This window comes from Sediminitomix flava (genome assembly GCF_003149185.1).
GTDB classification, from domain to species: domain Bacteria; phylum Bacteroidota; class Bacteroidia; order Cytophagales; family Flammeovirgaceae; genus Sediminitomix; species Sediminitomix flava.
The window spans coordinates 1-57,671 of record NZ_QGDO01000004.1 but is presented as its reverse complement, the minus strand read 5'-3'; the positions used below and the strand labels follow the sequence as shown (position 1 = coordinate 57,671).

The window sequence follows — 57,671 nt, the reverse complement described above, 5'->3', positions numbered from 1 at the left end:
TACGTTGAACTCACTAAGGTATTTATGAGTATTGTATTGATGTGTTTCGCGTTTATACTGTTTAATCCTTTCCCAGGTTCTCGTGAATTTTTAGAGCTATTGGTGGTAATCAGTCTCTTATTAAAAGCATTTTTTATAACTTTTTCAGTTTATAGACAGCTACCACTTCAAAAGAACTATTTATTTTCGTACTTTTGTGGTGCAGAATTTTTACCTACACTATTGATTGTAAAAATATTTATTCAATTCTGATCGGTTTTTCTAATATTAATAATTAAAGCATGGCAAACGTAACAGCGAAAGACAGTGGAAGAGAAAAACCCAAAATGGTCAAAAGTATCTTAGTTTCACAACCAGAACCAGCCAATCAAGACTCACCATATCATAAATTGGCTCAGAAGTACGATCTGAAAGTGGATTTTAGACCTTTTATTGAGGTACAAGGAGTCTCAGTAAAAGAGTTCCGTCAACAAAAGATCGATATTTTAGCACACACAGCTGTGATTTTTACAAGTCGAAATTCAATTGACCATTTTTTCAGAATTTGCAAGGAGCTCAAGATCGAAATGCCTGCTGATATGAAGTATTTCTGTATCTCAGAGCAGACCGCAAATTATCTTCAAAAGTACATTGTAATTCGTAAGAGAAAGATTTTTACAGGTACAAAAACCGCTAAGGATCTTTTGGAAGTAATCAAAAAGCACAAGAAAGAGAAGTTCTTGTTCCCATGTTCTGATATCCGCAAAGATGATATCCCTACATTTATGGAGGAACAAAACTGTACTTTCAGCGAAGCAGTAATTTATAGAACAGTAGCGAGTGATTTGTCAGATCTTCGCGATATCTATTACGATATTATTGCGTTCTTCAGTCCTTCTGGTATTAAATCTTTATTCCAGAACTTCCCTGATTTTGCTCAAAATGAAACAAGAATAGCAGCTTTCGGCCCAACAACCGCAAGTGCAGTAAGAGAGCATGGCTTAGAGTTAGATATTGAAGCTCCTATGCCAAATGCGCCTTCAATGACTGGTGCTATTGAATTATATGTAAAAGAGGTGAATGGATTGGATTAATTCCAGGTCAAAAAAACACTGAAAAGGCTATTGAGATACTTATCTCAATAGCCTTTTTTTATTTTATTCGAATTGTGCAATTATCACTTTACTTTTTATGACTAGCTCTAATAGTTTTTTTATAACTTATTTATGTTTTCCATCATGGAATTAAGATAAGGTGTTGCAACTATTTTGATGAAAGCTTTTGCTGAAAATAGTACAAAATTTAGCCTTTAACCCATAACCCAGACCCAATTAACTCCTTAACATAACATCATGAAAAGAAATCTTTTCTGTTTGCTCTTGCTATTAACTTCTGTCGGGAGTGTTTCCGCTCAACAACAACCACAGTTTAGTCAGTATATGTTTAATCAGTTTTATCTGAATCCTGCATTAGCAGGGAATGTATCTAAATGGATGGAAGCAAGCTTGATTCACCGAACCCAGTGGGCAAATTACCAAGGAAGTTTTGATGAAGGAGGAGCCCCAGAAACACAAGTCTTTACTTTATCACTCCCTTTTTCAAGAAATAATTTCGGTATAGGACTAAATCTTCTTAATGATAAATTAGGAGGACAAACAAATCAAGAAATAGGTCTTTCAGCAGCTTATTATATTCCTATAAAGAATGGCAAGCTATCTTTTGGTATGCGTTTATCAGCTGTTAATTATCAGATTGACTATGATGTATTGCGATTTGTAGATCCCAATGATCCTTTAGCACAAAATACTGGAGTAGATGGGGTGGTTACTTATGATTTAGGAGCAGGGTTGTATTATCAAACCCCTTTGTGGTTTGCGGGAGTTGGGGCAACACATTTACAGCAGACTGATCTTGAATCTGAAGGTATAGGGTTATCTTCTTTGAGCTTACATTATAATGTAATAGCAGGTTTGAATTTTAATTTGGGGAAAAATATTGAGCTTCAACCTTCAGTATTGGTAAAGAGTGACCTCAATGCCTATTCTTTTGAATTGAGTACGATAGCTACTTATAATGAAAAGATATATGGAGGATTATCCTTGAGGGAAGATGAAGCAATGGCTTTAATTGCTGGGATGTATTTCATGGACCATAACCGATTAAGAGTAGGGTATGCTTATGATTATACATTGAAACAAGTGAATGCTAAACAAAGGTCTTCCCATGAGATCATGTTATCATTTAGATTATTTGCACCGTATGAGCAAGAACCATCAATAATCCGCACACCAAGATTTAGACATTAACAGCCTTTTTTCGTACTTTGCACAAGTTATAAAGTGTGTTTACGAATATTTTTATAAAAACTTAACGTCTTTACTTCATTTAGGATCGAATTTTGTAATTCGTGAACTACAATTTATAACAGGGTAGTAAGCATGAATACGAGACCTTAGAATAAAACTTAGGAAAATTTTCTACTTGTTTGAGATTTGGATTCATTTTTGTTTACACTTTTTTCTGTATGGGTTTAAAAGCCCTTTTATGTTTTTGTAAAAATTTTCAAGTAGTCATATACGAATTGAAAATCGTAGATTCCGTGCGAAAATCTAAAATTATGAATAGCTCATTTGTCTTTACGAGATTTATTATCGCTGTAATGGCTAGCTCCATCTTGCTTCAGGGCTGTGGAGCCTTTGGTTCTGAACAAGGCGATGGTGGAGAACTGACTGGTGTATTGGATAGGCCAGAGTGGGATTCACAAACTATTCCTTATGGAATGACAGTAGTACCTCCTGGTACTTTTCATATGGGACAAGCAGATGAAGATATTACATCTTCTAAAATCAATATGAATAAGCAGATCACTATTAGTGGCTTCTTCATGGATGAAACTGAAGTTACAAATAATGAGTACCGTCAGTTTATCGTGAAAATGCTTGAGGCAGCAGATACTAGTGCTGATTGGGATGCCGATAGAATTGAGAATGAACTTAAGCCAGATACTACAGTTTGGCAGAAGGACTTCGCTTATCATATGGGTGAACCAATGCAAGAGTATTACTACAGCCATCCTGCATTTGATGATTATCCAGTAGTTGGTGTAAGCCGTAAAGCTGCAGTAGAGTTTACAAACTGGAGAACAGAATATTATAATAATTACCGCATTGAAAATGGTATGTATGAAATGCCTGCATTCAGACTTCCTTCTGAAGCTGAGTGGGAATATGCTGCCAGAGGTGGTCTAGATATGGCTAAGTACCCATGGGGTGGTCCTTATATCAGAAATGGTAAAGGATGTGCTTTAGCTAACTTTAAACCAGGACGTGGTAATTATTATGATGATGGTTTTGCTTATACTGCACCTGTTGCATCATATTTCCCTAATGGATATGGACTTTATGATATGTCAGGAAATGTAGCAGAGTGGTGTGATGACGCATATTCACCTTCAAGTTACCCTGTTGTTTGGGATTTGAACCCTACTTTCAGAGATCCAAACGAATCTAGAAAAGTAGTAAGAGGTGGCTCTTGGAAAGATATCCCTTTCTTTGTTCAAACAGGAACTCGTTCGTATGAGTATGAAACTCAAGCTCGTTCATACATTGGATTCCGTTGTGTAATGATTAGCTTAGGCCGATCATCAGGATACGAATTCCAGTAATATACTATTATTTCATACTAAAGGGAATTATTATTCAGTGGGGAGCTGAATTATATAAACCTAATTCTAATTCTAAAACAAATTATTAAGATTTAAATTCTTACAAAATGGGTAGACATCAAGAAACTGGAAGAGAAAAATTCTTTAGAGTCGTTGCGCCTATCTTGACAAACGTTGGTGCAGGTGTTGTAATCATTGGTGCGATGTTTAAGATCATGCACTATCCTGGTGCGGGAGTTATTCTTCCAATCGGTCTTAGTGTTGAAGCAATTCTATTCTTCTTAGGAGCTGTTGCTCCAATCCCTGCTCCAGAAAAGCATTACAATTGGGAAAATGTATATCCTCAGTTGTTGGCAGGAGAAGGTGAAGCAGTAAAAGCTGTAGCTCCAACGCAATCAAATATGCCAGCTCTTCCTGATGCTGCATTTGAAACTCTAGGTGACAACATCAAAAAGTTGAACACTAGTGTTAAACAAATTCAAGACGTTAGTGCTGCTGCAACAGCATCATCAGAATATACTAAAACTCTTCAGACTGCAACTAAGTCTATGGGTGATTTGAACAAGGCATACTCGACAACTTTGGGTGCTATGAATGAAATGGCTAGCACTGCAAAAGATGCAAAAGAGTATCACGTACAAATCCAAAATATCAATAAGAATCTTAGTGCGTTGAATGCACTTTATGATATTGAGTTAAAAGATACGAACAATCACTTGAAGCAAATGAACAAGTTCTATGGCAACTTAACTACTGCTATGGAAGGTATGTCAGAAGCAAGCAAGGAATCAGAGAAATTCAAGTCAGAAATGACGAAGTTGACTACAAACTTGACGTCATTGAATAGCGTTTATGGCAAAATGCTGTCAGCCATGAAAGGATAATCATCCTTTTCTGAAATTTATAATTGTTCAACCTTAAATTTTAAGACATGGCAGGAGGTGCTAAAGAAACCCCAAGACAGAAGATGATCGGCCTAATGTACCTTGTACTTATGGCCATGCTTGCAATTAACGTTAGTTCTACTGTATTGGAAAAGTTCATGTTCATGCGTGATAGTTTACAAGCAAGTAACGATCAAGCAATCTACAAGAACGCCGAGACAGTATCTATGATTGAAGCTGCAGCTGCTAAATCTACTGAGAAGAAAATCAAAGAGGTATATGCTGATGCTAAATCAATTCAGCAAAAAACAGATGGATTAGTTCAAGACTATATCGATGCTGTTGTTGTTGAGAAGTTGAAAGAGATTGCAGGTTACGATCCTGTAACTCAAGAGATTACTTATTTAGATAAGTATGATGATCAAATGGTTTATACCATTGGTAATGAAGTAAATGGTAAAGGTGAAGCTTACACGATGCAAACTAAATTAAATGAGTATGCATCATTTGTAAAAGGGGTAATTAAAAAGAACCTTGAGGCAGATCCTGAAATTAAGCCAGAGGAAGTAGAAGCTGTTCTTAAGCAGTTTGACGATAAAATTGCAAAAGATGGTGGTGATATTGAAGCATTCAATGACAATGACCATCCTAAAAATATCGAAAACCGTAAAAAGGATTTCGCTCATTTACAATTTGATCATACTCCTAACGTAGCTTGTTTTGCTCTTATTGAGCAATTGAAAGCAGATGTTTATAAGTATGAGAGTCAAGCTCTAGCTTATTTAGCTAAGAAGGCAGATGCTAAAACTGACTTTGATAGAGTTGAGGCAATGGTTATGCCTGAGTCTAGATATGTTGCTGCTGGTACTAAGTATAAAGCAAAAATGTTTATTGCTGCATCTTCTTCTTCGAAAGATCCAGACATGAAGTTTGGTAAATCGAATATCAAAGTTGAGGATGGTAAAGGTTCTGTAGAGTTTGTAGCAAGAGCTTCAGATAAAGACTATGATAAGAACGGTCAAGCTAAAAAATCATGGTCTGGTTCAATCACATATTCTACTCCATTTGGACCTAAAACGATTGATGTTAATACTGAGTATTATGTAGTTAAACCAAGTATTGAAATTCAATCTACAACAGTAAATACATTGTATAGAGGTTGTGCAAATACATTGAATGTAAAAGTACCTGCTCTAGGACAAGCGTACAATCCTACTTTCAAAACTACAAATGCTGAAGCAATCAAAGGTCAAGGTAGTCTAGTAACTATCTACCCAGGTGCTAAGGCTAAAAAAGTTGATCTTTCTGTATATAACGGTAGCGACTATATTGGTAAGCAAAGTTTCACAACTAAAGCAGTACCTAAGCCTACAGTTGTAGTGAAAGATTCAAGAGGAAAAGCTATTGATTTGATGAAAGGTTTGGCGGTGAATGACATGAAAATGTTGATCGTAGAAGCTAAATCTGACGAAGAGTTTAAAAATACATTACCAAAAGAGGCACGTTATCAGGTTGCTGAAGCTGAGGTGATCTTTGTAAAAGGTAATCGTCCAATAGGAAGACAAAAGCTAAAGCTTAATACTAAAAATGGTATGGCTGCTGCTTCTCTTAAAAAATGGTCGATGGATGCAAAGAAAGGAAATACTCGCTTGGTGGTTGAAGTTAAGAAAGTTTACCGTGTAAACTCTAAAGGACAAAAACTACCTGTTAGCGTACCATCGGTTTATCCGGTGCCTATTGCGAATTAAAACGAGTTCTATTATGCGCGAGCTTAGAAAATGTCTTATACTTTTTACTTTCTTGATTGGAGCGTTTAATGCTTCTGCTCAAGAAATTGATGCACACGAAGTGAATCCTTACTCAGTAAGACCTATACGTAGTGCAGATATTATGTTCAAAAGAACAATGTGGCTTAGAATTGATCTAAGAGAAAAAATAAACGAGCCTTATAATGCAAGAGGTAACCGTTTACCTGATTTGATCATTCAAGCAGCTAAAGATGGAATGGTAAGACCATTTATCAACGATTCTCTTCAAACTCGTATGTCTGACCAAGAGTTCAGAAACCGTCTTAAGGAAGAAGACAGTGGTGGAGGCGACGACGAATGGGGAGACTGGGGCGGAGGAGCCGACTCAGAGATTGATCTTCAAAAAATCTTATTAGTAGATGTAAAAGAAGATGTAATCTACGATAAACGTAGAGGTGTTTGGAAAAATGATATTCAAGCAATCTCTCTAACTGTTCCTGCTGAATTCAGTGAAGGTGGTTACGAAAAAGTAATTGCATCTTTCAGTTATAAAGAGCTTGTAGACAACTTATTCAAAGATAACAAGTTTGCAATCTGGTATAACGAAGCGAACTTATCTGAAAACAGAAACTTAGAGGAATCTTTTGATCTAAGACTATTCAATGCTCGTGTATTGAAGTTCACGACTGCAAGAGATGAATTTATCCAAGATATCTATACTGATCCTAAGACAGCCCTTTATAAAGGCTTGGATTACCAAATGGAATTAGTTGAGTATGAGGCTAATCTTTGGTCTAACTAATTCTTAGATTATCTAAGGTAATTTGAAGGCTTTCTCAATTTATTTGAGAAAGCCTTTTTACATTATTTTTTACCTTTTTCTTGTATACAAAAAAAAGCGATCCTCTATTTTAAGTAGTGGATCGCTTTCTATTTGGTCTCGATTAAATACTAGTAGATATACTCTCCATGAGGACTAGTAAGTGTTAACTTTTTAGTCTCAGCAGCTTCAACTCTACCAATAATTTGAGCGTCTATATTGAATGACTTAGAAATTGAGATAATGTCTTCAGCATATTGTTGAGGTACATAAATTTCCATTCTATGCCCCATATTGAAAACTTTATACATTTCTTTCCAATCTGTTTTACTTTCTTCTTGGATAAGCTTGAACAAAGGAGGAATCTCAAATAAGTTATCCTTAATGATGTGCAAGTTATCAACAAAGTGAAGGATCTTAGTTTGAGCACCACCACTACAGTGTACCATTCCGTTGATTACCTTTCTATATTCTTTAAGAATTTTGCTGATTACTGGAGCATAAGTACGCGTAGGAGAAAGAACTAGTTTACCAGCATCTAGAGTGACGTCGGCAATTGTATCTACTAGTTTTTTGTTTCCACTGTATACCAAATCTCTAGGAACGCTTGGGTCAAAACTTTCAGGGTACTTTTCTGCAAGGTAATGAGCAAATACATCATGACGAGCAGAAGTAAGGCCATTACTACCCATTCCTCCGTTGTACTCTGTTTCGTAAGTTGCTTGACCGAATGAAGAAAGACCAATGATCACATCTCCCTCAGAGATATTGGCATTGTCAATTACGTCTTCTCTTTTCATTCGAGCAGTAACTGTACTGTCTACAATGATTGTTCTTACTAAGTCTCCAACATCAGCAGTTTCACCTCCAGTACTGATAATGTTCATTCCATTATCACGAAGCATTTGAAGAACTTCTTCTGTACCATTGATAATCGCAGAAATAACTTCACCAGGAATTAGGTTCTTATTTCTTCCGATTGTAGAAGAAAGTAGAATGTTATCAGTTGCCCCAACACAAAGTAAGTCATCTGTGTTCATGATGATGGCATCTTGCGCAATGCCTTTCCACACTGACATGTCACCAGTCTCTTTCCAATACAAATAGGCTAGAGAAGATTTTGTGCCAGCACCGTCAGCGTGCATGATGTTGCAATATTTTTCGTCTCCTACTAGGAAGTCAGGTACAATTTTACAAAATGCTTTAGGAAATACTCCTTTGTCCAAATTTTGGATAGCGTTATGAATATCTTCCTTAGATGCTGAAACACCTCGCTGTGCGTATCTTTCTTGCATGACTGTTTAAAGAATTAGAAGGTTAGCTTTAAGGCACAAAAATAGAAGACTACCTTTAAAAGTCCTTCTGTTTTTTGAATATTTGTATAATTGTTTAGAATAATTCTGTGAGAGAATATGAAATATCTAGAAAATGGGTCTAAATCAGACCCAAATTCATAAGTAAGAACATATTTTTCGAGGAGAAGCGTTTAGAAATAGATCACTTATGGACATTAATCTGGTTGCAGTTGTTATTTCGTTAATTTTTTCGGCTTTTTTCTCAGCCGTAGAAATTGCATTTGTTTCTTCAAGTCGCCTTTATGTTGCTCTCCAAAAAAAGAAAGAGACCTTAACAGGAACGATTTTATCTAAATTTTATGAAAATAGATCGCACTTTATTTCTACTTGTTTGGTCGGAAATACAGTAGCGCTTGTTATCTATGGTATTTTTAGTGCCGCAATGCTAGAACCACCTATTGAAGCTTATCTTGAAAAGTTTCATCTGTTGGAAAGTACTGTAGATGTCTTAACCCTTCTGATACAAACAATTATATCAACAATCATAGTATTGGCTACAGCGGAATTTATTCCGAAAAGTATTTCATTGAGTAATCCAGAAGGGTTTCTTGCGGTGAGTTCTTTCCCTATGAATATTATTTACACGCTTTGTTTTCCTTTGGTTTGGGTTGTAGAAAAGTTATCGAATGTATTTATCACAAAAGTACTGAAGGTGAAGTATTCGGAAGAACACCCTCCTTTTAAGCTTTCGGATTTGTCTGATTACATTGAGCGTCATATGCTTCAGAAAGACGATCAAAATGAGCAAATGGATGTAGATACCAAAATTCTGAGTAATGCCTTAGAATTCAAGTCTATTCAAGTAAGGGAGTGTATGATTCCTAGAAAAGAGGTGATTGCTTGTGAAAAGAAGGAAACAATTGAGGAATTGAAGCAGGCCTTTATGGAAAGTGGACATTCTAAAATTCCTATTTATGAAGATAGCATTGATAATATCATAGGTTATTGTCATGTATTTCATATGTATAATAAGCCAGAAAAGATTACTGATATCATTACTGAAATCATTACAGTACCAGAAGCAATGCTAGCCAATGAGTTGATGATCAAATTCAACACTCAGAAAAAGAGTATGGCGTTGGTAATTGATGAATTTGGAGGAACTTCAGGAATTGTGACGGTTGAAGATGTGATGGAAGAAATCATCGGAGAGATTGAAGATGAACATGATGAGGAAGAATTACTTTTCCAGAAAATTGATGATAGTAACTTCCTGTTAAGTGCTCGTCATGAAATTGACTACCTGAATGAAAATAATGATTGGAATTTACCTGATGGTGATTATGAAACACTAGGAGGGTATATTTTATCGATTTACCATGATATTCCTAGTATTGGTCAAGCCATCGAAACAGATCGATTCAAGTTTGTTGTAAAGTCAATGGAAGAAGTACGTATAGATGAAATCCATCTGACTTTGAAAGGTAATGAAGAAAAGCAAGGTCAGTAAAGATCTTTCATTTCTGATTTTATTGAAATGAGAAGAGGCATCCTGTAAAAGGATGCCTCTTTTTTATGTTTAACTAAAATTCTAAACTTCTCTATTGATACGGATGATTCCGTCAATTTCTTTCAGTTTAGCAATCATTTTTTCAGCTTCTCTAGAATCCCTAACTGACAATGTTATGTGTCCTTTAAAAATACTACTATGTGTATCAATTGATATGGCTTTGATATTTACTCTTAGCTGAGTAGAAATCATTTTGGTTACATCATTTACCAAGCCTATACGATCAGTGCCTTCAATGTAAAGCAATACATCGTATTCTTCATCCTTTTGGGATGCCCAACGAGCTTTAATGATTCTGTATCCATAATTTGCCATTAGAGATACTGCGTTAGGGCAATCTGTACGGTGAATTTTGATACCACTATTGATCGTGATAAATCCAAAAATATCATCGCCTGCAATAGGGTTACAACAAGGTGCAATACTATAATGTACGCTATCCATGTCTTCGCCTATCACTAATTCGTCTCCTTCTTTACGAATTTGACGAATTTTTTGCTTGAACTCTTTTGCATCTTCAGGAACATACTTTGGAGATTTCTGATTCTCCTCTTTCATCTCCCTAAATTTCTTGATCTCAGTATGGTCTATGTCTCCATTCCCTATTTTAAAATACAGATCAAGTTCAGTACGAAGTCCAAAATACTCTCTCAGTTGACTGACTGTTTTATCATTGAAAGGCTCTTTCATCTGTTTGAACTTCCTTTCAACTACTTCACGCCCTAGAGAAGCAACTTGCTTTTTATCTTCTCTGAGGTAGTCTTTTATTTTCTTTCGAGCTTTTGAAGTCTTGACAAACTTGAGCCAATCTTCATTCGCTTTAGATTTATTGGCAGTCAGGATTTCAACTTGGTCACCGTTTTTAAGTTCATGGTTCAGTGGAACTAACTTGCCGTTAATTTTTGCTCCAAGACATTTTGCTCCAACTTCGGTGTGGATTTCAAAGGCAAAGTCAAGAACTGTGGCACTGTGTGGAAAAACACGAAGATCTCCATTTGGGGTAAATACAAATACTTCTTTATTGAATAAGTTAGATCGGAAATCATCTAAGAATTCAATTGCATTTGATTTATCATCTTCAAGAATATCTCGAACCTCGTTAAGCCATTGCTCAATTCCTCTTTCTTTATTTATCCCCCCTTTTCCAGAGCCTTCTTTGTATTTCCAGTGAGCAGCATATCCTTTTTCTGCAATTTCGTCCATTCGAGAACTTCTGATCTGCACCTCAACCCAATGCCCGTCAGGACCCATTACAGTGGTATGTAAAGACTCATATCCGTTAGCCTTTGGGACACTAATCCAATCACGAAGTCTTTTGACATTTGGGGTATAGTGATCTGTTACGATCGAATAAATACGCCAACAGACAGATTTTTCTTCTGGAAGAGGTGAATCGAAAATGATTCGGATGGCAAACAAGTCAAAAACTTCTTCAAAAGGAATGCCTTGTTTTCGCATCTTTTTATAGATGGAAGTTACAGACTTTGTTCTTGCTTTAATCCTAAACTCAAAGTTGTGCTTTTTAAGGTCTTTCTCAAGAGGTTTTACAAAGCTTTTGGTAAATCGCTTACGTTGCTCTTCCGTTTCCTCTAGCTTCTCAGAAATTTCATTGTAAACTTTTCTATTAGAATAGCGCAATGAAAGGTCTTCAAGTTCGGATTTAATATTGTATAGCCCCAAGCGGTGTGCCAGTGGTGCATAAATATATTCTGTCTCAGACTTAATCTTTAATTGTTTGTCCAATGACATACTAGAGAGTGTACGCATATTGTGCAAACGGTCTGCAAGCTTTACGAGCACTACTCTGATGTCTTCTGATATTGTTAGGAGCATCTTACGGAAGTTTTCCGCTTGAATAGACTCACTCTTAGAAGTTGTTTCTGTGATTTTGGTCAAGCCGTCGATTATACGAGCTACTTTAGGACCAAAACGCTCTTCAATATCTTGTAATGTATAGTCTGTATCTTCAACCACATCATGAAGAAGGGCAGCTACAATAGACGTAGTACCTAAACCAATTTCTTCTACTACAATGGTAGCTACAGCTACTGGGTGATAAATATAAGGTTCGCCCGATCGTCTGCGAACATCTTTGTGAGCATTGACTGCAAACTTGAATGCCTTACGAATGATAGTCTCATCCCCTTCTTTTATATAAGGCTCTGCTTTTTGTATCAAAGCCCTGTACATCCTCACCAGTGTTTGATTTTCCTTTTCGATGTTGATTTCCATCACAGCCTATCTATTTCGACTCTATTTGTAGAGATAATTGCACAATTATCGGTAACTTGATTACTCTTTTTTATACAACAAGGTTGCAATAGCTCTTGTTGCACTTTACAAGGAAAGGAAGTTAGAAGTTAAAATCAAATTTTAATTGGACTATTCTACATCCTAACATTGTTATGGAGTATGTAAAAGAGCTTAAGAGAAATTAGTAGGTAAATAGAGCTGACTTTTTTTGAAAAATAGCTGATAAAATCTTGCAGATTCAAAAAAAGAACTTACCTTTGCACCGCATTTAAATAAAATGTGCACTGAAAGTTGCGGATGTGGCGAAATTGGTAGACGCACTAGACTTAGGATCTAGCGCCGCAAGGCGTGGGGGTTCGACTCCCTCCATCCGCACAAATGAAAACTAATTCTCAATCTTTTCAGGGGTTGGGAATTTTTTGTTTAAATCGTTCTGTATGATTTCCCACCTCTGTAACGGGAAAAAGGAAATAGGTCGATTTGTATAACTCTAAACATTTAGAACCTTGGAATTCAATTTCGAAAAAAAGGAAAGCGCACACGGTCTTTTAAGCCTTAAAGTTTCAGAGGCGGATTACAAGACAGAATTTGACGCACAATTGAAGGCGCAAGCAAAAAGAGCTAACTTCAAAGGTTTCCGTCCAGGTAAAGTACCTACATCTTTGGTAAAAAAGATGTACGGAAAAGACTTGAAACAAGATATTTTCAATAAAACAGTTTCTAACGCAGTTGACAACTACGTTAAAGAAAACGACCTACATTTGTTGTTCGCACCTATGTATGTAGGCGAATTCTTGACTCCTGAGCAATTGGATGCTTCTAAAGAAGTAGAGGTATCTTTTGACTTGATCATCGAGCCAGAATTTGACTATACACTAGATAAAAGAACTTCAGTACAAGGTTACCAGTTGGAAATTTCTGACAATGATGTTGAGAACACAATCAACAAATTGAAAGAAAGCTATCCAAATGCAGTTGACGTAGAAGCTGCTGCTAAAGGTGACTTCATCAAAGCTAACTTCAAAGCTGTAGAAGGCGAAGAAGAGCCAAAAGAGTCTGTTGTAGTTCTTGACGAAAAAGTTAAGGAAGCAACAGTAGCTTTGTTCGAAGGTAAAAAAGTTGGTGATGTTGTAGCTATCAACGTTGAAGACATCTTTGTTGATGCAAAAGATATCCGTGTAATCTTCCCAATGGAAGAGGATGCTGCTGCTGACTTCAAAGGAGCTTATGAGGCTACTATCACTAAAATCACTCGTAACGAAGAGCCTGCTTTAGATCAAGAATTCTTCGACAAAGTATTGGGTGAAGGTAAAGCGGATAGCGAAGAGTCTTTCAAAGCTGAATTGAAAGTTGTTATTGCAGATGCAAATAGCACTGCTGCTGATTCACTATTGTCAAATGAGGTACAAAAAGCATTGATGAAGAAAATCGATGTTGAGATCTCAGAAGAGTTATTGACAAAAGTATACAAGCAAACTTCAGAGAAAGAAGTAACTGACGAGGAAGTTGCTGAGAAATTGGCTGACTTTACTGAAGCAGTGAAATGGAGAGCTATTGCTGGACGTATCTCAAGAGACGGTGAAATCAAAGTAGGTCACGAGGATATCGAGGCTGAAGCTGAGAAGCAAATCATCGCTCAATTCAGACAGTTCGGTATGGGTGAAATTCCTGCTGATCAGTTGAAAGGATATGTTCAAAACTACCTTTCATACGAAAACGGACAAAAGTACAATGAGATCGCTTCTCAAGTAAACGATCAAAAACTTTTGGATTACGTGAAAGATAAAGTGAAAGTAGACGAGAAAGTAGTTGACTTAGGAGAGTTTGAAGAAATTCTTAAAGAAGCTACAAACAAGTAATTTCTACTTTAGAAAATATAAAAAGCGTTCTTCGAGAAGAACGCTTTTTTTTATTCCGTACTTTCTTGTGGAGGAGGATTGAGATTATCTCCTTTACTTGAAGTCAATTGGTGAAGCTGTTCTTTGTAGAATAACGCCTCATCTTTCTTCTGTTTAAGTTGTAGTAGCAAAGTACTTTGTTGGTGTTCCAATTCTTTTTTAAGCTGATTGTTTTGCCCTTCTAATTCTTCAGCTTTTTGTTTGAAATGTGTATAATTTCCATGAGAAACGTCTACACCTAGAAGTTGTCCATAAGAAGCAAAAGAATCTGTGACTTCACAGCAAAATTTGATTTCGTGTTTTTTAAGCTTTCGCAAAAAGAGTAATTCAACAACTCCCAATACTTGTTCGCTGAATCGGATAGGAATTAATAATAAAGATACTGGAGGAGCTTGACCAAGTCCTAAATTGATCATTTTGAAGCCTTCAGGGATATCTTCAATGTAATGGTATTTGCCTTCCGTCCAAGTGACCCCGACAAGCCCTTCACCTTTGTATATCTTTTTATTCATATACTTTTTCCGATCAAGTGAAAAGCATCCAACGCTCTGAAGGTATTCTCTTTTTCCCCCTGTTTCTTCCTCTTCTCTGATGACATAAAATGCACTAGCATATGCCTCAAGATAAAGCATGAATTGTTGAAGGTTTTGTTCTGCAAAATCATAAAGGTCATGATCATTTTGCCTGCAAACTTCAATGAACTGATTTTTGCCTTCTATACTCCAATTTCTAATTTCTTCCTCTTCGGTAAAGTGTTTAACTCTATCACGCATGTCAAGTAATGCATGCCCTAGCATATCGCTTTTTCCTAGAGGAGAGAAAGCCATTTCATAGTTACCTTTTCCTATTTGATGTACAAACTCTGTGGCTTGATTAAGGTGTTCTATAAGGTGATTTAGAGCCGTAATGGTATGATTTATTTTATGCTGTCCTTGAGCCATTTTTGTTTTTAGCTGACCTTCCGATACTGCTTCAAGGTTATCGAGCAGTAAATTTAAAGGAACAGCTTGCTGTCGGGCATATAAATCTCCTACCACTATTAAAAGGAACAATACAACTGCAATTGCAATCAGTAAATTATTCTTTAATGTTGAAATAGGTATATATATTTCTTCAGTAGTTTGCTCCGTGAAAATACTCCATGAATTTTCATTATTGAATTGCAAAGACGAATAAGCTATAAGTACCTCTTCCCCAAGTGCATTTTTGTGTACACTAGCTCCTTGTTTTTCATTGAAAGCTAAGACCGCAGCTTCGGTATTAGCTTCAAGAATTAAAGAAGTACTATGATGATTTTCTAGGAGATGTATTTGCGAAATATCAGTTCCCGATTTTGTGAGTTGCTGAATAAATTCTTTGGGTTTTGATTTAAAGCGTTGGAGGTTAGTCTGTATTTTAAAATCATGACCAACCAAATAAGTACTCTGACTTGCCGAAGCTTGATTTTGACCTTCTACTGGAGCATCTATAATCTGATCTATTTGCTCTATACCTGTTTGGCACATTAGTACAGCTACAATTTCTTGTTCTTGGACGATTGGAGTAGCCCAAAAAATTACATTCTCTTCGGGGGAAAGAATGAATTCTTTGACTTCGCTATGAACAACTAACGTTTTTGACTCAGAAAAACGTACTTTCTGAAAAATCTCAGCCATACCACTATCTTGATAAGGACCATGAAGTAGATTTGTCCCTAAGTCTGTAGCCTTTTTAACAGTGTATAAAATATCTCCATTCTTGGCATCAATTAACGCCAAATCTTTCCATTTTAAGCCTATTACTTTTTTTGCAAATGAGCTATGAAATCGGCGATGTTTTTTACCGTATTCTGAAGGTTCATCACCCACAAATTGAAAGCGATCACTTTTTGGATTCGGATTTTGTAAGAGATAATGATAATGTAAATACTGTGTATTAGATGGACTTTCGAGTAGTGCTGCTATTTCCTTTTGTTTCTGAGCTAAAGAAAAACTATCTGAATAACTCAGTTTGTCGTCCATATACATTTCTTCTAGACCATTCGAGAAATCGAAATTGTCATTTTGAAAAATACTATCGTGAAAGGCCGTTTGAAAACCTAAAAAAGCTGCTAAAGTAAAACTACTCTGAGCAATAGTTTGTAAAGATTCTTGTGTGTCGTTAAGGTAACTTTCCAAAGCATCTTTTTTACAATCTCTGATTGCCCCAAGTTTTACTTTTGAGGCTTCTAAAACGCTTTGTTTTGCATGACTGTATCCAATCCACCCGATAACCACAGCGGCAAAAAGTCCTGAAATTATAATACTCCATACGAGTTGAGTCCTTAAAGAAAAAAGTGATTTTTTAGGAGATTGATCAGAAGGCTGTTTTTCTTGGCTCATAAGTCTCTTAAGTAGCTATGTCGATGAGTTTTAGGTATCAATTCTGTACTTCTTGAAGTTAGTGATTTGTTAATAGACTTGTTCTACTTTCCCAAATAGCACTTCAAATCCTTGAATTTTTACTATTTTTGTATGCTTTTTGAAAATGGTAAACCATCAAAATCAGGAACTTTGGCAAAGAAATCGGTAAAGAAGGAGAAGGAAACCCCAATGATGAAGCAGTATAATGCGATCAAGGCGAAACATCCGGGGGCATTATTACTATTCCGCGTAGGGGACTTTTATGAGACTTTTGGAGAAGATGCAATCAAGGCAAGTCAAATCTTGGAGATTGTACTGACCAAAAGATCAAACGGTGCGGCATCGGCTATGGAATTGGCAGGATTCCCTCACCATGCTTTGGATACCTATTTGCCAAGACTTGTAAAAGCTGGACAACGTGTTGCAATCTGCGATCAGTTGGAAGACCCGAAATCTGTAAAAGGAGTCGTGAAAAGAGGCGTGACCGAGCTTGTGACTCCGGGAGTTTCTTTCAATGACAATGTTCTTAATGTCAAAAAGAACAACTACCTCGCTTCGGTTTATTTTCTAAAACAAACGGTAGGTGTTTCTTTCCTTGATGTTTCTACAGGTGAGTTCTTGACCGCACAAGGCGACCAAGCTTACATCGATAAACTGATGCAAAGCTTTATGCCTTCAGAGGTGATCTATTGTCGAGTACAAAAAGAGCAGTATGAAGCTGCTTTCAGAGATGATTTCAACTCTTTCCAACTAGACGATTGGGTGTACACCCACGAATACGGATACGATAAGCTCTTGAAGCATTTCGGAACCAACTCCATGAAAGGATATGGTATCCAAAACCTAGAAGCTGGTATTGTAGCCGCAGGAGCAGTCTTGTATTACCTTGAAGCAACTGAGCATAAAAATGTCAGCCATATCTCGACCATCGGACGAATTGAGGAAGACAAATATGTTTGGCTGGATAAGTTTACCATCAGAAACCTCGAATTACTTTCGCCACAGCACGAAGGCGGTGTACCACTGATTCAGATTTTGGATAAATGTGTGACACCAATGGGCGCACGTTTACTCAAAAAATGGGTGCTTCTTCCACTCAAAGACAAACGCAAGATTGAGGAAAGACTCAACGTGGTTCGTTATTTCAAAGAGGAAGAAGATGTACTAGACACCTTGGTTGATAGCATGCAACAGGTCGGAGATATGGAACGTCTGATCTCCAAAGTTGCAGTAGGACGTATCAATCCTCGTGAGATGGTACAGCTAAAAAGAGCGCTTCAACATTCGTTGCCAGTCAAAGAAGCACTAGCAAAGTGTGATGTACCTGAGTTGAAAACCCTAAACGACCGTCTGCATTCTTGTGAACTCCTAATGGATAAGATCGAGAAAGAATTGCAGAACAATCCGCCACTAAATGCTACGCAAGGCGGAATGGTGAATGAAGGTGTGAATGAAGAATTGGACGAGCTTCGCAAAATTGCCTTTTCGGGGAAAGATTACCTCAACCAAATTCTTGAAAGAGAAATAGAAAGTACAGGAATTTCTTCACTAAAGATTGCTTACAACAAGGTCTTTGGTTATTACCTAGAAGTTCGAAATGTACATAAAGATAAAGTACCTGAGACTTGGATCAGAAAACAGACTTTGGTGAATGCTGAGCGTTATATCACCGAAGAACTGAAAACCTATGAGGAGAAAATTCTTCATGCTGAGTCTCAAATCAATGTTTTGGAACAACAGATTTTTCAAAACTTGGTCTTACTCGCTGCTGATTATGTAGCACAAATTCAACAAAACGCAGCCGTTATCGCGACGCTTGACTGTTTGTTGTCTTTTGCCAACATCGCCAATGAGTACAATTATGCTGCGCCAAGTATCAATGATACACGCAACCTTCAAATCACAGAAGGACGTCACCCAGTGATTGAAAGAAATCTCCCTATCGGAGAAGAATATATCCCGAACGATGTCAATCTGAATGATTCGGAACAGCAAATCATGATTATCACAGGTCCGAACATGGCGGGTAAGTCGGCATTGCTTCGTCAGACAGCTTTGATTGTCTTGATGGCTCAAATGGGATGTTTCGTACCAGCGAAAGCAGCCGAAGTAGGTATCGTGGATAAAGTCTTTACCCGTGTAGGTGCATCTGACAACTTATCTAAAGGGGAATCTACCTTTATGGTTGAGATGATTGAGACGGCTAGTATTTTGAATAACCTTTCAGACCGAAGCCTTGTCTTGATGGATGAAATTGGTCGTGGTACAAGTACTTACGACGGTATTTCTATTGCTTGGTCTATTGTAGAACATTTGCATAATCAGAAAGGAAGTAGAGCAAAAACACTTTTCGCTACGCACTACCACGAATTGAATCAGTTGGCAACAGATTTTCCACGAATTCACAATTTCAATGTAGCAGTAAAAGAAGTTGGCGGAAAAGTCATCTTCCTTAGAAAATTGAAAGAAGGTGGAAGCGAGCACAGTTTTGGTATTCATGTCGCGCAATTGGCAGGTATGCCTCCAACGGTAGTCAGCAGAGCCAACGAGATTCTTTCTCATTTGGAAAAAGATAAAATCCACACAAAGAATAAGCAGAAGCTCAAAGAAGTACCTCAGGCAAGTCAGTTGACGATCTTCAATGCTGCCGATCCGAAGTCTGAGCAAATCAAAGATGCTTTGGAACAACTAGATGTAAACGCACTCACTCCAATTGATGCTTTGCTCAAGTTGAATGAATTGAAAAAAATGCTGTCATAATTTATGTGATAAGTACAAAAAATAAGCTTTTCAGAAAAGAACCTTTCAGAAGATGACAACCTTCTGGAAGGTTCTTTTTTTCGTCTGAGATCAATTTGTTTACCTAATTATTTCTTTTGATAATCAATAAGTTTTATAACTTAAGATAAGATTGCTAAAACAACCACTAACCCAATAATTACATGTCTTTGGTAGATTATACCGTCAAAAATAGAGTGGCATACGTGACGCTCAATCGACCAGAAAAGCGAAATGCTCTTAACCCAGAAATGATTCATGACTTGAAGCAAGCTTTTATTTATGCAAAATCAGATGAGGAAGCCAGAGTAATTGTATTACAAGCTAATGGAACAGTATTCTGTGCAGGAGCAGATTTGGCATACATGAAGGACCTTCAAGATTATTCTTATGAAGAAAACCTGGTTGACTCCCGAAACTTGAGAGATTTATTCTACCTCATGTATATGCATCCCAAAGTAATCATAGCTGAAATACATGGACATGCTATTGCAGGAGGTTGCGGATTGGTATCGGTATGTGATTTTGCTTTTTGTTCTAATCAAGCAAAGTTGGGATATACAGAAGTGAAAATTGGTTTTATTCCAGCCATAGTAATGATTTTTTTGATTCGAAAAATAGGAGAATCAAAAGCAAAAGAATTATTACTGACGGGGAATCTGATCGATGCTGAAAGGGCTCATGAATATGGATTAATTAACCATGTTTTGACACATGCAGAACTGAATGAATTTGTCATCAATTTTGCAGAAAAGTTGTCAAAAGAAAACTCTGAGCAGTCGATTTCGACAACAAAAAGGATGATTGCAGAGATTCAAGGTCTTAATTTGGTTGATGCCTTAGATTATGCTGCCGAAAAAAATGCTAAAGAACGAAATAGTTTGGATTGTAAGAGAGGAATTGCGGCATTTTTAGCCAAAGAAAAAATCATTTGGTAAAGTAGGTTGTATAGTCATTGATAATTTAAAATTATTACTAAATTTGGCGCACGTACGAGGAGTAAATCTTTTTTCCATTTACTAAATACACATAGGATATGAACTTTCCAGAGGAATTGAAGTACACTAAAGACCACGAGTGGGTACGCGTAGAAGGTGAATTCGGATACGTTGGTATCACAGAATTTGCACAAAAAGAGCTTGGTGACATTGTTTATGTTGATATCACTGAAGAAGGCGAAGAAGTAGCTGAAGGTGAGGTTTTTGGTTCAGTTGAGGCTGTAAAAACAGTATCTGATCTATTCATGCCAATTTCTGGTGAAATCGTAGAAGTAAACGAAGCATTGGAAGATGCTCCAGAAACTGTAAACAGCGATCCTTACGGAGATGGTTGGATGGTGAAAATCAAGATCTCTGATATGGCTGAAGTTGAGACATTGATGGATGCTGCAGCATATAAAGAAGAAATTAATGCATAATTGAATTTATGCTCTTCCAAAAAGGTTGTTCAATTGTATGTAATTGAACAACCTTTTTTTTTATTTTTAAATTCGCAATCCGTTGCAATGTGGAATTTACATTTATAAAATGAATTTTAAGAAAACTCATCGTATCTTCCCCAAAATGCACACGGATTGTTAGTTCTAAGCATTTTTTTGTTACCAGATTAAAACCAACACTCACTAATTGTAGAGTAAATATGAAAATCAACAAAGAGTCCAAATTCGGATTTGCGCTTATTATGGCGTTGGTCTTCTCTATGGGCATCAACGTCTTCGCACAGACAAACAACAGTTATGAAGAGCATAGTCTTGAACCTAATGCTCTTAAAATTATGACAACAAATGGGAAAGTAACCATTACAGTCCATCAGGAAGATGTCATGGAGGTGTTCTATGAACAAGATTCTATGAAACAGCTTCCTTCTTTTGCTGTAGATCATACACCAAAAGGAACTGAAATTACTTTCTATGATAAAGGATCGTACCTAGAGTATGCGACACCAGGCTTGAAGGCTGTGATCCAGAAATCACCTTTCCAAATTTCTTATGAGTACAAAGGAAACCCAATTCTTAAAGAAGAGAAGGGTTTTGTCAACACCGATTCTTCAAGAGTATTCCGTTTCAAATTGGATGACAATGAGAAATTACTTGGTGGAGGAGAACGTGTATTGGGTATGGATGTAAGAGGAAACCGTTTGCCTCTATATAATAGAGCGCATTATGGTTACACTACGGAGTCTAATCAAATGTATTTTGGTATTCCTGCATTAGTTTCTACAAAGAAATACATTGTATTATTTGATAACTCAGCAGCAGGATTCATGGATGTAGCAAGCGAAGAAGAAAACATTCTTCACTTTGAAGCTGAAGGCGGACGCACATCTTACCTTGTGATGGCTGGAGATACTTACCCAGACTTGATCAGTAACTATACAGATATTACAGGAAAACAACCACTTCCTCCACGTTGGGCATTTGGTAACTACGCTTCACGTTTCGGATATCACACTGAGCAAGAAGCTCGTGAGGTTGTTGCTAAATTCAAAGAAGAAGACTTCCCATTAGATGCGATTATCTTTGACCTTTATTGGTTCGGAAAGGAAATCCAAGGAAATATGGGTACGTTGGATTGGGATAAGAACGCATTCCCAACTCCTGAAAATATGATCTCTGACTTCAAAGAAGAAGGTGTAAATACAATCTTGATTACTGAGCCATTTATCTTGACAACTTCTAAGCGTTGGGATGATGCAGTGGCAAAAGGTGTATTGGCATTAGATTCGACTGATAATCCAATTGAATTCGATTTCTTCTTCGGACATACAGGACTTGTAGATGTTTTCTTGCCAGAAGGAAAAGATTGGTTCTGGAATATCTATGAAGGCTTGATGGGGCAAGGAGTAGAAGGATGGTGGGGTGATTTAGGTGAGCCAGAAGTTCATCCTAAAGAAGCTATCCATGCGATTGGTACAGCAAATGAAGTACACAATGCATATGGCCACGAGTGGGCTAAATTGGTATTTGAGAACCACAGAAAAGTATACCCTGAGAAGCGTCCGTTTATTATGATGCGTTCTGGGTTTGCAGGTTCTCAACGTTACGGTATGATTCCTTGGACTGGTGATGTGAGCCGTTCTTGGGGTGGATTAAAACCACAAGTACAATTGAGTTTATCAATGTCATTGTTAGGTATGTCTTATACACACTCTGATCTTGGTGGATTTGCTGGTGGCGGAGAGTTTGATGCCGAGATGTACACACGTTGGTTACAATACGGTGTATTCCAACCAGTTTACAGACCTCACGCTCAAGAGGAAATTGCACCAGAGCCAATTTTCCATGATGAAAAGACAAAGGACATCGTTCGTAAGTTTGTAAAACTACGTTACCGTCTATTGCCATATATCTACACAATTGCTTATGACAACTCGGTAACGGGTATGCCATTGATGCGTCCATTGTTCTTCGAAGATGAGACAAATATGGACTTGGTTGATTACAAAGATGCATACCTATGGGGTGATGATTTCTTAGTAGCGCCAATCGTTAGTGCAGGTGTAAAACAGAAAGATGTAGTATTCCCTAAAGGTGTTTGGTTTGACTTCTGGACGGGTGAGCGTTACGAAGGTGGTCAAAAGCATACAGTAGCAGTAAATTACGAGACTATTCCTGTATTCGTAAGAGCTGGTGCTTTCATTCCGATGATTGACGATATCATGTCTACAAAAGATTATTCTTCTGAAGATTTGACAATTCACTTCTATGCAGATGAGTCAGTAAAATCATCTAAGAGTAAAATGTATGAAGATGATGGTAAAACATTTGATGCTCGTAGCAAAGGTCTTTACGAAATGTTAGGCTTCTCTTCAAAACAAACTGAAGAAGGTTTAAATATTGAACTAGCAAGAGGCGCAAGAAGCTATGACGGAATGCCAAATACAAGATCAATCACTATTGAAGTTCATAACTTTGATAAAGACTTGAAGAAAGCATCTTTCAATAGCTTGAAATTGAAACATACAGATAGCCAAAAGAAATTTGATAAAATGAGCAAAGGTATTTTGGTGAATGAAGAAACTAAGACGCTTACAATTAAATTTGAGTGGGATCACCAACCATTGAAAATTGAGTTGCAGTAATTTTTAGCTATTCAAATAGTATAGCCCATTCAGTACTTACTGAATGGGCTATTTTTTTACCATTAGATAGAGATGAACTCTAAATGGAAATTTTCTGACTGCGTCAATTTTTATTAATATCTTCAATAAATTGTTTCAAAAACCAAGAACTATGGATTTAGAGTTTGTTAGAAATTACTGCATGGCTAAAAAGGGTGTAACAGAACACCTCCCTTTTGATGAAAGTACATTAGTGTTTAAAGTAGGTGGGAAAATGTTTGCCCTCACTGATCTTGATAATTTTCAATATATCAACTTAAAGTGTGACCCCGAAAAGGCTATGGAGTTACGCGAACAGTATAATTCTGTTACTCCTGGTTATCATATGAATAAAAAGCATTGGAATTCGGTATACCCAAATCAAGATATGAACGATAAGGAGGTTTGTGAATGGATAGATCATTCCTATCAATTAGTCTATGATAAATTGCCTAAGAAATTAAGAGAAGAAATAGGATAAGATGTTTTGAGCTAAATCTCCAAGTCTTTGAACCGATCATCCCAATACGTCAAAAGGGTATTTGAGACCTTTGTATTGTTCTATAATCAAAACCAAAAACTGAGATATATTATGAGTTCAAATGTAAATGTACTTGGAGAAAATGTAGTTAAGAAGCCAGCCTTATTGCGAGTGATCTTTATCTCAAATGCACTTAAGATTTTACTTGCTTTTACTTTTTACACCGTATTCACTTTAAAAGGTTCGCAGATTGGAGCTTTTGGTCCTGAGCAGATTCTTTATACCGCTATCGGTTATATGTTTATGTTTGGAGGAATTGTTACTTCAATCATTAAAAGAAAGATATGGTTAATGCGCTTATTCATTGTGATTGATTTTGCCATTTCTATTCCAACTTCGGCTTATATAGGTTTCGTGATTTCAATTCTTTCTATTGTATTGTCTTTCACAAAACCTGTCAAAAGATATTTTAATCAGTAGGGGTTGGTTTAGTGTACTTTACAATTAAAAAACTAGGTTCACCATATTCTTGAATATGGTGAACCTGATTTATAAAATAAGAACACAAATGAATGATTCTTATTTGTATGCTCCTGCTGAATAATGTAATTCGTAGGAGTGGGAATAAACTTCAAATACAGTTCCGAATGGGTCTTCTACATAGCACATGCGGTAAGGTTTTTCGCCAGGATAGTACTCACGGATAGGCATGCGTTGTTTACCTCCTGCTGCTACAATTTTTTCTACTAAACCTTCTACATCGGGGTCTTGAATACAGAAATGAAATAAACCACTTCTGTATGGATTGAAGACAGGTTTTTGATCTTTACTCTCTTTAAACTCGAAAAGCTCGATCCCAATTTTATCACCTGTAGACATGTGAGCAATACGGAAAGTACCCCAACCTTCACCAAAGACATCTAGACACATTTGACCAATTGCAGTCTCTTTTTCTTCGGTAACTAATGTGGGAGGCATGATAATGTAAAATCCCATTACTTCTGAATAGAATTTTACAGCGGCATCTAGGTCTGGGACTGTGATGCCAATATGAGAAAATGTTTTTGGGTAAACATGTGATGAATTGTTCTGTGCCATACTTGATTCACTTTCGTTTATATAGACTTTGATTCCATAACAATCCAATAGCGAATATTGAACACTGAGGTATTAATAAATTAGATTTATTGAAATCAAGGAGATAAGTATGTGTTAGGCAGGGAGCCAAATGAGTATAAAAAAACACTGAAAGAGGGTGTTCTTTCAGTGTTTTTGGAAAAGTGTAATTATTGTAAATCTGTTTCTTTTACAACTTTGAATTCAGTACGTCTATTTTTTTGTCTTCCTTCAGAAGTTTCATTCCCCATTACTGGCTGACCTTCTCCCATAGATTTGATGATGATCCTATCTTTATCAACGGCTTTTAGCAAAAGGAATTGTTCTACCGATTTAGCTCTCTTTTTACCCAACTTCTCATTGTAGTTATCAGAACCTACATTATCGGTATGACCAATTACTTCCATTTTCATCAGAGGATCATTTTCAAGTATTTTTACGAGTGTTGTAATCGCTTTCTTTTCTGATTCTTTGATCTTATCAGAGTCAAAGTCGAAGTAAATAGAGATTCCAATAAATTCACCATGTCTATATACTTTAACGGCTTTTTCAAGTTTTTCAGCAGACCCCATCGCCGATGCTTTTATTCCTGTAGACTCACCTCTAGCGGCTATATCTTCCTCAAGATCTTCAGCTATAAAATCAGAAGAATTAGAAACCATGAGTTTAGGCTCTTCAAGCGGATTTTCTCTGTAAGAACCACCGCCTAAAGCAAAGAAGTCTATCCAGTTTTTGCCATTAAGCTCTATTGGACTTTCTTTATCAGCAATTACATGAAGGCGTTCTTTGGCTATTCCTTGTAGAATAAAATACTGAGCGACTGTATTTGCACTCTTTAATTTTAAAGCATCTTTTAGTGTTTCTCCTCCGTCTACGTTTGTATGTCCTACAATTTGAAGTTCCATTTCGCTACATTCCATAAGCATGGCCAATACTCTATTAATAGCAACTTTATCAGAACTGGTTAGCGCATGATCCATCTCAGAAAAAACAATCCGCTCTTCCAATTTCTGTTTCTTACCTTTTTCTAAGCAATCTGGCATGATCGCATAAATATCTTCAGACTCTGGAAGGTTGGGATAGACTATTGGTTCTTCTTTTTTAGTGAGGTCTTTTACAAAGTATTCGATCCTTTGTTGCTCACCTAATGCAATATGATCTTTACCGAAACCTAAATGCCTTTCTTGAAACCTTTCAAGGTCGATACCTAGTTCTTTTAGTCTGACATTTACCGATGCGGTTTTCGCTTTTGTTTTGACTAGGGTCAGATTGTCATCATCGCTTCTTTTAGGCGCTAAGTGTGTACCAATTTGAACAACAATATTAGGATTTTGCTCAAGGAAGTCGATTAAGTTTCTAAGTTCTGGTTCTGAAACTTCAAGTACATCAGATGTTCTTTCATCAAGGAATACATTATTTAAAGGCTCAAACCTTTGATCAGCTATTGGCTGCATTGAAAAGTCATGAACGATTTCAATGTCTTCAAATAATTCCATAGCATTCAGATGATATGATTTCATCAAATAGTCTTTGTGAAGAACATTTATAGCATAAGCTCTATTGGGTAGGAGAGTAGCAGAATAATGCCCTGTTTCAGCACTTGAATAGATATCGAAAACCTGTTGATGTGTTTTTAAATCGATAATTCTAATTTCAGCATTCATGGGTTGTAATGTTTCTTTATCCATTACAACTCCTCTGATAGTCGCTACATGATTTTCGTCTTCTGGTAGAGTAGAAGAATAGATATCGAAAGAACCTTTTGTGTCTTCTCTAATTGATGAGAAGTAAGCATGGCTACCATCTTTAGAGACAATATAGAAAACATCATCACTAGCTGAGTTTGTAGGAATACCCATGTTTATTGGAGCCGTGAATAAACCTGTATCAGGATCTTTCTTAGCCTTATAAATATCAAATCCACCGATTGAGTTATGTCCTTTAGAACTGAAGTAAAGAGTTTCACCGTTGTCGGTTAAGAATGGCGATTCTTCATCAAGTTCAGTATTAATTTCTGCCCCTAAGTTTTGAGGATTAGCCCATTCACCATTTGGCAGTTTTCTGATATAATATAAATCCCTTTTTCCTTCACCACCTTCTCTATCACTCACAATAACCATAGATTTTCCGTCTTGGGACATTGTGATATGCGTTTCCCAATAGTCGGTATTAATACCTTCGGGTAATCTTTCTGGTTTAGACCATTTGCCATTTTCAGCCTCCATTTTATATATACTTCCCGAATGAAGCTTATGAGTAGCTTCTTCTCTATATAAATATAAAGTCTGGTCTCTATTGCTTAAAGATACTGCCGCATCGTGATCGTTGGTATTTATCTTTGAGAAAGGACTAGCTGTGCTCCAATTACCATTCTCATCTTTTCTACTCATGTAAATATCTTGATCGGGTAGATTTGTTGTGAGGTCAACATTAAATTTTGTACGCTTTTTAGATTGAGCAGTGAATAGTATAACAGATTCATCTTCTGAAAGAACAGGTGACATATCTGGAGAGTGAGTATTTAGAGCTGCCATATTTGAGATCATCTCATGTCCTTTACTTTTTGATAGTAAAATACCATTTTGACAGTTCTCAATAAGTTGACTTATTTTTTCTTTAGAGACAATAACATCGAAGTGTGAAGACTCTGTATCATAATCTAATTCTGCATCGGGTTTAGCCATCAAGTATTCTTTGTTATAGAACTTGATTGCTTTTTCAAATTCATTATTTAAATGTAGCCCTCTTCCCATGTAATAATCTATATGTGGGAAAGGTAAACCCGAATCATAAGCTTTGGTGAAATATGATAATGAGTGAAGTGGATTACTTCCTGCAGCAAATAACTTAGCTATCCCCATAAGATAGTTGCTCTTAGGGTTTTCAGGGTTCATTTCTAATATTTCCTCCATCAAAATTTCCACGTTATGAAACTCTTGGAGATCTAGAAATTGTTCTGCTGTTTTTAATTTTCTCTCAACTTTTTTTTGAGCAAAGGCAGGTGATACTGTAAGAATACACAGAATAACAATTAGGCAAAAATGGGTCTTCATTTTTCTATTTGATTTTAAAGAGTTGAATTCTTAGGCTTGTAATAGTTATATCTATAGTTAGAAACTCTTGTCTTGTACTATTTGGTGTAATTTGTAATTTTCTCTGTGCCCGAAAATAAATCATTCTATTGCTGTGATAATTACAAATGATTGAAATTCAATTCAGCTGCTTAAAATCATACATTATTCTATAGAAATAATTACGTTTAGATAGAATAAGGCACAAAAAAAAGTGAAAACTACATCTGTAATTTTCACTTCATTTTTATATAATTTGATATTAATTAATGAATAAGGTATTTGAGTTTTACCCCAAAGTTATAGGCATTTGGATTACCATATGAGTCGAAATTACTCTCTGTAATTCTATCAAATCCGAATTCATAATTGGCTTCTATACCAATGTTAAATCGCTGATCAAATCGGTAGTTGATTTCATTACCGATAACACCATTGAAATAATAAGGTTTTAACTCGGGTGCCCCGTTCTGATATGTTAAACTATTAACCTTTAATTCATTTCCTGAGATGATTTCGGTATTGATACCCGATTTTACGATCATTCTCAGTTTCTTATTCCCGATGACATATCCAACTTTCAATGGAACAGAGAATGAGTTGTATACATAATCGTAACTTGTGGTATTTGTCACTGAAAATTGTTCAGCACCCTCGCTACTAGCTCTAAATGTAGAAACTGCTTCAGAAGTACCTGTCGTACCAAGGTTACCATAGATAAGCCCTGTCTCTACAACCCACTTTTTAGACAAGTGCATACCTGCTTCTAGTCCATACCTCATTGATATTGCTGGCTTCGTACTCTGGTTAACTTCTGTCAGCATTGGTGTTCCGTAAGCCGATGTTTCGGGCATATTTGAAGTCGCCATGACTACAGAGGAATTACCACCAGTAAGTTTAGAATCAAAAGCGGTTGAGTTTAGGTTTAGACCAGCATAGAACTTACCATCTTTGTTTTCTTCATTTACTTTTTCAAGTCGATCTAAAGCCGAATAATAGGCATTAGCATTTACTTGTGCTGCTTCAGATGACTGGAGCGAATACCTTTTATAAAGAACGATTTCTCTAAGGTTCGCTTTTTCCACTTTATTTACCGCAAGTGTATTTTCTTGAGGGTTTGAAGAAGCTTGAGCGAGTATATCATTAGAATCTGTAAAAATTGGAGGTTCAGCATCATTGTTTTGAGTAAATGCCTGTCTAGCTTTCTGAGAAGCTACTGGCGTATTTACTGTGTTTAGAGGTTTAGCTGAGGCAACCTTTACATATTCATTTTCTTTGATTGCAGACTCTAATGCTTTCTCCTCAATGATAGGAGCAGACATAGGTTCTACAATCTGATGATGATGATTTTCTTTTACAACTTCTTGTGTAGAAATAGCAGGTTCTATTTTATCTCCTGTTAAAGAGCGCACGCCTATTGTACCAACTGCAATCAAGGTTACAGCGGCAGCCATACTTTTCCACCATGGGAATACAACTACCTTTGATTTTGACTCCTGAGGTAATTCTGATTCGATTTTATTCCAAAGTGAAGAATCTGGTTGTAACTCTTCATTTTCAAGTTTTTCAGACCATTCAGAAGTTTCCAAGTCATCGGAAATAGCTGCCCACATTCCATCTTTAGGCTGTAATTGCTCATCTTCAAACTTCTCGCTCCATTCGGATGCGTCAAGTTCGTTACTGATGCTAGTCCACAAATCCTTTTTAGGGATTTTATTCTCTCCCTCAAGTTTTTCACTCCATTCAGAGGCATCCAATTCATCACTGATGCTATCCCATAAATCCTTTTTGGGTTTAAGGTCAGCTTCTTCAACTGTCTTTTGCCATTTGATGGCTTCTAGTTGATGTGTGATTTCTTTCCATAGCTCCTGATTTGGAGGAATCTTTCCTTCCTCAAGTGCTTTTTGCCATTTACTATTAGATAAACGATCAAGTACGAGATTCCACAAAGACTCATCGGGAGGAAGTTTGGCATTTTCACATGCCTCTTTCCATATTTTTCCGAAATTATCTTTGGCTGTATTCATAACTACGATTCGCCTTTTCAATCAACTCCTGTAACAACTTCTTTGCTCTCGCATACTGAGACTTTGAAGTGCCTTCACTAATGTCCAACATAGAAGAAATTTCTTTATGCTTATATCCTTCAATGGCATAGAGGTTAAAAACCATTCTACAACCATCGGGTAAACTTTGAAGCATATCCTTCAACTCATTATAACTGAAATGACTAATGGTATACTCCTTCTCAGCAAGATCATACATTTCGTTCACGTCTACCATTGGCTGTGTATACAGCTTGCTCCTATGAAAGTTTAACGCTGTATTGACAACGATACGTTTCATCCAAGCATATAGATGTGACTCTGCTCTGAAAGTATCTATCTTTTTGAAGATTTTAATAAAAGCTTCTTGTAAGATATCATGAGCATCTTCATCTGTATGAGCATAACGAGCGGCTACGGCCATAAGTCGGGCCGAGTACAAATCGTAAAGTGCTTTCTGAAATTTTCGGCTGTTATTTTTACAGCCTTCCAGAATCTGCTCTTCGGTGTAGCCATTGCTTACTTGCATATCTGTCATAATGATTCATCTTCCCCTTAGTCACTGATATAGACACGCTTCATCCATAAAGCGTTGGAGTGGGTTCGTAGTTATTTTTTGTTTTTTGTGTCAATCGTAATGGTCACAGGGCCATCATTCACAAGTGAAACTTTCATATCAGCTCCAAACTCACCTGTTTGAATGGATTTGCCCAGTTTTGCTTCAAGAGTTTTGATCATCTGTTCATAAAGAGGAATTGCAATTTCTGGTTTTGCAGCCTCTATGAAAGATGGTCTGTTACCTTTTTTGGTACTAGCATGAAGCGTGAACTGACTGATTAGTAATATTTCTCCAGAAATATCAATAAGTGAGCAATTCATTTTTCCTGCATCATCTTGAAAAATACGTAGGTTGGTGATTTTCTTGGTTAACCAATCAATATCTTCTTCAGTATCGTCGTGACCAATACCAAGAAGAATCATAAAACCTTGATTGATTTGTCCTTTCACACTACCTTCTATACGCACACTTGCTTCACTAACTCGTTGAATTACTGCTATCATTTTAATTCGTTTTACTGTTTCTAACTATGATTTCTGTATGAAATACAAATGTGGTGTTTGCTCTATTTAGTCTGTTCACAAATAAAAACGGCTTTGGATACTATTGTTTCTAAATAGTTCACACACATTCACAAAAAAAACCTCCCTAATAAGAATTAGGAAGGTCAATAAATATCATTTATAAACTTTTGGCTATCGGATACCAACATCCATAACCCAATATTGAATCTCTTTAGACTGATGAGTGACCGAGTAATACCCGATACCTACAGCTTGGTAAACTGGTGATAAAAGATTTTCGCGAAAGCCTTCCTCGTCTAACCATGTTTGAATGACTTCTGTAGGAGAGCTTAAAAGAAAAGCTATATTTTCACCCTTTGCGTTTTGGTTGAAACGCACAATTCTTTCGGAGAGGGTACATTGCAATTCTAATTGTCCATCAACGCGGTCATAAGTATCCACATTGAAATAATCATCTTTCGCCATGTCTTGTGCATGATACCTTGCCGAACGTACAAGTCCTTCATCCCAAGTAAATGTAGCCAAACCTTCAGATGCTCTCAATGCATTGATTTGGTCAAAAAGATTTAATTCTTTTGATTCAAACTCACTACTCGGAAATTCATCTCCGGTAGCACAACCTTGATGGCTAATCAGTTCATCACTCTCAAAGAGCAACTCGCCACACCCAGCTAGTTGTATTAGTAATAAGAAATACCCTATTCTTTTTAAGAAAAAAGACTTCATTTCAATTTGCTAGTAATTATTTCGATATTCATTATGATTATTCCATCCCCACTTTGATCTGTAACAGAGACAATATTAGACAGAACTTCACTGATTTTTATGCAGAAAGAACATTGCTTATTACAGACGTAGATGATTGAGTGAATTATTAAAAGTTGTCTGTTGAAAAACTTCCTTCAATCATTCTATGAAAAGACAATTAAGTCTAAGAAATGGACAATAAAAAATAAAGATCTTACAATAATTTAAATGTGTACGATTAAAATGAGAATAAATTTAGAGATTTGCGCAATTATTCTCAGCACCACATCGAATTGTATGATAAAAAGAATCTTTAAGATACTTAGCCTTTATCATATGGTTCGTGGGATATATTTATTGTAAAAATGTTATTCACATGAAATCGAAATACAATTTCGTATCCAAGAGGACTTCTCAGAAGAAGGTATCACCGATTTCGATTCTAAAACCTGATCTTCTACTTCATATCCATTTATTGAAAGAGAATGAAATGGTATTTGGGTCTGAGTTGGTGAAGTCTTTAAAAGAGAATTTTCCTCAATTAACAGTATTGGATGTTGACAATTTCTCTGATGATCTTTTACTCCAGCATGTCAAGGAAATTCTAAGGTCGGAAAAGAACGTGTGGGTTGTAATCAATCCTTCTGAGGGGACGAGTTTCAATGAACTCAAATTCTTATGGAAAGAGTTGGTAGCCACAAATGGACAACATCTTTTAGTAATAAACGAACAAACTAAACATGAGATACAACTTCCTACATATCCTAATGAACTCATATTCCAGTCCAAAGAAGTACTTAAGAAACTTCAAGAACTTATAGAAAACGTATAAACTCAACTCCAATTAAATTAACATTTAACCTTTTTTGAAATGGATGTAGAAATACTTTCCCGAATCCAATTTGCCTTCACAATCATGTTCCATTATATCTACCCACCATTTAGTATTGGTTTGGGTTTAATTATGGTGATTTGTGAAGGAATGTATCTGAAAACTGATGAGAAAGTGTATGAAAATATGGCGAGATTTTGGACAAAAATCTTTGCGACAACTTTCTCTATTGGTGTGGCCACAGGTATTGTGATGGAATTTGAGTTTGGAACAAACTGGGCTACATATTCAAGGTATGTAGGTGATATTTTTGGGTCGCCACTAGCAGCAGAAGGTATCTTTGCCTTTTTCTTAGAATCAGGATTTTTGGCAGTTCTGCTGTTCGGATGGAATAGGGTTTCTAAGCGAACTCACTTCTTTTCAACATGTATGGTGGCGCTTGGTTCTACTATGTCAGCTTTCTGGATTGTAGTAGCTAACTCATGGATGCAAACACCTACAGCTTACGAAATTGTAGGTACAGGACTTGAAGCAAGAGCTGAGATTACAGATTTCTGGGCAATGGTTTTCAACCCTTCATCCCTTATTCGTTTTGCTCATACCGTAAATGGTGCATTTGTACAGGGAGCATTCCTAGTCATAAGTATTTCTGCTTATTACATCATTAAAAATCGTCATTTAGATCTAGCATATAAATCTATAAAAATAGCATTGGGTGTAGCGCTAGTGGCTTCACTTCTTCAACCCGTTCTTGGGCATGAGCATGCAAATGTGGTAGCAGAATATCAACCTGCTAAACTAGCAGCTTATGAAGGATTGTATGAATCAACGGATCATGCATCAATGTATGTGATTGGTTGGACGGATCCTGAAACTGAAAAAACATACGGAATTGAGATACCAGGAATGCTTAGTTTCTTGATCGCTTTTGATTTTGATCATAAAGTACCTGGCTTAAAAGAATTTCCGAAAGAAGATTGGCCCAATGTCAATCTCGTTTTTCAGACCTACCACATTATGGTGGGGCTAGGAATGTTGTTCATCGCACTTACAGCTTTTTCTATTCTAGCACTGAAACGTAAGAATTTACATGAAAAGAAATGGCTCATTTATATTCTGATTTTCTCGGTGCCATTACCTGTAATCGCTAACCAAGCTGGTTGGGTTTCGGCAGAAGCAGGGCGACAGCCTTGGATTGTACAAGATATTTTGCGTACAAGTGATGCACTCTCAAAAGCAGTAAAAGCAGAAGAGGTTTTATTCTCTCTTATCATGTTTTTCTGTATTTACCTTCTCTTGTTTTTTGCATGGATATACATCCTAGATAAAGAAATTAAACATGGACCAGAAGATGCGGTAACAAGTTACTCGCACAGAAAAGAAAGATTGGACATGTTTGAAGATAAAGATGAAGAGTAAGAAGCTAGACGGTATTATTTTAAGACAAAAACAATTCGGCAAATGGATTATAATGTAATTTGGTACATTTTAGTTGGTGTTTTACTTATTGGATACGCCATACTTGATGGGTTTGACTTGGGAGTTGGAGCATTGCACCTTTTAGCCAAAGGAGATCATAACCGACGCATTGTGATGAATAGTATAGGCCCTGTTTGGGATGGTAATGAGGTTTGGCTTATTACGGCTGGTGGTGCTGTATTTGCGGCTTTTCCACATGTCTATGCTACTGCCTTTTCTGGTTTTTATATTCCTTTTATGCTTCTTTTGGCAGCTCTAATTTTTCGGGCTGTAGCCATGGAATTTAGGTCTAAAGAACCGCACAGACGCTGGCGTCAATTTTGGGATGCTGCATTTTCAATCAGTTCGGCAATTGCAGCTACACTTTTTGGTGTTACTATCGGTAATGCCGTTACAGGTATAAATATAGGTGCAGATAAAGAATATCAGGGTACGCTTATGGAGCTATTAAATCCTTATGCACTTATGATTGGTTTCTTTGTCTTGACTGTATTCACTTTACATGGATCGCTTTATCTGATCATTAAGACAGAGGGAGAACTTCAAAAACAAGTGAAACAATGGGCTATGAAAGTCTACTGGATTTTTATCATTTTCTATATCATTGTGACAGGCTATACACTGTTTCTACATCCAGAAATGATTGCAAACTTTTCATTTGGGAAAATCAATTATATAGGAGGTAGACATGAACTGATCGATCATTACGATACATTCGTTTCAATAACAGCTTGGATTATTGTGATTCTTAATGGGCTTGCAGTATTGAACATCCATCGTTGTTTGGTGAAAGGTCTAGAGCATCAAGGTTTTATTTCTTCAGCTTTATCTATTGGAGCGATGGTAGGTCTATTTGCACTAGGGATTTTCCCAAATATGATTGTATCTACATTTGATCCGACTTATAGTTTGGATATTTACAATGCTTCGTCATCTCAAAAGACTCTGAAGACCATGTTCTATATCGCATTAGTCGGAATTCCTTTTGTGTTGTCTTATACCATTGCAATTTATTGGGTATTTAGAGGTAAGACACAACTAGATGAAAACAGTTATTAAAAGATATATTTGATATAAATTTTAACTCCTCTATTCTTATTTATTAGGATAGGGGAGTTTCTTTTTTGTAGTGATTTTATTTCCCCTAAAACACTTTTTTATGGTGAGTAGACTAAAAAAATAACAGAATATTTCATTGAAACATCTCCTAACATTATGTAGTCGACAATAAAACTTACTATTTTATATTTATACTTTTTTTGAGTGAAAATTTATTCTTTTTGAGAGTAAATACGATGTTTTTTAGTTTGATTATTCTCAAATATTTAATTACACATTGTTGATTTTCAGTGCGTAATTAGGTTGTGTTAAGGTGTTTTACCGAATACGTTTATGTTTATTTTAAAATTGTATTACATTAAATTAAATGTGTTTTTCTGTGATTATCACTTATTTAGGTGAAATTATTTCGTAAGCTAATTGGGTTTCATCTTTTTATCTTTTTGAATTCTTCATATATTCAATATCATTATTACACTATTTTAAAGTCTCTTAACGTTAGGTACTAAGTAAGAGAAGGTATTTTTTACAAAGGCTAGAACCATTAGATAAACTATAAATAGATGAAGAACGGGCAACTAAATGATGTACTCAAGCTATATCAGCAGTTTTCGAGGGAAGTATCTCTAGAAGGACTTACTAAGTCTGTTTTAGGAAACATACTGTCTCACACTAACATTGAGAAAATTAAATTGATCACTCGCTCTGGTGACCATTTTCTGATTCAAGCTTATCAGAATAAAGATGAGTTGCCAGTACTTATGGAGCGTTCTTTTCCTGCATTGCCAGATGATCTGCCATTGAGTATTATTTCTCAGTTGCACCGTAAACCTCGTCCAGTCTTATTGACAAAGACACAGCTTACTGTTCATTTCAGTAATGACCCGTATATCAAGTTGAAAAAACCTCATACGGTAGGTTGTCTTCCTCTGACAAACGAGCATCTTAATGTAGGATATATTTATGTAGAGAACAGTCAGAAAACGCCAATAGCTGATGAAGAATTTGCATTGCTTGAAATGCTGTCTCCTCAGATCGCTATTACTCTACAAAATGTTCTGATCAATGAAAGCTTAAGGGATAGTGAGACTGCGAGTTTCAATAATCCAGTTTACATTCCTAAGAAAAAAGAAGTAAAAACAGGTGAAGAGCAAGAGGCTAAAGCAATAGAAGAACAATTCAAATTGTTCGCCTCTCTTGGTGAAGATATTATCAACTGTGAGTCAATGGAGATGTTGACTCGTACCTCTTATAATAAGGTGAACTCATTGATGGATGCCAATATTTTTGATATTGGACTCGTTGATGAGAGCAAAAATACAATTGAGTTTCCTTCAACAATTGAACAAGGTGAGGTACTTCCTCACAATGCGGTTTCATTAGATGATGAAAACCAATTGGCAGTTCTTTGTTGGAAGAAACAACAAGAAATTCTGATTGGAGATATTGCAGAAGAACTTAACTATTATCTACCAAATCAAGAAAAGATAACACCTGTGGTTGGGCAGTCAGCTCAATCTATTATTTATATTCCGATTACTTACAGAAATCGTAAGATTGGAGTAATCACAACGCAGAGTGTCGAGAAGAATGCATATTCGGCAAGAGATGTTGAAATGCTTAAGGTTCTTTCTAAGTTCGTAGGAATAGCCTTGGAAAATGCTTCTCTTCTTGATATTCAGACACAAAAGAATGAGGATTATAGAAAGGAATTGGAAGATGCTTACAATACCATCAAGCAGCTTGGTGAAATTGGACAGGATATTACTTCTCACCTTTCTATTGAAACGATTGTAGAGACGGTTTATAAACACCTTAGTCATCTCATTAAAATGCCATTGTTCTCATTGGGTATTTACAATGAAAAGCACAATCGTATTGATGTTCCAATTACTTTTGAAAACGGTAAGCGAGTATCTCCATTCTATTATGATATTTCTAAAAAGGATCGTTTGTCGGTACTTGCATTCTCAGAAGGTAAGGAGATTGTCATTCGTGACTTGGAAGAAGAATTGAATCGTTATCTCCCAGAAGCGACCCTTCCAAACAGAGACGAGAGTGAGATACCATCATCAGCTATCTTTATTCCTCTAAGAGGTAAAGAAGGAGTTGTAGGGGTAATCACGGTACAAGATTTTAGAACGAATGCGTTTTCAGAAAAAGAGATCAATATCATCCGTACAATGAGTATGTACGTTGGTATTGCCCTAGATAACGCCCTTGTTTATGAAAGCTTGGAGGAAATTGTAATGGAGCGTACTTCGGAAATCCTGAACCAAAAAGAGGAAATCGAAGCGCAAAGAGACCGTGTAGAAAGATCATTTAGTGATGTAAAGATGCTTTCAACAATTGGTCTTACAATTTCGACGACACTTTCTACTTCAGCGATTATCCGAACAGTATATGACAAGCTTCAAGAAATCATGGATGTATCGGCTTTCGGTATTGGTATCTTAAACCCTGTCAAAAATAGAATTGATTTCAATGGTGCAATGGAAAATGGAACGGAGCTTCCATTCTTCTATCATGATCTCAATGATATGTTACGCTATTCTGTTTGGTCTGTGAAGAACAGAAAAGAGGTGTTTATGAATAATCATATTGAGGAGTATCATAATTACATTGAGACAGCAGCAAAACCTGTTCAAGGTAGAGATACACAATCTTTGATCTATTTACCTCTAGAAACAAAGGATAAGATTATTGGTGTAATGACTGTACAAAGTTTCAATCCGAATGCTTATAACAGTTATCACCTAGACATTCTTCGAAATATGGCAATTTACGCAGCAACAGCAATTGTGAATGCAGAGTCATATGAGAAAATTGAACGTCAGAAAGATGAACTACATGCTACTTCTCAGAAAGTAACATCAAGTATCAAGTATGCAAAACGTATCCAAAATGCGGTATTGCCAAACCGTATTATGGTGAAGAAGTTGATTAATGAATCTTTTGTATTCTTTAAACCAAAAGATATTGTAAGCGGAGACTTCTTGTGGTTTAGTGAGCGTGGTGATAAAATCTTTATGGCTACGGTTGACTGTACAGGTCACGGGGTTCCAGGTGCATTCATGTCCGTAATTGGTAATGACCTGTTGAATGAAACAATCAATATTCGAGGTATTGAATCTCCTGAGCTTGTTTTGGACATGCTGAATAAAGAAGTCAATGAGCGTTTGAATCAGAATGATGCTGATAGCCAAAGCCGAGATGGTATGGATATGACGCTTTGTGTGATCAATAAAAAAGAAAGCACACTTGAGTTTGCAGGAGCGAAAAATCCTTTATTCATCATTAAGAATGGTGAGCTAGAAGTAATCAAAGGTGATAAAATGCCTATTGGTGGTCTTCAGAAATATCATGAAGGTAAAAGCTTTACAAAACATACATTGACTATTGATCCTGAAGCGAACTATTACATGTTCTCAGATGGTTACGCCGATCAGTTTGGTGGTGAAGATGGTCGTAAGTTTATGATGAAAAACTTCAAGCAATTATTGATTGATAACTCATCTAAACCAATGGACAAGCAACGTACAATGCTTCGTCGTAACTTGATGGAATGGATGGAAAGACAGTCTGTTCAAACGGATGATATCTTGGTAGTAGGTATGCGTTTTTCTGAAGAAGAACTAGGGGAGACCGTAGTTATAGAAGAGGCTGAAGCATAAAATAGGATTTTCGAATTGATCATAAATAAAAAAGCACCAAGAATATTCTTGGTGCTTTAATTTTTTAGTGCTTTGTAATTTTCAAGTAGAAAAAAGCCTTAGACATTTGTTAGGATTGGAGTTGTCTAAAGGCTTTTGTTTTGTTTTTCTCATAAACGGTTATTCTCTTCTTAGCAGTAAGATGCAAACTTCTTCTTAAGCTCTTGGCTATTTCTAGTTGATTCCTCTTCAATGAAAGATTCAACTTTTTTTACCACGTCTTCGAAGTTTACATTGTATGTTTTTGCTCTCTGTGCATTCTCAAATGAAAGAGGCAATTGCTTATTTTTTTTTAATCTGAATGTCATCACACTATTGTATTTATCTTTCTCCTACTTTATAGACAACTCGTAGAGCTATATAGACAATGAAATTTTAAAAATATTTGAATTATTAAATTTTATTGTGAGTGTCAGAGACTCTTGTGTTTTATAACTCCCTGTAAGTCTGTTGTTAGCTATTTAATATTTAATACCAAGAACTAGAATATCGTCAGTTTGTTTTTGAGTATTTTTCCACTGAGTAAATTCTTGTTCTATTTTCATTTTCTGACGATTCATTGGAAGATCACTATATTTTAATAGCATTTCTCTAAATCGTTTTTTCAGATATTTTCGATCATTAGGGCCTCCAAATTGATCTTGGAATCCATCCGATGCAAGGTAGAGTTGATCTCCTTTCTGAAGTTGGATTTTTATATTCTCAAAAGACTTATCCTTAATTTTTGTATCACCAAGAGGTGCTCTCGTACCTTTTATTTGTTCAATTTCTGAGTTTCTTATAAGGTAAAGAGGAGTGTTTGCTCCACTATAAGTGACATTGCCATTAGTTTTGTCAAGCACTATAATACCCATATCCATACCTTCATCTCTGTCTTGGTTTAAATCTTGAATAATCATATTATCCAATGATTTTAAAACCTTAGAAGGATCTGTAAGTCCAAAACCCGTTACTGTTTGGTTGAGATTTGTAGCACCTATTATGGTCAAGAATGCTGATGGAATACCATGTCCTGTACAGTCAGCAACTACTACGATTACTTTATTGTCAATTTCCTTACACCAGTAAAAGTCTCCACTTACAATATCTCTAGGGCGTTGGAATACAAAAGACTCATCGAAACTATTTTTTAAATTAAACTGAAAGTTCAGTAAAGTCGATTGAATTTTTCGTCCATAATTCAAACTTGAAATTAGCGTAGTCTGTGATTTTTCAAGGCGCTCATTTTGGGTCTGAATTTCCTCCTTATGCTGTTGTAGTTCTTCGTTTTGGGCAATAACCTCATCATTTAAATCCGTCAATTCTAGCTGACTATTGATGTGCCATTGTTCGTATTGATAAAAGGCTTTTCCTAGGTATAAAAGCATAAGGAAAGCAGAGTAGTAATTCGTGATTGTGTAATAACGAGCTAGCCCATAGTTTTTCATTTCCCATACATCTAAGAAATCGATTAACCCTATGGCAGAGATATGTATAAGTCCAATAATTACCCACATTACTCCTTTTCTGAGACTGCCATAGAAATAGGAAACACTAAAGACAATTCCGTACCAAATGATGAAAGGTGAAGCCAGTCCTCCCGTAATGACAATGATACTCATTACAAGTAGGTGTAAAAGTAGTGGGTACAATGTTTTAAGCATTCGAAAAGGTATAAGTCCTCTTTTCGAAAGAAGTAAAATGCAAAACATCGTTACAGCAAAAGATGCCGTGATAATTGCCCCAGTAGTGTTTTTTGTTAGGTAAAAGAATAAAATGTGCAGAGAACTTGCCCCTCCTAAAGATAAAAGAGAGTTATCTAGCAAGCCCGCTTTCTTTAGTTCTTGATCAGATTCAAACTGATTAGATAGGTCATACGTTTGTAGAACCTTATTTGAATTAGGCATATTGAGATTTCTAAAAATGATGAAGTAGTAAGTGTCACAAAATGTATATACCCTCTCTATGTGTACACTTTGTTTTCCCTCAAATATAATTAAATAAAGAAAAAGTATGATAATATTAACAGTCTAAATTATTAGAATTAAGTATAAAAAAAACCTAAGCCAAAGCGGCTTAGGTTTATATTTATACTTATTTGTTAAGTATCAACCAGTTGTGCGAAGTGCTGTTGCAATCGCATTGATAGAACCTAATAGATAGAATAGCATTTGCTCTTCCTCTTTTTGGCTATCTCCTTTCACTTTCATAGCTCTCCACTTCTTCAACAAATCAATTTGTTTGTAGTGAATTTGATCTAGAGTCTCTTTTCTCAACTTGTTTGTGTAGAAAGACTCAGGGTTACGAGCTTCGAATGAATCAACAAGAAGTTCTTTCAACATTGTTCTTGTTTTCTTCAACTCAGCAGAAAGCAATTTGAAGATTGAAGATTTCACTTTAGCATCTTCTACTAGTTCAGAGTAAGCTTTCATGATGTCTTCATCTGTAGCTTCCAAACTAGTGTCGATGTTATTGAAAACATATTTCAAAAGTGGATCTTTCTTCACACCATCTTTGATCGCTTTGAATTCTGATGGGAATTCTTTCTTCAATTTCTCTAGCGTGCTACCTACACCGTACCAAGATGTAAGGTTACAACGAGATTGACTCCAGCTAAATACCCAAGGAATAGCTCTCAAGTCACCTAGTGTACGTTTACCAGTACGACGAGCTGGTCTTGAACCAATTCTACTTGACTCAATTGCATCAATAGGAGTTGCTTCAGCAAAGTACTTGATGAAGTTAGGGTGGTTCAGAAGTTCTACGTAAGTTTTCTTACTTTCTTCTGCCATCCAAGAGAACGTTTTCGTATAAGGGTAGATGTTCTCTTTGTCGTTATCACCTTTGATTGTCACCTCAGCAGAACCAGCTGCAAGAAGCTCAAGGTTGTAACAAGCAGTCATCTTGTTCGAGTATTTTTGCTCGATACTTTCTCCTTGCTCTGTCAAACGCATATAACCGTTTACAGATGATGGAGGAAGAGACTCAAGGAACATGTGAGTTGGTCCTGCACCACGGCTAATAGAACCACCCTTACCATGGAAGAATGTCATGTGTAAGCCTCTGTTTTTGGCTACGGTAGACAATCTGTCTTGAGAGTGGAATAGTGACCATTGAGACGCGATAACACCACCATCTTTGTTAGAGTCAGAATAACCAACCATAATCATTTGACGAGGTTTGGTCCACTCGTTCACTTTACGTTGGTACTCAAGACTACGCTTAGTAAGTGGGTGATCTAGGAAGTTCTCCATGATCTGAGGAGATTGTTGTAAATCTTCGATAGTTTCAAATAATGGAACTACTGGTAATTTACATACAAGTCCTTCTTCTGTCTGAACAGTTAATCCAACTTCTCTACAAAGAACGAATACTGCAAGAAGGTCAGATACACTACGAGTCATACTTACGATAAGTGCACCAATACCGTTCAACCCGTATTTGTTTACTTGATCAGCGATTACTTCGTAGCACTCTTTTACTGTTTGCGCTTCTTTTTCAAGAGGAGCACCTTTGTAAGAGAATGGACGGTTAGACTGAAGCTCGTTGTTCAAGAATACAAGTCTTTTCTCTTCGTTCCACTCCTCGAAGTTACCTTCGATACCTGCAGCATTCATCAATTGAGTGATTGCTTTGTCGTGGAAAGATGAGTTTTGACGAATATCAAGTTTTGCAAGGTGGAAACCGAAAGTATCAACAACACGGATTGTATTGTTTACATAAACTAATGCTCCGTTTCTAGCACCTTTCTCGATAAGAACATCTTGAAGCAAGTTCAAGTCGTTCAAAAGATCTTTTGAGTAGAAGTATGAAGTATCAGACTCCGCAAGCTCGATATTGTGGTTATCAATCTTGATAGGAAGTTTCAAAAGACATAGTCCTAAGAATTGTCTGTAAGCTTCACCTCTGTTTCTTTCAAGAGCTTTATCAGCTTGACTACCTAATTCTGTACGCATCTCATTGATACGGTCAATGAATTTCTTAGGCATTTCAGTGTATTCTTTCGAATAACTCAAACGTTTGATAAGCTCAAGCATAGACTCACGGATATGGATAATCGCGTTCAATCTAAGCTCTGAAAGAGTATGTTTTGTTACTGTATCAGTTACAAATGGGTTACCATCGCGGTCACCACCTACCCAGTCACCAAATGAGATTTTAGGACGGTCTGTAACTTTTTCAATTAGTTTTTTATCGAAACCAGCATCTTCCCAAGCTTGAGCCAAACGGATATCCAATAGCGGAAGAGCCGTAGGGAAGATATTTGTTAAGTAGTAAAGGATATTACGAAGCTCATCAGATACTTTTGGCTTTTCGATGAAGATTTCACCTGTTTGCCATAAGGTATCAAGCATAGTCTTGATCTCTTTTTTGATCTGATTTTGCTCGTACGTGCTGTACATTTGGTTTTCACGTTTTACCATCATCAGATACATATTACGATTATGCTCCAAGACAGTAGTACGCTTCGCCTCTGTAGGGTGAGCTGTTAAAACAGGCTCAATTGTGATATTTTTTAAGTGTTCAGCAATTTCTTTTTCAGAATAGCCTGCGTCTTTTAGATTTTTCAATCTTGCTCCCCATAGACCTTCTGTAGTCAATCCATTTTTGGATTCAGATTTTCTACGGTTTTGTACTTCGCCATTTTCTTCAACAGTGTTCAGTAACTGGAAGCACAAAGAGAATAATTGAATTAAACGTTCGTCGAGAACTTGAGATGAAGGATTAGCATTAACCCAAGGCACTTGGTTAGCTAACTCTTTTTCGCCATTTTCTTCTAAAACTTCTTTTAAACAAGTTAATAAGAAGGTGAGGTCGTCATAAGGTTTACCAACCTTTTCCTTAATGATCTCAAGTGTAGTCTTACTTTCCTTTTTGTTCATCTTTTTAAAAGACAGAGTTTTTGATGTTGTGTTAATAGAATCTATATGCTATCAATCATCATAACACCAGTAGTGGATGATTTATTTGCACTAGTTAAGGAATGTCTCATTTTTTAAAGATGAACTTTGTCAACTTTAATGGATATTATCGTCACGCTTTTGAACGATATTAGTAAGCTTTTTTTATAACAAGCTTGTTTTTAGGTAGTTAAAAAGGTGTTGTGTAAATTTTACACATATGTTTAAAAAATCTTAAAAACAAAATATTTCCAAATGAAAGCGTATTGGAACAGTAAATTATTAGCTGAAAGTGACAAAACCATCATAATTGAGAACAATCACTACTTCCCTCCTGAGTCTTTGAACAAAGAGTTTTTTCAAGATAATTCGACCCATTCTACCTGTCCTTGGAAGGGGCAAGCATCTTATTTTGATGTGGTGGTAGATGGGAAAATAAATAAAGATGCAGCTTGGTATTATCCAGAGCCAAGCGAGTTGGCTAAGAATATTAAAAACTATGTAGCTTTTTGGAAAGGGGTAGAGGTCGTGAAGGAATAAATATTTTATCAAAACGTAAAAATCAGTATGACTGATTTTTACGTTTTGTATGTTGTTGTCAATTAGAAGTTCGGAGATAGTAGGTATCTAGCATAGAATTCGTCAATCACTTTTACCGCTTCATCTGCGGTATCAACTATACTTATGAGGTTCAAATCTTCTGGACTTATATTTTTTTCCTTTTCTAAAAGTGTTTCTTTTATCCAATCTATAAGCCCTTTCCAAAAAGATGAACCAACAAGCACGATTGGGAAACGGTCAATTTTTTTAGTCTGAATGAGGGTATAAGCCTCAAAAAGTTCATCGAGGGTACCTAAACCTCCAGGCATTACGATAAATCCTTGAGCATATTTGACGAACATTACTTTTCTGACAAAGAAAAAATCAAAGGTTAGCAGTTTGTCTTGATCTATATATTGATTGGCTCCTTGTTCAAAAGGAAGCATAATATTTAAACCTACTGATGTTCCTTTGCCTTTATTCGCTCCGCGGTTTGCGGCTTCCATTATTCCAGGTCCACCACCCGTAATGACACCATAGCCCTGTGAAACGAGTTTGTAAGCAATATCTTCTGCCAATTTATAATACTGATGGTCTTGTGGTGTACGTGCCGAACCAAACAAAGTAACACAAGGACCTATTTTGGTAAGTTTTTCAAATCCTTCTACAAATTCAGACATGACTTTGAATATCATCCAAGAGTTAGAACCCTTGACCTGATTCCAGTCTTTATGTTTATTCTCTTTTTTATCTGAAGCGTCATCAGAAGGTAAGTTGTGATGATTACTCATATATAATAGATTAAGTAGCGTAGAAAATATATTCTATGTAAGTGATAGGGTTTGCCTATTCAAAATAGATTGCGTTAGCAAAACTGAGCATCCCTCCGTACCAACAAGCTCTGAATATTGGAGAATCTACAAAGTAAATAAGCTTGCCTTTCCCGAGTTTTTCTGAACCAATGCTAAGTGTATTTCGAATACGGTCTTTGAATAGATGACCTGCAAACCCGCTCATGTATGGGTAATTTCCGAAAGATGCGACATTGTCTGCTCCATTTAATAATGGATAGATGTCATTAGATTTTTTGAGTAAGTACAAAGGACGAGTGTATCCGTAACCCACAGGTTGATCAGAATCAATTTGTGCAGCAAAGATACTTCCTGCTACATTTTCAGAGATCGAAGATCTGTTTTGGTAAAACACTTGAACTTTGGTAATGCTATTTTCAGAAGAAACATCCCTGATCGATTTTGCCAGTGCAGTTTCCTTTACTTCGGCAAATTGTTGCATAGCTTTTTGTAAGGCAATGACTTTTTTTCCGTCTTGACGAATAAGCCTTAAGCATTTCTCTATGGTAGCAGTATCGTACAGTCCGTTGACCAGAATTATACAACTATATTTATGGCTATCGAGAATACTCAATTGTTTTTCTTGAATAATAGTCGGAGTAACTCCGAGAGTTTGTTCCATGAAGTGCCAAACTTCGCCTAGTGCAGTAGCTTGGATTTTATCATTTATAATAATGAGTGGATTGGGCTTTTGTACTAGAGGAAATTTTTTCTTTGGCATATCTTTCTTAGTGATATGAATTAGTTGTCTTCCTCTTTTTGCAGCATGATATTTAAGCAAGGAATAGAATTTATCTGCTTGTTGTAGGTTGTCCTCTTTTAGAAAGATTAATGTACCATTATCAACTCGTCTATTATTCTTTGTCACAAAGGCTTGATCGACGTACCTTACTTTAAGCTGATACTTGAATAATTCCTGTAGGAAAGAAGCGTCCTCTATACTTTGCCATGGTAAAAGATAAGCTTCACTGTCTTTTATATCAGAAGGTTTTACCTTATGAAAAGGAGTATCCGAATTGGTTTTAATATTTTCTTTGGTAGCATAAGCTTCTATTCCATAAACAAAAGGAAGCGCCCAAGCTGTTAGGTCATAGGTCATCGAGTCAGTGAGGACTGTCTGAGGTTCAAAAAGGACAGTGACCAATTTCCCTAACGTTTGTTTTACGGGAACTACAACATCCCCCTTTTGTAAATCATATGGGAAATCTTCTTGAAATGCGTAGCTGAAGCCTTTTATTTTTTTCTGCTCACTCGCATAGTGATATTCAATTTCTTGCTTATCAAGAAGCTTCAAAAGTGCTTTGACATGGTCTTCTTGACCGTTGGTTTTGAGAATATAGTTTTTGTAAACGTCTTCACTTTTTTGCTCAAAATATGCTGTGTATTCTTCTAATAGCTTTTCTTTTTGTTGACTTACAACTTCAAGAGTTGCAATACTTGTGGTAAAGTGATGTGTAATACGTTGTTTGAGTGTTAGTAATTCTCCATTGTTTTTCTTGATGACCAATCCTGCTTTTCCGTGTCCGCCTTGCTCATACGTAAAGCCAATACTGCCATTGAATAGAGGCCATGTATCGCCATAGCTTGGATATAGAAGGTCAAATAAGTCTTCTGAAAAATATGCCCAATTGTTTTTATCGAAATATCTCTGATTGTTTTCACTGACTATATAATGAAACTCCCTTTGCCAACCAGTAACTTGTTCATGAATAGGTTCTGCGGCAGGGCCAAAGAAATAAGGAGATTCGTAGTACATTTCGTGAAAGTCAACATGTACGTGCGGACGCCACTTTTGGAATAAAGCTATTCGTTGTTGAGACTCTATTTGAGTTTGCCAAAGCCAATCACGGTTCAAGTCAAAGAGGTAATGATTAAATCTGGCAGAAGGCCATTCTTCTTGATGTTCCCAAGAATCTGCATTTGGATTGGCTGTTTGACCTAGCTTTTGTTTAAAACCATTGGTATATCTTTCTCTCCCGTCAGGATTGGCACAAGGATCGATAATCACGATCATGTTATCTAGCCAATGATCTTGTATGGGAGCTTTGAGTGAGGCTAAATGGTAAAGTACTTCCATGGCAGTTTCAGTACAAGAAGCTTCATTGCCATGTATGTTGTAGTTTAGCCAAACGATTGGCAGATCAGAATTTTGACTGTTATCCGATTTTGATTTCTTGGTTTTTAAGTGGTTTGCTCGAATTTTATCAATGTTCTTCAAATTCTCTTCTGAAGAAATAATCGCAGCAACAAGTGGTCTTCCTTCAATGCTTTTCCCATAATATTCCAATTGTACTCTTGTAGAGTTATTCGCAACTTCATTGAAGTAATCTATGACACGATGATGGAATGAAAATTGACTCCCTAGAGGATATCCCAAAAATTCAGAGGGCGAAATGACCTCTTGAGCCTTGGAAGAGAAGACAAGGAGTTGTAGAAAAATAAGAAGACAAATAGTAGGATACCTCATGGTATTCAATTTAGAATTTGGGCTGAATCCTTGGGTATTCTTGTTTGAATCTTTGTTTCTTTCATCAGATAACTACCAAAGGATCTCTCATTCTTCCTAACACTTATTTTCTATAAAATATCTATTTTCAATTCGTAAATTGAAGTTTGAATCAATACTTAAGTAATATTCAGCTATGAAAAAAATAATAACATTCCTATCCATTTTTATCTCTTTAAGCCTATTTACTCAGGTTTTTGCACAAGAGCAGGAAGCTTCAAAAGGTCCGAAAATTTATGCAATGCCGTCAACTCATGACTTTGGTGATATCTACCAAGGAGATAAGGTTTCGCATACTTTTGAGATCGAAAATCAAGGTACAGCACCTTTACTTTTGTCAAATGTGAAAACGACATGTGGTTGTACGGCTCCAGAGTGGCCAAAAGAGGCTATTAAACCAGGAGAGAAAGCAAATATTAAAGTGACTTTTAATTCTAGAGGAAAGAGTGGTTATCAGAATAAGACTATTACAGTAATGTCAAATGCGACAGAATCGATGTATCGACTGAAGATTTTTGCAAATGTATTACCTCCTAAAAAAGATGGAGAGTAATTTTTTGAGCTCAGAGCAAATAAAAACCTCCTAGTTTCACACTAGAAGGTTTTTATTTTTATGAATTGATAAAGTTAAGAACGTCTTGATCAACAATAATATCTGATTGCTTTATTGGGTGACTGAGAGCTATATTTTCTAGTGTTCGACAACGACTTAAAGCAACATAGGTTTGCCCGTGTGCGAAACTACCTCTTCCTAGGTTTATCTTAACCTTATTAAAAGTTTTCCCTTGGCTTTTATGAATCGTAATTGCCCATGCTAGCTTTAGAGGTATTTGTGTATAGGTTCCGATCTGTTCTCGCTCAAAATTACCAGCTTTAAAACTGTATTTGGAAATTTCCCATGTAAATGGAGCTGCTTTTACAGTATGACCATCTTCTAATTCTACCGCTACATAAGGATAAGGTTGATTGGTTTCTTCATCAATTCCTTCTCCAAAAGCAGTGATTTTTCCTACAGTACCATTCACCCATCTTTTATTTGGGTCATTATTTAGAAACATGACTTGTGCTCCTACTTTTAAAATGACTTCAGGATCATTTGGTTGTAAGTTCTCGATATTTCCTGTGTGATTAGCCGTAAAGGTTTTCTCTTCCGACTTGATCAGTTTAAGATTATCTAAGTTTATACTCTTGGCAATGGCATTTGTAGAAACCAAGTTAATTTGGAATTGATTGTCTGTTGTTGGACTAACTCGTACTTGCTGATTGAGTAATTGAAGTTGAGAATTTTCAAGTCTATTTTCCCTAACACTATTCAGTAGATTTGTAAAGACAGGGTCTTTTTGTCTGTAAATTGTTCTCAATTCACATTTACGGAGTTTGAAAGCTTCAGAAAATAAGTCTCTTTGTATAAATGTATGAGCAGAGAAGAAGTAAGGTGACTTGTATTTTCTTAAAAATTCTTCTTTCTGCTGATTAAGTAGAACAGGTGGAAGTTGGAATAAATCACCAAAGAAGATCATGCGAACCCCACCAAATGGTTTTGTGCTTCTTCTAGTTCGTTGAAGAAAGATGTCAATGGCGTCAAGTAAATCAGCTCTTACCATAGAGATTTCATCAATGATAACCGTATGAATTTTGGTATATCTAGCTCTTATGCGGTCATTGATGGTCACATGCTTTGCTTCGTCAAGTTCGTAACCTGGCTTAAGTCTGAAAAACGAATGTATAGTTTCTCCTTTTACATTGATGGCTGCAATTCCTGTAGGAGCTAATACGATAATACTATGATCTTGCTTTGCTATATATTCTAGTAGAGTAGATTTACCTGTACCTGCTTTCCCTGTTACAAATAAGTTTTCATCTGTATTTTGAATTAGCTCAATGATATTCTCAGCTTCTTTCGAAAAACTAATGTTGTTCGTCATTCCTATGCTTGTGATTTATTTTTCAGTCGATCACACAAAAGTACAAAAAGAAAAAGTAGGAGTATAGCTAAGAAGAACGAATAGCTAGTAATGCTTGTAAAGGAAAACCTCACGATTTGACTTTAGTGTAAATCGTGAGGTTTTGTGAGTACGAGTACAAATTTTATTTGGGACTTCTGTTCGAAGAATTCGCAAAGCATTCTTTAAACTTTCGAACAGAAAAAAGAGCATTCTGATTAATAAGTAGTTGTCATATTTTCATCTACACAAATAATAAAGTCAGCTCTGCCTAAATGTTCTTTTTCTAGCTTTTTCAAGTCTTTTTGAGAAACCGTAGTGATAGTTGCTGCATTGACTTCTGGCTTTTGTTGTTTTACATACCAAAGAATGCCTTCATAAAAGTCAGAATGATAAGCTCCGTTGTAATGAATAAATAATGCACCATCTTTATGATTTTTCAAAATGAAATGAGCCATAGTAGCATCTTTGATGGCTTGTGCCTTTACCATTGTAGCAGAGCCATGCCCGCCCATCATTTCTAGCATATTTTTGTATTGTGGCAGTTCGCTGTCAAAAACAATTGGTAGTGGTGCAATCCATGCTTTTTCCTCAGAATTTAAGCTATCCAAGCCTTCGAAGTCTTTGTAATTTACAATGCGAGCATATCTTCTTGGAATGTTAGTGGCAATGAATGGATGTTTTTCTTTCTTTGCAATATTGACTAGAGGAGCATAATCAGTCTTGTAATTATTCCATAACCTAGCCAAAGAATCAAGCCCTTTTGCGTCAATTTTTCCTGCTAAATATTGATCTAATGCGTCTTGATTGTCAGCTTCAAACATCTCAGCTCCCAAAATCAATTCTCTTTTTTTACTCAGCTCAGAGGTTACTTCAAATTGTAGCCAGTGTGCGATTGGATTGTTATGGTACTCTCCGAAGAAGATTAATTCTTTATCAGATAAGCCTTTCATCATTTTCTTATAAGAAACCTTTTTCCCTTTTGCATTGAAAATTGTGTAGGCAGGCTTTTGCGCTAAAGCAGGAAAACTAAGGCTGAATAATAGCGAGAGTAATAGAATTGATTTATTTCTCATGTTTGTTATTTATAATTATTCTAATTAGTGACTAAGTTAAGAATGAATATTTATATACGGTATTAGAATAGTTAAAAGTAAATGATATCTAAAAAAATTATGTCTTATTTATCAAAATCTTTAGTTGTATAAAACATAAGTTGATATGTATTGGCTTTATCAATGATGTATTTTAAAGTCGTTGTGTTAAAGGTATAAGATTTTTGATCTGTATTTGTGGGTTTGTGAGCGTATAGCATAAGAACTTCGTTTTGTGTTAATGCTCTTTGGAGAGCTATATCAAGCATTTGAAGACTTACACCAGAATTGTTATCGAAACTAATAGCAGAAAGTGAACGATCATTATCGAATTTGTAATAAATGTCTTCCATTTTTGAAAGGTCTTTTTCTTGGTTAAGTGAAGTAACCCCACGAGTAAATTCGAATTTTTGACTTAAGATAAAATCAGTAAACCAATATTTTGCACCAAATGGATAGGCAAAAGAAGTACATTGAAAACCATGTGATTGCATAATTTTCAATCCTTGATTTATTTCTTTTTCGATATAATCGAGATATCCGTGCTCTTTTATATAGTATTCAGAAAGTTCGTGGTGATACCCATGGAAGCCTATTTCATGACCATCTTTTTCTAAATTCTTTAGTTTTTGAATTTTTTGTGGAGTTAAATAATGTGGATAACTAATGAAAAAAGTTGCTTTAACACTATTGCTATCAAGTAGTGTTTTTAAATCATACCATTGATCTATACTTTGATCATCAAAAGAAAGCCAAATACCAGCTTTCTTTTCGACTTTATGACAACTTGAGCTTAAAGAGATGATTGTAAGAAAGAATATTAGAAAGTTCTTCATTTATATATTGTATTTTGAGTGGGTTATATAGTTAAAAAAGAACCCACTCATTTTAAATAAAAAATGAGTGGGTTAATTGTACTAATTATTCTTTTGTAGAAATTACTATTAGTATTTTGTAGGCATCAGTGCTTCGAATGGCTTTCCTTTAGGAGCTTTTTCCTTAGCAAAAGTCAATTCTTCAATGATGTTTTTCGCTCCGTATACTTGGTCAATGATGAACAATACGTAACGAATATCAACATTGATACAACGTTGTAATTCTGGTTCGAAAGCGATATCACCACTCATTGCTTCCCAGTTACCATCGAAAGCAAGACCGATCAATTCACCGTTTCCGTTGATTACAGGAGAACCTGAGTTACCACCTGTGATATCGTTGTTTGTGATGAAACATACACGAAGGTCTCCGTTTTGATCCGCATATTTTCCGAAGTTTTTCTCAACCAAGGCTTTTTTCATTTCTGGTCTCAAGATAAACTCAGGATTTGTAGGGTCTTCTTTTTGAAGGATACCTTTATCAGTTGTGTAGTAGCTGTAGAACATAGCATCGCCAGGGAAGTAATCCAATACTTGACCGTAAGTCAGACGCATTGTGAAGTTGGCGTTCGGGTAGTAAGTGTTTTGACCACTCATTCCACCATTCATTTCCAAGCGACCTTTTGTGTAAAGACGGTTACCTTCAGCAATTTTAGCATTTGGTCCAGCCATTGCAGGACGAACTACGCTTAGGTACCAGCCCAATACATTGTTTTTCAACTCAACTACAGGGTCAGCGTTCAAGGCTTCTTTGTCATAGTTAGCCAAGAAGTTGTTGAAGCTAGCCTCTGAAGAGAAGATTGAAGTAGCATACAAGCTATCTATATAGGCAGGGAAATCAGTGCTATCAGTTTTGATACTGCTCAAGAATTGAGCTTCGTATTTAGAACCTTTAAGGTCTTTGTATACTTTGTTCAACATCACTAAAGCAAGTGCTTTGTCGTTTTCTTTATCGAAATCTTTGTAGAACCCTTTACCGCTTTCTTCTAGAGAAGCAATAGCTTCTTTTTCATCCATTTTTTCAAGAGCAGCTGTCGCTTGGTATGCAAACTTTACAGTCTCGATAGCCCAAAGACCTTGTGAGAAGTAAAGATTTGCTTTTACAGCTTCTTCTTGTGCGTTGTAACCTTCTTCGATAAGGCTAAGTGCATTTGCATATAATTTCTTACGGTCTTCAGAAGCATTTACCCAATTCATGAATTCAGCTTCTTCCGCTTGTTTTTTCTCTAAAACGTTTAGGCGTTTCAAACCTTTAGTTTGTCCGATAAAGTACTTCCAGTAGTTTGCAGTACTCGCATATTTAGAAGCATACTGAAGGCGAACTTTAGGATCAGCATCCATGAAACGCTTCCAAGATTTCAAACGAACATCACGTAGGTCTACGAAAGTAGGGTTGAATACTTCGATACCTTGAGCTACACCAAATGAAGAAAGGTAACGGTCAGTAGAACCTGGGTAACCCAATACCATTGCGTAGTCATTCTTCTTCACACCATTCAATGAGATTGGCAAGTGGTGTTTTGGTTGGTAAGGAACGTTCTCTTTTGCAAACTGAGCTGGTTTACCATCTTTGTCTGAGTAGATACGGAACATAGAGAAGTCACCAGTGTGTCTTGGCCACATCCAGTTGTCAGTATCTCCACCGTATTTACCAATTGATTCTGGAGGTGTACCTACCAAACGGATATCGTTGAATTTTTGATATACGAAGTAGTAGTATGCGTTATTGTCGAAGAAAGGCTTGATTGAGATTTCGTATCCTTCACCAAACTTTTCAGTCAATCCTTTTTTAGCTGCAGCAATTGCTTCGCCAACTTTCTCAGCACGCTCTTCTGGAGACATTTCGTCTGTAGTAGCTCCAAGCACTTGCTCAGAAACATCACCCATTTCTACTAGGAAGTTTACGTGAAGTCCTTCGATTGGGAATTCTTCGTCATGAGACTTAGCCCAAAAACCGTTTGTTAAGTAGTCATTTTCAACAGTACTTACGCCTTGGATTGCATCGTATCCACAGTGGTGGTTAGTAAGTAAAAGACCTTTGCTTGAAATTACTTCTGCAGTACAGAAACCGCCGAAAGAAACAATAGCATCTTTTAGAGAAGCATTATTTACAGAGTAAATTTCTTCTGGAGTTAGTTTTAATCCTTTGTCTTTCATGTCGTCGTAGTTCAGACGATCAATGAACATAAGAAGCCACATACCTTCGTCAATAGCTTCAGCACTTTTGCTGCTAGCTGCAAAGGCGCTCATACTGGTTGTAATGGCAAGGAATGCCACTAGTAATCGTTTCAACATAACTGTGTTTTAGTCTGTTTCTATCTTTGTAAATTATTGTATCAAATAAGACTGGACGTATTCTGAAAAGAACAAAAAGTTGGTAGTTTCAAATCATTTCAGGCCAGACTATTTCAATCCTAGCCAAAAATAGTAAAAAATAGATAGTTAGTAGTAAGTATTAAGGGAAACCCCTTTTTTAACATTTAAAATTATTGAAAAAAAGAGCAGTTTATTTACTGCTCATCTTCATATTGGTAGTAACGCTCTTGATAAGAGTTCATCCACTGTACCATGTTTTGTACTTTCTGGAATTCAGATGATACCCAATCATGCGAAGCATCGGAATGCATTTGATGAATGTAATGACAGAATGTTTCGGTATGTCCTTCGTTTGCTAGTCGGGAGAAAAAATCGACATAAAGAGACCACCAAATACCTGTATTTTGCTTTCTGATTTCTCCTAGGGTTTTGAAGAAAGCATCTGTACTGGCTATAAAAATTTCCATTTCAGAAGCATTACCTAAATCAGATTTGAATGTTTTTGCATTAGCCTGAATAGCTAGATCAGAGCCTGCAAATTCTATTTTTGTATTTGCGTTTAAGATTAGATCATCGACTTGAGCCACTTTAATTTCAACTTCACCAAAAAGTACTTGATGTAAATGCTCTATTATTTTATCACCTTCTTCAGACGTTGGGTCCAAAAGAATGTAAAAGTAATAAGCAAGAAGTTTTGTGCTAGTGTGTTCTAATTGCTCTTGTGTTTTTCCTAAAATGAGATGCGACTGTATGTGAGCAGGTTTTTTTTCTAATGCCTCTAATAATACTCTTTCAGTATCTTCATATTGTTTTTCTTGAAAATATAGCTCACCTAAATTATATAAGATAGCATAGTGATTATCTGAAAGTTCAGAAGCTTCTTCTAGTAATGCGATAGATTTATTCCTTTTCCCTTGAATATCTAAAGCTTTAGCTTTTATGATATATGCTTCTAAAGTTTTTGCACCTGGGAATTCAATGACTTTGTTGCTGAATCTTATAGCATCGGAGTAATTTTCAACATAGAAATAACAAAGGGCTAATTGATAGTTGAGAGAAGGGTCGTTAAATTTTAATTCTTCTGCCTGCAAATAGTTTTCTATGGCTTCTTCGTAATATCCTTCTTGAAAAAGTCTATTACCCTCTCTAATAATAAATTCTTGAGCGTTTGAGTATTGTGAAAAAAATAGGAGAATAAATAAAATAGATATTAAACGTACCATGAAAAAGTAAGATAGTTGAGATACAATTTTTCCCTAATTTAAGGAACACCTTCAAGTTATAATACTTAAAGGTGTTTTAATCTGCCAATTATAATAACTCTTTGTGCTAAACTTTCACTCCTATAATGAGCATATCGTCTCGTTGTTCTTGAGAACCTTGGAAAGTATTCATTTCAGAAGTTAAGAGGCCTTTTTGCTGACTTACTTCGAGCGAATTAATTTCATTTAGAAATTCTATCAGTTTAGCTGTACCAAATTTCTTACGATCATGGTTGTGCTGATCAGCGTAACCATCAGACATTAAATAGAACATTTCATCGGAGTGAAGCTCTAGTTCGTGATTTGTAAACTGGAATTCTTTCTGAAGTTCAAATCCTCCAATAGCTTTTCTATCTCCTTTTAAGGTCTGAATTTTCCCAGATTTTGTGTAGAAGATTGTCGTCTTGGCTCCTGCAAAAATGATTGAAGCTCCTTTTTCTGTTTTGTGGTACCTTACAATCGATAAATCCATACCATCTTTATTGCTTCCATCTTTCTGATTAAGTAGCCTCAAGATTTCATCATGCAAATGGTGAAGAATAAGGTTTGGTTCGTGTATACCTTGATATTTAATGATCCGATCAAGAATAGTATGACCGATTAATGTCATAAATGCAGCAGGAACTCCATGTCCAGTACAATCTGCAACTACTAAAAAAATCTGATTGTCTATTTTATAATTCCAATAGAAGTCTCCAGATACGATATCTTTAGGTTGGTTAAATATAAAATATTCGCCGAGTATATTACTACAAGTAGTTGAATTAGGAAGTATCGCTTCTTGTATAGTCTGAGCTGCATGAATACTTTCTGAAATCAATTGATTTTTTACTTTCAATTGATCCATAGCTTCTTCTAATTTTTTATTTGCATGTTCAAGCTTTGTACTTCTTTCCTCTACTAATTCTTGTTGGGCTACAAGTTCTTCTGTTTGCTGATGCAACTCTTCATTCTGAGATAATATCTCTTGATGTTGCTCTTGGGTTTTTCTAATAAGATTGGTATTCTTTAAATCCACTATAGATTTTCTGTATAGAAAAATACAAATGGATGAGAGTAATGTTAATCCTGATAACAGATAGGAAAATCTAACAAAATAAGGATTCCTATATAAACTATTGTCAATGCCTTCAACTTCGATAGCTTTGATTAAGTCTTCCTGAAAAACAATAGGGATGAGGACTAAAAATGAAATAAAGATCAGTTTAGTTTTTTCTCTGAAGTCAAAAAGGAAAAATGGGAAAAATGAAAAGGTGATACCAAAAGCTACCATAGGCCCAATAAGAGCATCTTCTTTACTTGTTAGTACCGCCTGAAATAAATACATCAAATATGGAGTGGCTAATCCACAAATTAATCGTGATAATGTAAACCACCTTAGATGATTCAGAGCAAGTACACATAACAATGCTAATGTTCCAATAACAGCAATAGGAACGACAGCAGGGAAAAAGAAGTGACCGATTATACCGTAAAGAACGGAAAGTGTAATACTGATTACTGCAATTATATTGGATGTATATACTTTTTCTTTAAGGTAAATGTCTCCTATCTCATCTACCCCAATTCTAAGAAGTCTGTTCATAAAAAAGTAATTGGTTGTTTGTTACGCTGTGTTATTCAATTCTGTGCCAAAAATAATAGTAAGCTTATTTTAGCACCAAGTTTTTGAGTGATATATTTTTTTATTCTGAAAACCAGAAGCGTTTGAATTTATTTAATAAAAAGTCTGTTTTATCTTTGCACAGTCCAAATAAAACCCTCACTTTTGCACCCGCTTCAAACGAGAAGCACGCTTGAAAAACGAGATTCAAGCACAAGTTTGCTAAAAAAATAAGAAAGGGTTTAAGTCTTAAATACTGAAAATGAAGTCAGTTCATTTTATTTAAATCACTTAACAAAATTAGATTTGGAAAGATTAAATTAAATCTCTTATCTTTGCAGCCGTCTTCAGTGAAAACGTTCACTGAAAAGACGTTAAATAGTATAATACGTAAAGGTTTTGAAGAAATGCTTCTTAAAACTCTTCGAAAAAAAAACTTGAAAAAAGTTTTGGAGTTGAAAGAGAAAAGTTCTTACCTTTGCATCCGCCTTCTGAGAAAGCAACTCAGAAAACAAAATAATAGAAGCTGAAGAAGTCAGTTTTCACATTGAGATTGAGGGTTTTAAATGATTTAAAATCCTAAAGAAAGTCTCAAAAGTTCTTTGAAAGAATAGTTATGTAGTAATCAGGTAAGTAACTCTGGAGAGCAATCTTCAAGGTTATTTTATCGAAAACACGAAGTCAACCTTAGAGTTACACAGCGACATGTTGGAATATACATGTTAAGGATCTTACAATGGAGAGTTTGATCCTGGCTCAGGATGAACGCTAGCGGCAGGCTTAATACATGCAAGTCGAGGGGTAACA

At 36.1% G+C, this 57,671-nt stretch carries 41 protein-coding genes, 1 tRNA gene and 1 rRNA gene (1 of these 43 running past the window's edge); 23 read left to right on the top strand and 20 right to left on the bottom strand.

The window, feature by feature from the left end:
* From BC781_RS15780 to porN, 7 genes are all read left to right on the top strand, one after another.
* Positions 1 to 252: the 3' end of a DUF4271 domain-containing protein gene (locus BC781_RS15780; protein ID WP_158281500.1), read on the top strand. Its footprint begins 879 nt before the window's first position; 252 of the gene's 1,131 nt are visible here — the last part of the coding sequence; its start codon lies off the left edge, out of view; the stop codon is at positions 250 to 252.
* Between the two features lie 29 nt (positions 253 to 281).
* Positions 282 to 1,073, top strand: coding sequence for a uroporphyrinogen-III synthase (locus BC781_RS15775; RefSeq protein WP_211323845.1), 792 nt, complete (start codon positions 282 to 284; stop codon positions 1,071 to 1,073).
* Between the two features lie 258 nt (positions 1,074 to 1,331).
* Positions 1,332 to 2,285 (top strand): PorP/SprF family type IX secretion system membrane protein, encoded by a 954-nt coding sequence (locus tag BC781_RS15770; RefSeq protein WP_109619519.1) that lies wholly within the window; start codon positions 1,332 to 1,334, stop codon positions 2,283 to 2,285.
* Positions 2,286 to 2,596: 311 nt separating this feature from the next.
* Positions 2,597 to 3,643 carry a T9SS ring complex lipoprotein PorK/GldK gene (gene porK / locus BC781_RS15765; protein WP_109620190.1) on the top strand — a complete coding sequence of 349 codons (1,047 nt, stop codon included), beginning with the start codon at positions 2,597 to 2,599 and terminating at the stop codon, positions 3,641 to 3,643.
* Positions 3,644 to 3,750: 107 nt separating this feature from the next.
* A complete protein-coding gene (porL, locus tag BC781_RS15760) occupies positions 3,751 to 4,527 on the top strand; it encodes a type IX secretion system motor protein PorL/GldL (RefSeq protein ID WP_109619517.1) in 777 nt (258 codons plus the stop codon).
* Between the two features lie 47 nt (positions 4,528 to 4,574).
* A complete protein-coding gene (gene porM / locus BC781_RS15755; RefSeq protein WP_109619515.1) occupies positions 4,575 to 6,275 on the top strand; it encodes a type IX secretion system motor protein PorM/GldM in 1,701 nt (566 codons plus the stop codon).
* A gap of 13 nt (positions 6,276 to 6,288) precedes the next feature.
* A complete protein-coding gene (gene porN, locus BC781_RS15750; protein ID WP_109619513.1) occupies positions 6,289 to 7,077 on the top strand; it encodes a type IX secretion system ring subunit PorN/GldN in 789 nt (262 codons plus the stop codon).
* A gap of 149 nt (positions 7,078 to 7,226) precedes the next feature.
* On the opposite strand, the gene BC781_RS15745 is transcribed toward porN, so the two are convergent.
* A complete protein-coding gene (locus BC781_RS15745) occupies positions 7,227 to 8,390 on the bottom strand; it encodes an AIR synthase related protein (RefSeq protein WP_109619511.1) in 1,164 nt (387 codons plus the stop codon).
* A gap of 208 nt (positions 8,391 to 8,598) precedes the next feature.
* On the opposite strand from BC781_RS15745, the gene BC781_RS15740 reads away from it, so the two are divergent.
* The gene (locus BC781_RS15740) at positions 8,599 to 9,900 is read left to right on the top strand and encodes a hemolysin family protein (RefSeq protein WP_109619508.1); all 1,302 of its coding nucleotides are present in this window, start codon (positions 8,599 to 8,601) and stop codon (positions 9,898 to 9,900) included.
* Between the two features lie 81 nt (positions 9,901 to 9,981).
* On the opposite strand, the gene BC781_RS15735 is transcribed toward BC781_RS15740, so the two are convergent.
* Complete coding sequence (locus BC781_RS15735; protein WP_109619506.1) at positions 9,982 to 12,195, bottom strand: RelA/SpoT family protein; 2,214 nt, start codon at positions 12,193 to 12,195, stop codon at positions 9,982 to 9,984.
* A gap of 311 nt (positions 12,196 to 12,506) precedes the next feature.
* Here BC781_RS15735 and BC781_RS15730 point away from each other — a divergent pair.
* Positions 12,507 to 12,588, top strand: a tRNA-Leu gene (locus BC781_RS15730).
* A gap of 131 nt (positions 12,589 to 12,719) precedes the next feature.
* The gene (locus tag BC781_RS15725) at positions 12,720 to 14,072 is read left to right on the top strand and encodes a trigger factor (RefSeq protein ID WP_109619504.1); all 1,353 of its coding nucleotides are present in this window, start codon (positions 12,720 to 12,722) and stop codon (positions 14,070 to 14,072) included.
* A 50-nt stretch (positions 14,073 to 14,122) separates the two neighbouring features.
* Here the strand turns inward: BC781_RS15725 and BC781_RS15720 are convergent, their stop codons facing one another.
* On the bottom strand, positions 14,123 to 16,471 hold the full coding sequence (locus tag BC781_RS15720; RefSeq protein WP_109619502.1) for a GAF domain-containing protein: 2,349 nt from the start codon (positions 16,469 to 16,471) through the stop codon (positions 14,123 to 14,125).
* Between the two features lie 132 nt (positions 16,472 to 16,603).
* Here BC781_RS15720 and mutS point away from each other — a divergent pair, with 132 nt between their 5' ends.
* From mutS to BC781_RS15685, 6 genes are all read left to right on the top strand, one after another.
* Positions 16,604 to 19,252 (top strand): DNA mismatch repair protein MutS, encoded by a 2,649-nt coding sequence (gene mutS, locus BC781_RS15715; protein ID WP_109619499.1) that lies wholly within the window; start codon positions 16,604 to 16,606, stop codon positions 19,250 to 19,252.
* A 182-nt stretch (positions 19,253 to 19,434) separates the two neighbouring features.
* Positions 19,435 to 20,208 carry an enoyl-CoA hydratase/isomerase family protein gene (locus BC781_RS15710; RefSeq protein WP_109619498.1) on the top strand — a complete coding sequence of 258 codons (774 nt, stop codon included), beginning with the start codon at positions 19,435 to 19,437 and terminating at the stop codon, positions 20,206 to 20,208.
* A gap of 98 nt (positions 20,209 to 20,306) precedes the next feature.
* Positions 20,307 to 20,687: a glycine cleavage system protein GcvH gene (gcvH, locus tag BC781_RS15705; protein ID WP_109619496.1), complete on the top strand. Its 381-nt coding sequence runs from the start codon at positions 20,307 to 20,309 to the stop codon at positions 20,685 to 20,687.
* Positions 20,688 to 20,908: 221 nt separating this feature from the next.
* Complete coding sequence (locus BC781_RS15695) at positions 20,909 to 23,350, top strand: glycoside hydrolase family 31 protein (protein WP_211323843.1); 2,442 nt, start codon at positions 20,909 to 20,911, stop codon at positions 23,348 to 23,350.
* A 151-nt stretch (positions 23,351 to 23,501) separates the two neighbouring features.
* On the top strand, positions 23,502 to 23,849 hold the full coding sequence (locus BC781_RS15690) for an MmcQ/YjbR family DNA-binding protein (protein ID WP_109619491.1): 348 nt from the start codon (positions 23,502 to 23,504) through the stop codon (positions 23,847 to 23,849).
* Between the two features lie 111 nt (positions 23,850 to 23,960).
* The gene (locus tag BC781_RS15685) at positions 23,961 to 24,329 is read left to right on the top strand and encodes a hypothetical protein (protein WP_109619489.1); all 369 of its coding nucleotides are present in this window, start codon (positions 23,961 to 23,963) and stop codon (positions 24,327 to 24,329) included.
* Between the two features lie 99 nt (positions 24,330 to 24,428).
* On the opposite strand, the gene BC781_RS15680 is transcribed toward BC781_RS15685, so the two are convergent.
* The 6 genes from BC781_RS15680 to BC781_RS15655 all read right to left on the bottom strand — a co-directional run bounded on the left by BC781_RS15680 (position 24,429) and on the right by BC781_RS15655 (position 31,890).
* A complete protein-coding gene (locus BC781_RS15680; protein WP_109619487.1) occupies positions 24,429 to 24,947 on the bottom strand; it encodes a lactoylglutathione lyase family protein in 519 nt (172 codons plus the stop codon).
* Between the two features lie 188 nt (positions 24,948 to 25,135).
* Positions 25,136 to 27,877: an OmpA family protein gene (locus BC781_RS15675; protein WP_211323841.1), complete on the bottom strand. Its 2,742-nt coding sequence runs from the start codon at positions 27,875 to 27,877 to the stop codon at positions 25,136 to 25,138.
* Between the two features lie 425 nt (positions 27,878 to 28,302).
* Complete coding sequence (locus BC781_RS15670) at positions 28,303 to 30,063, bottom strand: porin family protein (protein WP_109619482.1); 1,761 nt, start codon at positions 30,061 to 30,063, stop codon at positions 28,303 to 28,305.
* Positions 30,044 to 30,610, bottom strand: a complete 567-nt coding sequence (locus tag BC781_RS15665; protein ID WP_109620186.1) for an RNA polymerase sigma factor — start codon at positions 30,608 to 30,610, stop codon at positions 30,044 to 30,046. Before BC781_RS15665 ends, BC781_RS15670 begins: the two co-directional genes overlap by 20 nt.
* Before the next feature lie 80 nt (positions 30,611 to 30,690).
* Positions 30,691 to 31,143, bottom strand: a complete 453-nt coding sequence (gene dtd, locus BC781_RS15660) for a D-aminoacyl-tRNA deacylase (protein WP_109619481.1) — start codon at positions 31,141 to 31,143, stop codon at positions 30,691 to 30,693.
* 192 nt (positions 31,144 to 31,335) lie between these two features.
* Positions 31,336 to 31,890: a CAP domain-containing protein gene (locus BC781_RS15655; RefSeq protein WP_109619478.1), complete on the bottom strand. Its 555-nt coding sequence runs from the start codon at positions 31,888 to 31,890 to the stop codon at positions 31,336 to 31,338.
* Positions 31,891 to 32,287: 397 nt separating this feature from the next.
* On the opposite strand from BC781_RS15655, the gene BC781_RS15650 reads away from it, so the two are divergent.
* The 4 genes from BC781_RS15650 to BC781_RS15635 all read left to right on the top strand — a co-directional run bounded on the left by BC781_RS15650 (position 32,288) and on the right by BC781_RS15635 (position 38,955).
* Positions 32,288 to 32,743, top strand: a complete 456-nt coding sequence (locus tag BC781_RS15650; RefSeq protein ID WP_109619476.1) for a hypothetical protein — start codon at positions 32,288 to 32,290, stop codon at positions 32,741 to 32,743.
* A 39-nt stretch (positions 32,744 to 32,782) separates the two neighbouring features.
* On the top strand, positions 32,783 to 34,162 hold the full coding sequence (locus BC781_RS15645; RefSeq protein WP_109619473.1) for a cytochrome ubiquinol oxidase subunit I: 1,380 nt from the start codon (positions 32,783 to 32,785) through the stop codon (positions 34,160 to 34,162).
* 42 nt (positions 34,163 to 34,204) lie between these two features.
* Entirely contained in the window at positions 34,205 to 35,281 is a 1,077-nt protein-coding gene (gene cydB / locus BC781_RS15640) for a cytochrome d ubiquinol oxidase subunit II (protein WP_109619471.1), read from the top strand.
* Between the two features lie 563 nt (positions 35,282 to 35,844).
* The gene (locus BC781_RS15635; protein ID WP_109619469.1) at positions 35,845 to 38,955 is read left to right on the top strand and encodes a GAF domain-containing protein; all 3,111 of its coding nucleotides are present in this window, start codon (positions 35,845 to 35,847) and stop codon (positions 38,953 to 38,955) included.
* Positions 38,956 to 39,125: 170 nt separating this feature from the next.
* Here BC781_RS15635 and BC781_RS25500 read toward each other — a convergent pair whose 3' ends face one another.
* The 3 genes from BC781_RS25500 to BC781_RS15625 form a co-directional block, all read right to left on the bottom strand.
* On the bottom strand, positions 39,126 to 39,302 hold the full coding sequence (locus BC781_RS25500; RefSeq protein ID WP_158281499.1) for a hypothetical protein: 177 nt from the start codon (positions 39,300 to 39,302) through the stop codon (positions 39,126 to 39,128).
* Positions 39,303 to 39,455: 153 nt separating this feature from the next.
* On the bottom strand, positions 39,456 to 40,880 hold the full coding sequence (locus BC781_RS15630) for a PP2C family protein-serine/threonine phosphatase (RefSeq protein ID WP_109619467.1): 1,425 nt from the start codon (positions 40,878 to 40,880) through the stop codon (positions 39,456 to 39,458).
* 201 nt (positions 40,881 to 41,081) lie between these two features.
* Positions 41,082 to 43,856 (bottom strand): phosphoenolpyruvate carboxylase, encoded by a 2,775-nt coding sequence (locus BC781_RS15625; protein WP_109619465.1) that lies wholly within the window; start codon positions 43,854 to 43,856, stop codon positions 41,082 to 41,084.
* Between the two features lie 273 nt (positions 43,857 to 44,129).
* Here BC781_RS15625 and BC781_RS15620 point away from each other — a divergent pair, with 273 nt between their 5' ends.
* Positions 44,130 to 44,414, top strand: coding sequence for a DUF427 domain-containing protein (locus BC781_RS15620; protein ID WP_109619463.1), 285 nt, complete (start codon positions 44,130 to 44,132; stop codon positions 44,412 to 44,414).
* 62 nt (positions 44,415 to 44,476) lie between these two features.
* On the opposite strand, the gene BC781_RS15615 is transcribed toward BC781_RS15620, so the two are convergent.
* The gene (locus BC781_RS15615) at positions 44,477 to 45,205 is read right to left on the bottom strand and encodes an LOG family protein (RefSeq protein ID WP_109619461.1); all 729 of its coding nucleotides are present in this window, start codon (positions 45,203 to 45,205) and stop codon (positions 44,477 to 44,479) included.
* A gap of 55 nt (positions 45,206 to 45,260) precedes the next feature.
* Complete coding sequence (locus BC781_RS15610) at positions 45,261 to 47,732, bottom strand: M14 family zinc carboxypeptidase (protein ID WP_109619459.1); 2,472 nt, start codon at positions 47,730 to 47,732, stop codon at positions 45,261 to 45,263.
* Positions 47,733 to 47,907: 175 nt separating this feature from the next.
* Between BC781_RS15610 and BC781_RS15605 the strand changes: the two genes are divergently transcribed.
* Positions 47,908 to 48,324 carry a DUF1573 domain-containing protein gene (locus tag BC781_RS15605; RefSeq protein ID WP_109619457.1) on the top strand — a complete coding sequence of 139 codons (417 nt, stop codon included), beginning with the start codon at positions 47,908 to 47,910 and terminating at the stop codon, positions 48,322 to 48,324.
* A 58-nt stretch (positions 48,325 to 48,382) separates the two neighbouring features.
* Here BC781_RS15605 and BC781_RS15600 read toward each other — a convergent pair whose 3' ends face one another.
* The 6 genes from BC781_RS15600 to BC781_RS15575 form a co-directional block, all read right to left on the bottom strand.
* Positions 48,383 to 49,696, bottom strand: coding sequence for an ATP-dependent DNA helicase (locus tag BC781_RS15600; RefSeq protein WP_109619455.1), 1,314 nt, complete (start codon positions 49,694 to 49,696; stop codon positions 48,383 to 48,385).
* A gap of 236 nt (positions 49,697 to 49,932) precedes the next feature.
* Positions 49,933 to 50,790, bottom strand: a complete 858-nt coding sequence (locus BC781_RS15595) for a ChaN family lipoprotein (protein ID WP_109619452.1) — start codon at positions 50,788 to 50,790, stop codon at positions 49,933 to 49,935.
* A gap of 104 nt (positions 50,791 to 50,894) precedes the next feature.
* Positions 50,895 to 51,644, bottom strand: a complete 750-nt coding sequence (locus tag BC781_RS15590; protein WP_109619445.1) for a polysaccharide deacetylase family protein — start codon at positions 51,642 to 51,644, stop codon at positions 50,895 to 50,897.
* Positions 51,645 to 51,752: 108 nt separating this feature from the next.
* On the bottom strand, positions 51,753 to 53,978 hold the full coding sequence (locus BC781_RS15585) for a S46 family peptidase (protein WP_109619442.1): 2,226 nt from the start codon (positions 53,976 to 53,978) through the stop codon (positions 51,753 to 51,755).
* A gap of 215 nt (positions 53,979 to 54,193) precedes the next feature.
* Positions 54,194 to 55,222 carry a tetratricopeptide repeat protein gene (locus BC781_RS15580; protein WP_109619439.1) on the bottom strand — a complete coding sequence of 343 codons (1,029 nt, stop codon included), beginning with the start codon at positions 55,220 to 55,222 and terminating at the stop codon, positions 54,194 to 54,196.
* 106 nt (positions 55,223 to 55,328) lie between these two features.
* Complete coding sequence (locus tag BC781_RS15575) at positions 55,329 to 56,846, bottom strand: PP2C family protein-serine/threonine phosphatase (RefSeq protein WP_109619437.1); 1,518 nt, start codon at positions 56,844 to 56,846, stop codon at positions 55,329 to 55,331.
* A 751-nt stretch (positions 56,847 to 57,597) separates the two neighbouring features.
* Here BC781_RS15575 and BC781_RS15570 point away from each other — a divergent pair.
* A 16S ribosomal RNA gene (locus BC781_RS15570) occupies positions 57,598 to 57,671 on the top strand; the annotation flags it as partial.

Excerpts from the sequence above, each read along its gene's own strand:
- BC781_RS15775 (WP_211323845.1), top strand. The coding sequence starts at position 282 with ATGGCAAACGTAACAGCGAAAGACAGTGGAAGAGAAAAACCCAAAATG.
- BC781_RS15770 (WP_109619519.1), top strand. The coding sequence starts at position 1,332 with ATGAAAAGAAATCTTTTCTGTTTGCTCTTGCTATTAACTTCTGTCGGG.
- porK (WP_109620190.1), top strand. The coding sequence starts at position 2,597 with ATGAATAGCTCATTTGTCTTTACGAGATTTATTATCGCTGTAATGGCT.
- porL (WP_109619517.1), top strand. The coding sequence starts at position 3,751 with ATGGGTAGACATCAAGAAACTGGAAGAGAAAAATTCTTTAGAGTCGTT.
- porM (WP_109619515.1), top strand. The coding sequence starts at position 4,575 with ATGGCAGGAGGTGCTAAAGAAACCCCAAGACAGAAGATGATCGGCCTA.
- porN (WP_109619513.1), top strand. The coding sequence starts at position 6,289 with ATGCGCGAGCTTAGAAAATGTCTTATACTTTTTACTTTCTTGATTGGA.
- BC781_RS15745 (WP_109619511.1), bottom strand. The coding sequence starts at position 8,390 with ATGCAAGAAAGATACGCACAGCGAGGTGTTTCAGCATCTAAGGAAGAT.
- BC781_RS15740 (WP_109619508.1), top strand. The coding sequence starts at position 8,599 with ATGGACATTAATCTGGTTGCAGTTGTTATTTCGTTAATTTTTTCGGCT.
- BC781_RS15720 (WP_109619502.1), bottom strand. The coding sequence starts at position 16,471 with ATGAGCCAAGAAAAACAGCCTTCTGATCAATCTCCTAAAAAATCACTT.
- mutS (WP_109619499.1), top strand. The coding sequence starts at position 16,604 with ATGCTTTTTGAAAATGGTAAACCATCAAAATCAGGAACTTTGGCAAAG.
- BC781_RS15710 (WP_109619498.1), top strand. The coding sequence starts at position 19,435 with ATGTCTTTGGTAGATTATACCGTCAAAAATAGAGTGGCATACGTGACG.
- gcvH (WP_109619496.1), top strand. The coding sequence starts at position 20,307 with ATGAACTTTCCAGAGGAATTGAAGTACACTAAAGACCACGAGTGGGTA.
- BC781_RS15695 (WP_211323843.1), top strand. The coding sequence starts at position 20,909 with ATGAAAATCAACAAAGAGTCCAAATTCGGATTTGCGCTTATTATGGCG.
- BC781_RS15690 (WP_109619491.1), top strand. The coding sequence starts at position 23,502 with ATGGATTTAGAGTTTGTTAGAAATTACTGCATGGCTAAAAAGGGTGTA.
- BC781_RS15685 (WP_109619489.1), top strand. The coding sequence starts at position 23,961 with ATGAGTTCAAATGTAAATGTACTTGGAGAAAATGTAGTTAAGAAGCCA.
- BC781_RS15680 (WP_109619487.1), bottom strand. The coding sequence starts at position 24,947 with ATGGCACAGAACAATTCATCACATGTTTACCCAAAAACATTTTCTCAT.
- BC781_RS15675 (WP_211323841.1), bottom strand. The coding sequence starts at position 27,877 with ATGGAGGAAATATTAGAAATGAACCCTGAAAACCCTAAGAGCAACTAT.
- BC781_RS15670 (WP_109619482.1), bottom strand. The coding sequence starts at position 30,063 with ATGAATACAGCCAAAGATAATTTCGGAAAAATATGGAAAGAGGCATGT.
- BC781_RS15665 (WP_109620186.1), bottom strand. The coding sequence starts at position 30,610 with ATGCAAGTAAGCAATGGCTACACCGAAGAGCAGATTCTGGAAGGCTGT.
- dtd (WP_109619481.1), bottom strand. The coding sequence starts at position 31,143 with ATGATAGCAGTAATTCAACGAGTTAGTGAAGCAAGTGTGCGTATAGAA.
- BC781_RS15655 (WP_109619478.1), bottom strand. The coding sequence starts at position 31,890 with ATGAAGTCTTTTTTCTTAAAAAGAATAGGGTATTTCTTATTACTAATA.
- BC781_RS15650 (WP_109619476.1), top strand. The coding sequence starts at position 32,288 with ATGAAATCGAAATACAATTTCGTATCCAAGAGGACTTCTCAGAAGAAG.
- BC781_RS15645 (WP_109619473.1), top strand. The coding sequence starts at position 32,783 with ATGGATGTAGAAATACTTTCCCGAATCCAATTTGCCTTCACAATCATG.
- cydB (WP_109619471.1), top strand. The coding sequence starts at position 34,205 with ATGGATTATAATGTAATTTGGTACATTTTAGTTGGTGTTTTACTTATT.
- BC781_RS15635 (WP_109619469.1), top strand. The coding sequence starts at position 35,845 with ATGAAGAACGGGCAACTAAATGATGTACTCAAGCTATATCAGCAGTTT.
- BC781_RS25500 (WP_158281499.1), bottom strand. The coding sequence starts at position 39,302 with ATGACATTCAGATTAAAAAAAAATAAGCAATTGCCTCTTTCATTTGAG.
- BC781_RS15630 (WP_109619467.1), bottom strand. The coding sequence starts at position 40,880 with ATGCCTAATTCAAATAAGGTTCTACAAACGTATGACCTATCTAATCAG.
- BC781_RS15625 (WP_109619465.1), bottom strand. The coding sequence starts at position 43,856 with ATGAACAAAAAGGAAAGTAAGACTACACTTGAGATCATTAAGGAAAAG.
- BC781_RS15620 (WP_109619463.1), top strand. The coding sequence starts at position 44,130 with ATGAAAGCGTATTGGAACAGTAAATTATTAGCTGAAAGTGACAAAACC.
- BC781_RS15615 (WP_109619461.1), bottom strand. The coding sequence starts at position 45,205 with ATGAGTAATCATCACAACTTACCTTCTGATGACGCTTCAGATAAAAAA.
- BC781_RS15610 (WP_109619459.1), bottom strand. The coding sequence starts at position 47,732 with ATGAGGTATCCTACTATTTGTCTTCTTATTTTTCTACAACTCCTTGTC.
- BC781_RS15605 (WP_109619457.1), top strand. The coding sequence starts at position 47,908 with ATGAAAAAAATAATAACATTCCTATCCATTTTTATCTCTTTAAGCCTA.
- BC781_RS15600 (WP_109619455.1), bottom strand. The coding sequence starts at position 49,696 with ATGACGAACAACATTAGTTTTTCGAAAGAAGCTGAGAATATCATTGAG.
- BC781_RS15595 (WP_109619452.1), bottom strand. The coding sequence starts at position 50,790 with ATGAGAAATAAATCAATTCTATTACTCTCGCTATTATTCAGCCTTAGT.
- BC781_RS15590 (WP_109619445.1), bottom strand. The coding sequence starts at position 51,644 with ATGAAGAACTTTCTAATATTCTTTCTTACAATCATCTCTTTAAGCTCA.
- BC781_RS15585 (WP_109619442.1), bottom strand. The coding sequence starts at position 53,978 with ATGTTGAAACGATTACTAGTGGCATTCCTTGCCATTACAACCAGTATG.
- BC781_RS15580 (WP_109619439.1), bottom strand. The coding sequence starts at position 55,222 with ATGGTACGTTTAATATCTATTTTATTTATTCTCCTATTTTTTTCACAA.
- BC781_RS15575 (WP_109619437.1), bottom strand. The coding sequence starts at position 56,846 with ATGAACAGACTTCTTAGAATTGGGGTAGATGAGATAGGAGACATTTAC.